Below are 57,671 nucleotides of genomic sequence, written 5' to 3' on the forward strand. Positions count from 1 at the left end.
CAACGACGTTGTGAACCCTGCGGCCAACAGCGCGGAGGGCACGCCCATCTACGGCATGCCCATCCTCAAGGCCGACGAGTGCAAGAACATCATTATCTGCAACTACGACGACAAGCCCGGTTATGCCGGCGTGCCCAACCCGCTGTACGAACGTGACGGCGTGATCCTCATGACGGGCGACGCGGCCAAGACCGTGGACCGTCTGGTGAGCTTTGCGCTTGGTGAAAGCTGACGAACACGTACTTTGCGCAGGCCGTTTGTGCCGTGCGCTGAACCGGGTGTCGGTCTTTCCAATATGGAAGCGGCATCCGGTTTTTCGTAGTTGCTGTCATTACGCACATTCGAGATGCAGCAACCTGGCCTCATAACAATGATGGCCGTCGCACTGTCTTGAGGAAAATTTTCAGCATTGAGGGCTGAATAGCGCAAGTATCAGTGCAGCACGCAGTAATATGCCGTGGATACAGCCGGAAGGTACATTTTCGATAGAATCCTTTGAAAAGTGAAGTATTTCAAAGCTAATCTTCTGCCACCCTGCTGAGTTCAATGCCCGCCAGCGTAAACTTCGCGGCTATTTTTACGCACACCTCCTTGAGGACCGTACCGATGAAATGCTCCAGAGCGGCAGGCGACTTTTATGAGGGGCGAAAGGGGCTCTGTGAACAGACCAAGTCTTTATTGCATCACCTTATGGAGGCTTTGTAATAATATATATTTAATTCAAATGATTGAATGCGTGGCATGTTTATTGCCTTATCAGAGACGAGAGCCTGTCAGGGCAAAGGTACCAATGGAAGGGCGGGCAGCGCAGCGCCAGCAGGGCAGCCATGAGCGTATGAAGCCCCTCCCGTGGACCAGGCAGAACATGCGAGAAATAAAGATCGTTCTGACAGGATCAAAGATTTTGTTCAGCTGAGTTGTTTCAGGGTTGTCTCATTGCCGCCAGCTCAAAATTTTTAAGGAGAGAGCATTCATGTCTGCAAAGAGTCCAAATGAATATGTCAGTGGCGATGTAAGCAATGTATGGCACCACCTTACGCTGCATCAGGGCAATGCGCCTATGATCGTTGCCGAGGGCAAGGGGCTGTACATCAAGGACATTAACGGAAAGGAATATCTGGACGCGACTTCCGGCGGGGTGTGGTGCGTCAATGTGGGCTACGGACGTGACAGGATCGCCGACGTTGTCGCTAGTCAGATGAAAAAGCTGCCTTTCTATGCGGCCAGCTGCGGTTCCCAGCCGGCTATTGATTTTTCTGAAAAACTGCTTTCACACATGCCGGGCTTTTCGCGCGTGTATATTTCAAGCAGCGGCTCCGAGGCTAACGAAAAAGCCTTCAAGATGGTGCGCCAGATTTCTCATCTCAAGCACGGCGGCAAGAAATATAAAATCATTTACCGTGACCGTGACTACCACGGCACCACTATCAGCACCCTGAGCGCCTGCGGTCAGGAAGAACGCCGCATGCAGTATGGCCCCTTTACGCCCGGCTTTGTGGAATTTCCTGCTTGTCTGGCCTACCGTTCGCCCTACCCTGAAGGCACGCAGAACCTCGGCGAAAAATTTGCCCGCGAGCTGGAAGCCGTGGTGCAAAAAGAAGATCCCGATACAGTGGGCGCGGTTATTCTGGAACCCATCACGGCTGGCGGCGGCATTATCGTGCCACCGGACGGCTATTTTGAAACCATTTCTGAAATATGCAAGAAATACGGTTTGCTTCTCATCATTGACGAAGTGGTTTGCGGCCTCGGCAGAACGGGCAAGTGGTTCGGTTATCAGCAGTTCAACGTCAAGCCCGACATTGTAACTATGGCCAAGGGCGTTGCCAGCGCTTACATGCCCATTTCCTGCACAGTGACCACAGAAGAAGTCTTTACGGCCCTGCAGGATACTACAGACAAGCTTTCCTACTTCCGCGATATCAGCACCTTTGGCGGTTGCCTTGCCGCTCCGGCTGCTGCCCTTGAAAACATTAAGATTATTGAAGAAGAAGGCCTGCTGGAGAACGTTGTGGCTATGGGAGAATACATGCAGCAGGGGCTGCAGGAATTCCTTACCCACAGCAATGTGGGTGATGTGCGGGGCAAGGGCCTCTTGCAGGGTGTTGAATTCGTTGTCGACAAGGCCTCAAAGAAGCCTCTGGAAGAAGAAAAAATTATTGCTATCTGCGGAGCCACGGCCAAACGCGGCGTGCTTGTGGGCAGAACAAACCGCAGCTTTGTCGGACGAAACAACGTAATCAATCTGGCTCCGGCCTACAGCGTTACCAAGGAACAGATCGACACCATTCTCAAGGCGCTACGCGAATCCATAACGGAAGTTCTGGGCTAAGCGCCGCAGGTATAAAGCCAGGGGGCCTGGCGTTGAAAATACCTTGCAGCCCGGCGCGGATTTCAAAAAAACGCACACCCGGGTAAGCAAAACGGGCCTGCGTTGCGGGTGCTGAACCATTAAACTGTTCGAGATTACGAGATTCCTGGGTTTTGGCTTCCGGCTGCGTGGCCATTCCTGCGGCGCCGCGGCCCGGGTTAAGGCTGCAAACGCAAGCACATTTTATGCGGAAGGGCTTCGTGTGCCCCGTTTCTGCACAAAAGCGCATGCTGCAGCCGGAGGCCAATTACTGCACCAGCGTAAGCTGAACGCCCAAAGGGGCCGCCTGTTGAAACCTTCCGCAGGCGGTCCTTTTTTGTATTCCTGAGCCATTTTTGCATTGGGCTGCAGGCTATATACCCGGCAATGTAAATCCCGGCCGCGCAGGGTGCGAAAAACGCCCGTTCTATTCGCTTTTTTTCTTTTCCGTAACGGGAATCTGAAGCTGCTTGGCCTTGCGTACCACCGTGGACTGGCTAATCCCCAGCCTCGCTGCTGCTTTGTAGGTGCTGCCGGTGTCTGCCAAAGCTTCGCTGATGAGGGTGCGCTCCAGATTTTCAATGGCTTCTTTGAAGGAAAGCGCTTCTTCCGGCAAATCCGGCAAAGATTCGTCCTCTTCTTTTTTCAGCACATCGCCAAGCAGGTAGGAGGGCAGGTCGCGCATGGAAATAACGCTGCCCTCGGTCATGGCCGCAAGAAACTCCACCGCCGCGCGCAGTTCGCGTACATTGCCCGGCCACGAATGCTTGCCAAAGCAGTCTATGACTCGCGGCGAGAATGTCTTCATGGTGTTGTAGCGGGTGCAGGCCTTGTCCAGAAAAAACATCATAAGGGCAGGTATGTCTTCGGGATGTTCCCGCAGCGGGGGCATGCAGATGCTCAGCACGCGCAGGCGGTAGTATAGGTCGGCTCTGAATCTGCCGCTGCTGACGAGCTGTTCCAGAGGTCTGTTGGTGGCTGCGATGATGCGCACATCCACCCGAAGTTCCTTTTCGCCGCCTATTTTGCGAAATCCTTGGCCGTCCAGCACATGCAGGATTTTCGCCTGCATGCTCAGGGGCAGCTCGCCGATTTCGTCCAGCAGCAGGGTGCCTTTGTCAGCCAGTTCAAAATAGCCCTTTTTTCCGGTTCTGTTGGCTCCGGTAAAGGCCCCTTTTTCATAGCCGAACAATTCTGACTCGATCAGGGTTGAGGGAATGGCGGCGCAGTTGACGGAAATGAAAGGGCCGTTGGAGCGGGGGCTTTTCTGATGAATATAGGAGGCCGCGTAGGTTTTTCCCGTGCCGGTTTCGCCAAGAATCAGAATGCCTGAAGGCGCTCTGGCGGCTTTTTCCAGTTCAACCATGCAGCGGCGCATGAGCTTGCTGGTGGCTATAAGTTTTTTCTCACTGTTCTGGGGCAGGGCAACCGCCTCTTCCTGCCGTAAAAAAGCGGTGCGCTCGGCGTCAGCCAGGCGTTTTTGCAGGCTTTCAAGCTCGGTGATGTCCCGAATGCAGGCCACAACCCGCCATATGTCGCCCTTTTTGTCAAAGATGGGGGTGCTGGTATTAAGGCAGCGGGTTCCGTTGGGATAGTCATCAAACCGCGTGATGATTCGCTTCTGTTCCAGAGCCTCAAGGGTTACAGCGGCGGAAAATTTGCCTTCAAGCAGGGGGACGGAAACGGACTTTCCAATCATTTCTTCGGGTTCAATATTGGCGATGCGTTTCAGGGCCTTGTTGACGTGCAGGGTTGTGCCATTGCCGTCGATGATCCACAGCCCGTCGTGCATTGAATCCGTGATGGCATACAGCTCCTGGCTGATAAGGTGCAGGTGCGCCTCTTCTTCAGCGGCCTGAACTTCATGCAGTAAAACGAATCTCCGTCTGCCGGGGCCATGCTGCGAATGCCCGTTGCCCAGCCATTTCCAGCCAAGGGTCCAGCTGCCAGAGGCCAGCAGAATTCCCATGCGCGTGTCCGGGCTGCTTTCACGCACCCTGTTCACCAGCGCATCGCCGCCATTTTGCCGCAGCAGGTCCAGAAATGACCGGGTACGGCCGAGCTGTGGCGCAGTGTCCTTTATGGAAGAGCCTGGCGAACTGCTGAATCGTTGTGCAAGAAGGCGGAAGGAGTGGTTACATGCCTCTACAGTCCATTCTTCGCCCTGGCAGATCACGGCGCATGTATTGGCAGGCATGAGGTTAAGGAGGTCCATTAGGCCGAATATAGATTTGTCCATATGGCATTCCTTTTAATTTCAAAGACAGCCAATTCAATGCTGCATCGGCACTTGGGAAAAATATACTTTATAAGGCAGTATTGCATTAGCACCATACATAGTACAAGTCAAGAATGTTAATGTTTAAGATGTGTTAACTTGCTTAACCATCTGGAACGCTTCTTGTAATACTCAGGTACAAGCTTCAACTGCAAACGGGCTGGCCCCTGTTGGCGCGACTGGATACGGTAACTGGTATTGCAAGCGGTGGGCCATGTGTGAGCACAAAAATTGTACGGCAGCGGCAACGAACACCTATCATGCACTTGTATTGGAGGATAAAATGCCCAAAATGACGCCCAGTGAGGCCATGACAGAAGTTCTGGTTCAGGAAGGAGTAAATCATGTCAGCGGTATTCTCGGCTCCGCGTTTATGGACATGCTGGACCTGTTCCCCGCAGCCGGGATTGATTTTATTTCGGTGCGGCATGAGCAGACCGCCGGACATATGGAAGACGCCTACAGCCGCCTTACCGGGAGGGCTGGCGTAGTTATCGGGCAGAACGGCCCCGGCATCACAAACTACGTGACGGCTGTTGCCACGGCCAATATGGCGCATTCGCCCATGGTGGTTCTTTCACCCAGCGCGGGCAGCATTTCCGTGGGTTGGGACGGCTTTCAGGAATGTGACACGTGGAATCTGTTCAAGCCCATTACCAAGGCCTCGTTGCGCGTGCCGCATCCCAAGCGCGCCGCTGACATCGTGCGCACGGCCTTCCGCATTGCCTATGCCGAGCGCGGCCCTGTTCTTGTGGACATTCCCCGTGACTATTTTTACGGCGAGCTTGAAGAAGACATCCTGCATCCCTCACAGTACCGGGTGGCCCCCGGCGGCATCGGCAATCCCGAGCATTTCGCCGCTGCCGTGGAAGTGTTGAAAAACGCCAAGAACCCCGTAATCATCTCCGGCCGTGGTGTGGTGGATTCCGGTTGCATTGAAACCATCAAAGCTATGGCCGAGTATCTGGGCGCGCCCGTGGCGACCACCTATCTGCACAATGACGCCTTCCCCTGCGATCATCCGCTGTGGACGGGTCCCATAGGCTATATGGGCTCCAAGGCAGCTATGCGCATTTTGCAGAAGGCTGACGTCATCTTGGCCGTGGGCACCAGACTGTCCTACTTTGGCACCCTGCCGCAGTACGACATCAATTACTTCCCCAAGACCGCCAAGATTGTGCAGATCGACATCAACCCCCGCCACATCGCCAAAACGCATCCCGTGGCCGTGGGGCTGTGCGCCGACGCCAAGGATGCCGCCGAGGAACTGTTCGCGCGGATGCGTCAGGCCGTGCCCGCCAAGACGGACCTGACCCATGTGCACAATATGGTGAAGGAAGAGCTGAATGGCTGGTATCAGGAGATAGCCCTTATCGCCGACGAACCCGTGGAGCCCGGGCGCATGCATCCGCGCAAGGCACTGGAAGTGGTGGGCAAGTTCATTACAGACAACGACGCCATTGCCACCACAGACATCGGCAATACGTCTTCCACTGCCAACAGTTACCTGCGCTTCAAAAATCCCAAGCGCCATGTGGCCACACTGACCTTCGGCAACACGGGTTTTGCCTATCAGGCGGCTCTGGGCGCTCAGCTGGCCTGCCCCGAAGATCTGACGGTAGCCATTGTTGGCGACGGCGCGTGGGGCATGAGCCTTTTTGAAGTGCCCACCGCCTGCCAGTACAACCTGCCCGTCATCGCCACGGTATATAACAACGGGGCATGGTGCGCTGAAAAGAAGAACCAGGTGGACTTCTACAACAACCGCTTTGTGGGCGCGGACATCTGGTCCAAGTCCTACGCAAAGATTGCCGAAGCTATGGGGGCGGACGGGTACACGGTCAACACGCAGAAGGATCTGGCCGAGGCTCTTGAAGCGGCCAAAAAGAACAGACGTCCCGCAGTTATCGAAGTCATGACTGACGGCACACGGCTTGCGCCGCCTTTCCGCAAGGATGCGCTGGCCTTACCGACCAGGTTCCTGCCTAAGTACGAGCATCTCGACAAGGCGAACTTCAAATAAAGCGAAAAAGGGCGCGTCCGGGTAAAACCGGGCGCGCCCTTTCGGTCACGGAGGCAACTGTCGCGCGTTACGCCCGAATGGTCAAAGAAGACGGCCCACTGATGCGGTGCACCAAGTTTCAGCCAAAGGCAGGTTTTGAGTTTCGAACATCAGATTGAACAGATGAGCCGCAGAGCAGGCGCGTTTTAAGGCCAGGCGGGCAGCCGCGTACTTTCAATTCAAAGGAGTTCGTTAGTGTCAGTAAAAACTCCACAGAAAATTCAGGTCCGCAACCTGACAAAGCGGTTCGGCAGCCTGACGGTTCTCGACAGGATCAACTTCAGTGTGGCCAAGGGAGAGATGATCGCCATTGTCGGGCCTACCGGGTGCGGCAAGACCACCTTTCTCAACATGCTTTCAAAGCTCATGCCCGCCACTGAAGGCAATATCCTTATTGACGGAGAAGAAGCCAACCCGCGCACGCACAATATTTCCTACGTCTTTCAGGAACCGACCTGTCTGCCCTGGCGCACCGTGCGGGAAAACGTGGCTTACGGCATGGAGATCAAGGGGGTACCGCACAGCGAGCGCATGAAGCGTAGCAACGCCATTATGGAGCTGGTGGGGCTTTCAAGCTGTGCGAACCTGTACCCCAATCAGGTTTCTGCCAGCATGATACAGCGTATCGCCGTGTCCCGAGCCTTTGCCGTCCAGCCGGACCTCTTGCTTATGGACGAGCCGTACGGACAGCTTGACGTCAAACTGCGCTACTACCTTGAAGACGAACTGGTCAATCTGTGGCGCACGCTCCACAGCACCATCCTTTTTGTCACGCACAATATCGAAGAGGCCGTTTATGTGGCTGACCGTATTCTTGTGCTCTCCAATAAGCCCACGACCATAAAGGCTGAAATACATGTGGATATTGAGCGACCGCGCAAGCTGACGGATCCGCGCTTTGTAGAGCTGCGCAAGCAGGTGACCGAACTGATCCGCTGGTGGTAGCCATCAAGGCTTCGGAACCATCGAAGGAGACTACCGCATGGCTTATCAAGAAGTAAAAGTAAGGCAACCTCTGCTACTTACCATATTGCCCGTTCTGAGTCTGGTTTCGTTTTTCCTCGGTTGGCAGGCTCTGGTTACGTACGGGATTATTCCTAATGAATTGCTGGCCTCGCCCACGCAGGTGTTTCAGGCTTTTCTGGACAAATTGCACGATCCCATGCCTGACGGCGCGGTGCTTGCCACGCATATATGGACGAGTATCAAAGAGGCCTTTACGGGGTATACCCTTTCTTTGCTGGTGGGCATACCTCTGGGTTTGGCAATGGGCTGGTTCAAGATTGTGGAAGGCCTTGTGCGGCCCATATTTGAGCTGATACGGCCCATTCCCCCCATTGCGTGGATTCCTCTGACCGTTTTTTGGTTTGGCATCGACCTCACAGGCAAGGTGTTCATCATCTGGATTGCGGGCATAGTGCCTTGCGTCATCAACTCCTACGTGGGCGTGCGCATGACCAATCCCGCCCTGATCCAGATGGCGCGCACCTACGGGGCCAATGACTGGCAAATATTCAAGGGCCTGTGCATTCCTTCGGCCCTGCCTATGGTGTTCGGCGCGTTGCAGATTGCCCTGGCGTACTGCTGGACAAACCTTGTGGGCGCGGAACTTTTGGCCGCTGACTCGGGCCTTGGCTACCTCATCACAATGGGCGGACGCCTTATCCGTCCCGACATCGTGCTGCTCGGCATGATTTGCGTGGGCCTGTCCGGCGCCTTCATCGGCGTCATCATCGACTATATCGAAAAGACGCTGCTGGCTGGCATCAGGAGGTAGACATGAGCTCGCATATTGCCAATGAAACCGTGGGCGAAATCAAGGAATCGCGGCCACTGAGCGCCATGCTCATTCTTACCAATATCTATTTTTTATATGGTGTATCCCTGCTGGCCTTCTTCATCATCTGGGACCGCGTGGCGGCCGCAAAGGTTTTTGACGATTCGCTTGCCCGGCCCTGGGAAGTGGTCATGCAGATCAAGATGCTGACAACTATGAAATTTGGCGGCACCAATTTGTGGGGACACATATGGGCCAGCACGCTGCGCGTGCTTCTGGGCTTCAGCCTGGCCGCTGTTGTGGCCGTGCCTCTGGGGCTGTTCATGGCCCTGAACAAGTATGTTAACGCCATTGTCAAACCCCTGTTTGACCTGCTTAAGCCCATGCCGCCCATAGCCTGGGTGTCACTGGCAATTTTGTGGTTCGGCGTGGGCGAGTTTGCCAAGGTTTTCATTATTATCCTCGGCACTTTCGTGCCCTGTCTGCTCAATTCCTACAACGGCATCCGCCTGGTTGAGCCCGAGCTTTACGATGTGGTTCGCGTACTGGGCGGCAACAGGAAGGACGAGATTTTTCAGGTGTCCTTTCCCGCATCGTTTCCCTCAGTGTTTGCCGGATTGCAGATATCTATGAGTATCGCCTGGACGTGCGTGCTGGCGGCGGAACTTATGAACGCCCGTGACGGCATTGGTTTTCTCATCAAGCGTGGCATGGATACGCACCAGCCTGCCCTGGTGTTGAGCGGCATGGTTCTGATTGCCGCTTCGGCATGGTGCACCTCCCAGGTTCTGACCCTGATGGAACGCAAGTTCTGCCCCTGGCAGCGCAGCATTGATAACCTGTGATGCCTGTTGGCAGCGAAATTGAGGGATATGGCATGGAAAAACTCATCAAGATCGAATGCAACGATATCAGCAAGACCTTCATTCAGAAGGGCAAGGTTGAGGTGCCTGTCATAAAGGACGTGAACCTGGCCGTGCATGAAAACGAGTTTCTGGTCATTCTTGGCCCTGGCCAGTGCGGCAAATCGACGCTTTTGCGCATCATTGCCGGGCTTGAAGTGCCGGACAAGGGGTTTGTGACCATGCCCGACGGTCCCATTGTGGGGCCGGGACCAGACAGAGGCCTGGTTTTTCAGGGCTATATGCTTTTTGCCTGGGAAACCGTGTTCGGCAATGTGGAAATGGGCCTCAAACTGCGCAAGGTGCCCAAGGCGGAACGGCGTGAAATAGCCACACACTATATTAACATGGTTGGCCTTACAGGTTTTGAAAACCACTACCCGCATCAGCTCTCAGGGGGCATGAAGCAACGGGTGGGCATTGCGCGCGCTTACGCCAACAGTCCACAGGTCATGTTGCTGGACGAACCTTTCGGCCAGCTGGATGCCCAGACCCGTATGTTCATGCAGCAGGAAATAACGCGCATATGGGAAAAGGAAAGACGCACCATCATTTTCGTGACCAACAACATTGATGAAGCTCTTTTTCTGGGGGACCGCATCATCCTTATGGAAGGCAAGCTGCCGGGAACCATCAAGGAAGAATTTGTGGTGGATATGCCCAGACCCCGAGAGCACACGGATATGGAGCTTCTTCATATGCGCGAGGTCATCACTGACCGTACGGAGCTGGTTCTGTAGACCGGAAAACCCGTCGGGCACCGCGCGGCAATTCTGCGCGGACAATACGTTCATGAACCTCTCCGGGATTCCGGCGGGGCGCACATTGTGGGGGGATTATGGATACAGCAACATCACACGCGCTCATGCTTACTGCCGCAGCCATCGCCATATGGCATCTGTGCAAGGCGCTGCTTTCACGGGCAACAGAGCGCAAGGCGGAGTGTAGGGGCGGGCAAGCCGATGAACCTCTGTCTGCTGGTGATCTGGAAGCTAAACTGAAGGAAATGTACGCCATCAGAGCGCGGTACCGCCTTGGCACGATTGCGTGCTGCCTGCTGGCTCTGGCGGTGTATTTTTCCGGCGGGCACAGGCTGTTGTTGCTGGGGCCGCTGCTGGCCGCCTGCTGGTGCCAGTACGGCATTTACAAACACAGAACCATAGGCCGCCTGACTGAACTCATGCAGCAGCGGCTGGGGAGGGCAAGCCTCGAAGGGGTCATTCAAAACAGACAACCCTAACGGTTCAGAGTTCTGTCATCCGAGAAACCGTACCTTTCTTACACGCCTGGAGGTTTTTATGAAAAAGTTTTTTCTTCTGGCTGCCGTTCTGACTGCGGTTATGTTGTTGGGCGTCACCCTCTGCATGGCGCAAAATCCGGTCAAACTACGTTCAGCCTGGATGGATGAGCACGAAACATTTCTTGTCTGGTACGCGCATGAAAAAGGCTGGGACAAGGAAGAAGGCATTGACCTTGACCTTCTGTATTTTGACTCCGGCATGGCCCAACTCAATGCCTTGCCCGCGGGTGAGTGGGTGCTTTGCGGCACAGGCGCGGTACCGGCCATGATGGGCAACCTGCGGTACAACACCTATGTCATTGGCATCGGCAATGACGAATCAACCACCAATGCCGTCATGGTGCGGCCCGACAGCCCCATACTCAAAACCAAGGGCTATAACCCGAAATACCCTGAAGTTTACGGCCACCCTGATGATGTCCGCGGTAAAACCATTCTTGCCACCACGGTATCTTCTTCGCACTTTGCTCTCAGCCACTGGCTGCGCGTGTTGGGCCTCAAGGACAGCGACGTGACCATCAAGAATATGGATCAGGCGCAAGCTCTGGGTGCGTTCAGCACCGGCATTGGCGACGTTGTTTCCCTGTGGGCTCCCCATATGTACGTGGGTGAAGAAAAGGGCTGGAAGATTGCGGGAACTCCCCAGGCCTGCGGCGTCGGCTTGCCCATCAGCCTTATTGCCGACCAGAAATGGGCAGACGAAAATCCTGAACTGGTGGCCAAGTTCCTGCGCGTGTATCTGCGTGCGGTCAACATGATTCAGGACCAGATGAAAAAAGACCCCAAGGCGCTTGTGCCGGAATACAAGCGGTTCTTCCTTGAATGGGCTGGCAAGAACTATTCTGACGAGATGGCCCTGAAGGATCTGCAAACACATCCAGTATTTAATTTTGAAGAACAAATAGAGCTTTTTGATACCAGCAAGGGCCAGAGCACCGCACAGAAGTGGCATGCCGACGTGGCTTCGTTCTTTGCGGAAGTTGGCCGCATTACCAAGGATGACCTCAAAAAGGTCGGTGACGGCAAGTACGCCACAGACAAATTTTTAAAGAAGGTAAAGACCCCCATTCCTGCCAACTAATCTGGCTGTCGCCCGCTCTGCAATCTGGGTGGAGCGGGCGACCTGCGCAAACACGGCGGCCACATCTTCCAGGCACAAGGTTTACTTACGCTCGGGAGGGCGACATGACGCAGATAACCATCAGAAACTATATTAACGGCCAGTGGCAGGAGGAAGCGGGAGCGCCCACAGTGCCCCTGTACAATCCTTCTACCGGCGAACAGATCTCGCAGGTTCCCCAGTCCGGCCCGGAGGCCTCAAAAATGGCTGTGGATACGGCAGCCGCAGCTTATCCCGGCTGGCGCAGGCTCTCTATCGGCAAGCGCGTGGCCTTTATTTACAAAATGCGCGAAGCCATGCTGCAACGAAAAGAAGAACTGGCCCAGGCCATTGCGCTGGATCAGGCCAAGCATATTTCCGAAGCCAGAGGCGAAGTGCAGCGCGTTGTGGAAATTATGGAGGCCGCGGCTTGCGCTCCGGCCATGATGCAGGGGCAGACCCTGGACTACATTGCAGCCAACATCAGCGGCAAAGTCGTCCGTGAACCACTGGGTGTTTTTGGCGGCGTGGCCCCCTTCAATTTTCCCGCACTGGTTTTCGGCTGGTTCGTGCCCTATGCCATTGTGGCGGGGAACACCTTTGTGTTCAAACCTTCAACACAGTCACCATGTTTCATGCAGATAATGGGTGAGATATTTACGGAAATCGGGCTTCCACCCGGCGTGGTCAACATCATTCACGGCAACAGAGACATCCCTGGCGCATGGTATGACGATCCGCGTATTTCCGGCATATGCCTGGTGGGTTCAACGCCCACTGCGCAAAAGATGGCCGAGGGCTGCGCCCGGCTGTGCAAGAGGTCCATGCTGCTTGGCGGCGCAAAGAATATGCTTGTGGTGATGGAAGATGCGGATTTGAAGGTTTTTCGCGAGAACTATCTGAACTCCTGCTACGGTTCAGCCGGGCAGCGGTGTCTGGCTGGTTCTCTGGTGGCTGCAGTGCCCGAAATTTACGACAAGGTTGTTGAGGTTATGGTGGAAGCGGCCTCAACCATCAAGGTGGGCGACGCCTTTGATCCTGATGTTTATATGGGGCCGCTGATTTCCCGCAAGGCAGTGGACTTTGTGAATCAGTCTCTGGAGGCCGCGCTGGCGCATGGCCAGGGGTGCGCGCTGGCTCTGGATCGCCGCCAACTGGACCTGCCGGAAAAGAACAAGAGCGGCTTTTTTGTGGGGCCCGTTATCGTCAGGGATCTCACGCCCTGCAACCCCCTGTTCACCACTGAAGTCTTCGGCCCCATTGTGGGCACCATCAAGATAGCGGATATGGACGACGCGCTTGATCTCATCCGCAAGTCTGAATTCGGCAACGGGGCCTGCATATTCACCCAAAGCCAGTTCTATGCTGAAAAATTCAGCCGTGAGGCAGATGTGGGCATGGTGGGCGTTAATGTGGGCATCTGCGCGCCGCACCCCTATATACCCTTTGGGGGCATCAAGGGCTCGCTGCTTGGCGTCAACAAGGTACAGGGCCGTGAAGGCTTCGACTTTTTTACCCAGAACAAAGTTACAACCATACGTACCATTGATCCCCATGCCCACGAGCATGGCGGAGCACCCGCCAGCAAGTTCGTGCGATCTTGCGTAGCTTCGTAAGCTACTGGCGTCGTTCCTCCTCCAGAAGGCCGGCCCCTTTTCACGCGGGGGGCTGGCCTCGTGCGTGTTCTGGATGGGAAACTTCAGGCAGAATTCACCTTAAGAATGCGCTGATGGTATATAGGCGGCTGGTTACAAAAACAGAACGGGCATTGACCAATAAAGAGCGCAGCCTCTGTAACAAATACGAAGGCTGCGCTCTTTATTTATATGCCTATGCAGCTGGCCTGTGAACTCGCATACGGAATTTTATTTCGGCGCTTTTCAGAAGCGCAGCCAGAGCGTTGTAACTTTGAAAAAGTCAATCTGCTCAGAGGGCCAGTCCTGAGAGCAGGGCTATTGCACGCGCTTGAGCACCAGCTGGTCGAGTTTGCCGTCAGTTTTACCGTCATTTTTAAGAATGACAGTGTTCGGGTCCTTGAGAACAAAGTTGAGTGTGTTGCCGTTGTCGTTCTTGAGGGTGAGGGTGTCTCCCTTGTCGGATACGACGGTAAACCCGCCAGTATAGGCTATATTGCCCAATGCAAAGGCAATGGTTTTGTTTCTGGCGTCAACATCCAGACGGAAACTTTGTACAATGCCTTCAAGCATCTTGGTTACAAAAGGAATTTCGGCAAAGTCTTTCTGCACTTCCGGGCTGGCCAGAGCCACTGTGGCGGTGGGATCTCCCTGCCACTTGCCGTCGAGTTTTTCGAGGTTGCTGCCGCAACCGGCCAAAAGCAGAAATATAAAAAGCCATGCAAATTTTTTCATAGCAGCTCCTTTAGCAGCGGGCTATTGGCCCGTACGCTTTTTGGCGTTCAGCTCCATCGTGATGCAGCTGTGCATGATCATGTAACTCTCTTGGCCCGTCTGCGCCACTTCGGTGCAGTGCCGCAGGGTGTTTTCCGGTACATCCGTCATGCTGGCAATGGCAGTTTTGGCTTCGTGCTCGCCATCAACGCAGCCCGATTCAATAACATGGCTGCCCTGTGCAACTTGCTTGCAGTAAGCCTCAATATCAAAATCAGGCACAGCGCCTGTCGTCTTTTTATTAGTGCCCATTTTTTTTGGGCCATCCGTCGCAGCCGCGTATCCCGACAGCAGACCCGCCATCATGCCCGCCTGCGCCGGGGAAAGTTCCTGCCCCTGCTTCTGGTACTCTGACGCCATCCAGGCGGTCAACTCCTTTGCCTCATCCTCAGTCAGCGGGCAGGGGGGCAAACCTTCCTTATTCTGAGCCTGAAAGGCCCACATACCTGCGGTCAATTTGCGGAGGCTGTCCTGTGGGTCTGCCAGTGCCGGGCTGCATACAAGCGCGACCAATATTGCGGCAAACGCGCCAAGGCGTAATTTTTGCACGTTATCCTCCAGTGCCTTTTGCAAAAAATGCTAGCGTCAATCGGCCTGAATAGCCAGCAGAGCCGTTGGCCCTCAGAGCCGAGTTGTCCGTCAAAGCTTCACAGTATCTGGTCTTCTTAAAGTAATATCGCTTGTCAGGAAAAGCGCCAAGTTCAGGAAGGCTCTAAAAAAGAGCTCATAGGGGTATGTGTTGCGCGGAGTCTGGATCTGCGGTGGAGGGGGGGGATCAGAGCTGCTAATGAAGCTTTACCCATTGGTGTGGTGCTGCAAAAATAATCTGAATAACCGATAAGTTTATGCAGAACATTCCCCTGTGGGGTAATGTTCTGTAAATATTTAAGCTTGATAGAAGTAAAATACCTGTTAGGGTTTTTAATGCAATCAAAAAATGTCGACTGGCATTTTGGGAGAAAATTCTTGCGGGGACTTTGTTATGCCTAATGCTGATTCTTACAGTTATGCCGGACCACTTGCCGCCGTATTGGCCACCATTCTTTGGGGCGGCTCCTATGTGGCGATGAAGTTTGCCCTACAGGTCTTTCACCCTATGACCATGATTTTTTTGCTTCTGGTTGTATCATCCATTACTTTTTTGGTGTTTTTGCCATCCATGCTGAAGAAGCAGCAGTACTCCAGGGGAGACTGGCGCATTTTTTTGATTCTGGCGCTTTGTGAGCCCTGCATGTATTTTATTTTTGAAGGCTACGCCCTTAAATATACATCCGCTTCGCAAGCGGGAATGCTCAGCGCCACGCTGCCGATTTTTGTTGGCGCTTTTGGCTATTTGATATTGAAGGAAAAGATCAGTCTTACGGCCTGGGCTGGCTGTCTGATTGGGATTTGCGGGGCGATCTGGCTGAGTTTGGGAGCAGTTGCCAACGAACACGCGCCTGATCCCTTGCTCGGAAATTTCTTGCAGGTCAGCGGTATGGCCTTTGCCGCTCTGTGCGCAATTTGCGTACGGCGGCTTTCGCGCGGATATACGCCTTTGTTTATCACCGCGCTGCAATCTTGGGCTGGGGTGCTCTTTTTCGCTCCGGTGTTGGTTATTCCGGGCATGGGTCTGCCGGAAGGCGGGGGTACTTTTCTGGCCTGGAGCAGCATCGTCTATCTGGGGCTAGGAGTATCGTTTGGAGCGTATTCGCTGTATAATTTCAGCATCAGCCGCATGCCCGCAGCCAGGGCCAGCATGTTTATGAATCTGATTCCGGTGTTTACGCTTATTTTCGGTATGATTATACTGGGCGAGCGGCTCACAGTGGAGCAGTGCTTTGCTTCCGCGTTGGTATTGGGCGGGGTGGCTGTAAGCCAGAAAACGTAGCTGGCGGTGTGGGCGGCTCAAGGGGCTGAAGCTTGCTGTGGCGATGGGGCTGATCGCCGGTCACTGTAACAAATTTTTAGGGGCTGTCCTGGACGATTTACATTATCTAGGACAGCCCCTTTTTTAGTTTGCAGATTCCAGAGTACGAGCTCTTGCAGGCAGGCGTGCGCATGTTGCTGAACAGCAAAAATGAGCGTGTATGATTTTTCAATTTGAACCCCGGTCAGCCCGGGGTTTTTTAATATCCAGGGCGCGAATCGCATGTCTGTTTGCGGTGCTTCCGTTGACCGCCAGCTATAACATGCAATGAAGTATTGAAGTCAGGCGTGCGACAGCAGCATGCCTACGTCCAACATTTCTGCATCATTGCCTGTTAGCGAGCGTTCAATATCCAGGCCCGGGTGTTCGCGCAGGTCTCTGAGCCGGGGAGAGATCGGTTTTCCGGCAGTATTAAAGGCAATCATGACTTTGGGCAGCGTTGGGTATTCCGGATTGGAGTGGCAAACCGCGCCGCGCTCGCCATTGGACAGCAACACTGGTGTTCCCACGGGGTAAACCCCCATCATTTTGATGAAGCGTTCAACATAGCCGGGGGCCCATGCCTCTTCGCGCATTTTGTACATTACAGCCAGAGCAACGTTGGCTGGCATTGGCTCTTTATAGACTCTTTTCGATGAGAGGGCGTCATAATGGTCGCTTAATGAAAGGATAAGGCCATAGATGCTTATTTTGCTGCCTCTCAACCGATTTGGGTAGCCTGATCCATTATATTTTTCATGATGCTGCATCACGCCTTGCAGCACCTCGGGACGAATACTTTTTTCTTTTACAAGGTGGTTATAGCCCAGCAGAACATGCGCCTGCATGATGTCACGTTCGGCACTGGTAAGCTTGCGTGGTGCGTCGAGTATTGCCTGAGGGATAAAGATTTTTCCAAAATCGTGAAAAAGGCCCGCCAGCCCAACAAGGTGCAGCTTGTTTTCAGGAAGGCCAAGATAATGCGCGTAAGCTACAGAAAATACAGCTACATTGACGGAATGCGTATAGGCGTATTTGTCGCAACGTCTGAGCTTTGTCAGGGAAAGAAGGGCGTCGCCATTGCGGCTGAGGCTTTTGATAATGGCCTCAATATATGGCTGTGATGCGGCCAGATCTACAGCGCCGCCCCGTGCGTCCTGCATCAGGTCTTTAACGTGCTCAAAGGTTTCGGAATAGGTCGTTCGTGCCCGAGGCATTTCTTCGCCAAGGGCAACTTTAGGGGCTGTATTGTCGGGCCATACGTAGTCGCCAGGCGCGGGCGCGTTTTGAGGGCTGCGGGGTTGGCGGAATCGGCTGGGGTCGTGATACAGTTCAGTGTATCCCTGCCTCATTATGGCGTGAATATCGGCATGCGAGGAGATAAGCCCTTCCTGCATGTAAAGTAGTGGGGACTTGAGCCATGAGATGCCTGGATTTACAATGTACATTCCAGGTTCGGCATCAGAAATGGGTATTTTAACGGGATTTATAGGCCAACCCTCTTTCTGGCTGTACCGACAGAGTAGATTTTTACATCAGAATAGTGCTGTTGCGCTTTTGGATCAGGTGGCGATTGCACTGATCAAACACGCAAGTTATGCGCTGGCTACAATCTGATTGCACTCTGTTTTGCTGGGAAATCCAGATTTGGAAACCCCGTATGCCATTAGCTTGATTTATCGGGCGCGCGCAATGCGCCACGGACAATCTGATTCACAATTTTTTACAATTTAAGCATGTTGGAAGACGTAAGTATATGTATTCGATTTTTCTATGAACGGAGGATGATTTTTCGAAAACTAGATTGAGGGTGCACGTAATGCCCCTACAGAAACAGTGGGATTTGGCTGTGAGGAGGTGTTTTTGGGTTCTATTTGCCTATTAAATGTTTTAATGGTGTGCGTGCAAAAAAATAGCGCAGCCTGGACTATGGCTACGCAGTGTAAATTTAATTATGGCCGAAATATGTGCTGTTAACTAGATATGTGGAATTAATCGGATGGATCTGTAGCAAGCACATTCCGGACGTTTAGCGGTGTAAACGGCAGCGTATAAATGCGTTGTGATGTTTGTGTTTTACGTGTGTATGAAGACGCTCTGATGCGGGCTGTTTTGAACATATATGGACCTGAAAATACCGAAGATTAGCCAAAACAGAAAAGGCGGTTAGCTTTAAAGCTAACCGCCTGGTATTTCTTGGTGGGTCGTGCGGGGTTCGAACCTGCGACTCTCTGCTTAAAAGGCAGATACTCTACCTGCTGAGTTAACGACCCGTTGAGACGCGCAATATATATATTGGCGATTTGCCTGTCAAGTGACAAAATGCGAGTCTGACAAGCCAATTATATTTCAAATTGCAGATATGTGTTAATATGCTGATTTTTCAGCCATTTTATGGGGACTGCCCACATTGTGGGCTGCACCCGGTATCTGCACAAAAAAGCTGATTGTGGGCGCTATCCCTTTTTTTCCTGCTTGGCCCAGGTGTCTCGCAGGGTCGCCGTGCGGTTGAAAACAGGGAGGGCCTCTGTGCTGTCCTTATCTTTGCAGAAATAGCCCAAACGCTCGAACTGTATCTTGTCGCCAACAGGCAGGGTAGCCAGGGCAGGTTCCAGCAGAGCTTCAACAACCGTGAGGGACTGAGGATTGATATAATCCAGAAACGTCTGGCCTTCGGGAGACGCATTGGGATTTTCAGCTGCAAAAAGCTGGTCGTACAAGCGCACTTCTGCCGGGATAGCATGAGGGGCTGATACCCAGTGGATGGTACCCTTGACCTTGCGTCCATCCGGGCTTTGGCCACCCCGGCTTTCAGGATCGTACACACAGCGCAGCTCGATCACGTTGCCGGCGTCGTCCAGAATGGCCTCGCGGCAGGTGATGAAGTAGGCGTAGCGCAGGCGCACCTCTGCACCGGGGGCAAGGCGGTGGTACTTCTTGGGCGGTTCCATGCGGAAGTCGTCGCGTTCGATGTACAGCTCACGCGAGAAGGGAACCTTGCGGCTGCCGTAGCTTTCGTCTTCCGGGTGGTAGGGCATGTTGAATTCTTCCACCTGGCCTTCAGGGTAGTTTTCAATGACCACCTTGATGGGATCAAGCACGGCCATAACCCGCGCTGCGTTGGCATTGAGGTGCTCGCGCACGCAGAATTCCAGCATGGAGTATTCCACGGTGGAATCAGCACGCGCCATGCCGATGCGGGAGCAGAATTCGCGCAGGGCTTCGGGCGGCACACCCCGGCGGCGCAGGCCGCAGAGTGTGGGCATGCGGGGGTCGTCCCAGCCGTTGACGTGGCCTTCTTTTACAAGCTGGATGAGTTTGCGTTTTGAAAGCACCGTGTAGGTGAGGTTGAGGCGGGCGAATTCGATCTGCTGCGGGCGGTAAGCGCCAAGCGTTTCGAGCACCCAGTCGTACAGCTCGCGGTTGTTGATGAATTCCAGCGTGCAGAGCGAATGGGTGATGCCTTCGATGGAGTCTGACAGGCAGTGCGTGTAGTCGTACATGGGGTAGATGCACCACGTATCACCCGTGCGGTGATGCGCGGCATGACGAATGCGGTACAGCGTGGGGTCGCGCATGACAAGGTTGGGCGAAGTCATGTCAATCTTGGCGCGCAGCACTCGCTCGCCATCGGCAAATTCGCCCGCGCGCATGCGGCGGAACAGGTCGAGGTTTTCTTCAGCGCTGCGGTTGCGCCAGGGGCTTTCGCGTCCCGGTTCGGTGAGGGTGCCCCTGTGTTCGCGGATCTCTTCCGCTGAAAGGTCGTCCACATAGGCCTTGCCTATGGTGATAAGCTGCTCGGCGTAGGCGTATAGCTGCTCAAAGTAATTGGAAGCGTAGAATTCGCGGTCCTGCCAGTCGCCGCCAAGCCAGCGTACGTCCTCGCGAATGGAGTCGACGTATTCCTGCTCTTCCTTGGTGGGATTGGTATCGTCAAAGCGCAGGTTGCACAGGCCGTTGAATTCTCTGGCAACGCCAAAGTTCAAACAGATGGATTTGGCGTGCCCCAGGTGCAGGTATCCGTTCGGTTCGGGAGGAAAGCGCGTATGGACCCTGCCGTCGTAACGGCCAGTGGCATTGTCTTCAATGATACGGGCACGAATGAAGTCCACGCCGGGCTTGTTTGTTGTGTCTGCCGCAGAATCGGTGGCGGCTGAACAAGGGGAGTCGGCGGTGGAAGGGGTGATATTTTTTGTCTCGGGGGCCATAATGCGCTCCATTACTTCCTGGCGATAATGTAAATTCTAAAACTACGCCAAGCGGGGGCGGGGGTCAATCGCGCAGGCGCTGGCCTGCCGAGGCCTCGCAGGCGGTCAGCTTTTGCCTGCGGCTTCAGCCAATCCTGGTTTTGCGACTCCTGATCTTGGTGAAGAGCATCAAGGCACGGCAGTAGCAAAAGAACAAAAATAGCCGCATGCTTGACAGCCATGCCAACCTGAGCTAGCTTCCATTTCTGCATTCGGGGCGCATGCGTCCCAACGCGGAGAGGTGTCCGAGTCGGCCGAAGGAGCTCGCCTGCTAAGCGAGTATACGGGCTTAAACCTGTATCGAGAGTTCAAATCTCTCCCTCTCCGCCACATAGCGAGTAAAACCGCCAAGTTATCTGATGATAATTTGGCGGTTTTTGCGTTCAAAAAAGGCATGTTTTTAGCGAGTACATGGCCGTATCCATACCGTTATCCATACTTTTGCTTAAATCTCTTCGAAAATGTGCATTATTTGCAGTGTGTCACCTTATGAGGAAAATGGAGCAGAGCGATGGCAAGGGAGTAACTACTCGCTAACTATCTAGAAATGACGAAAAATATTTTTGAAGGCAACCGCCACTGTCATTGAGTGAATACGTGCGAGTAGCGAGACATTGGGTAGGATTGTAAGTACTTGTTCTTCGTAGAATCAGTCGATGTTTTTCATCCTGAAAAAATCGAATTCGACAACCTCTTTGAACTTGTCAAAAATTGCCTCATGAAACTCACGTAAGTATTCGGCTACATCTTCATTGCTAAGCAATCTTCTAAAATATGCTTGCATTGCAGTAATGTCGATCATTTCTGTACCATACTGCTCCTTTAAAGAGCCAATTTCTTGAGACAGGGCAAGGTTCTCTTCTTCAAGCCGAGCCTGACGAGCTAGCATAGCCGGGGTAAGTCGACGAGGCTTGCCTTTGTTAACGAGTTGTTCAATGGGAGTTGCGCTCAATAGCGCTTTCGCATACGGGATAGAAAATTTGTTTAGATCATTCATAAGCATCGCAACAGTAATCTGGCGCGGTGCTTTCATTTTTTTCAACATGCGAAAAACATGTTCTGGGACATCTTTGTCTTTTAGCAGTTCGACGACTTCTGCACATATCCCATCAAGAAGCTGTCTTTTATAGCGAATTGTTCTAATATCAAGATTAAGAGCGTTAGCAAGCTTCTCTTCTGAAACACCGGATTCAATAGCCTTTACAATCATTTTGTGTTCTTGAATTGCTGAAAGCCTATTCACGTACTTGTTGTATGTATATGTTTCGTCGTCAGTGGACACAAGGCAAGATACAAATTGAATCCCTAACTCCTTAAGAGCAGCCAACCGTAAATGACCGTCCAGCAATAAATACCCATTCCCTTCTTTAAAAGGGGTAATTACAGGAGGCTCAATAAGTCCAACCGCGCGGATTGACGAAACAACCTGACGATATTTTTTCCCTTGCTTAATTTGTATGGGCATTGTTTTCGTGGGAAATAAGTCTGTAATTTGCAACTCCATCAAATTCATGTGAAAAGCTTGCTTCATTTCGCTTGCCATAGCTTTACCTTTTTAAAATATTTACCACTTGTTGAGGGATGTCATGCATACCAACAGCTTTGAGCTGGTTGGTGAAATGGACATCCTTCAATAACTGATGAAGAGCTGCAGATGTATATGCCAATATTTGTTTGATATAATTTGATTTAGCAACCAATTGCCTTTTTTTCATAGCACCGCTTTCATATGCTGCAATGACATCTTCGGCAGATATTTCAGCCTTGTCCCGCTGTGGAACAGAAAGACCTTTTCCATAATACTTACGTCTGGATATCGCTTTTTGTGCGAGGACAAGTTTTTTCCCCGACAAGACTCCCGACTCATATGCTTCTGCCAGTGCCTTTTGCACCGCAAGATCATCCTCTGTGGCTATTTTCAGTGCATAGTATAATGGGATGCGTCCTTTTTCCACCGCCCCAACCAGATATTCTTCACCCTGACTCAGCAAGCGAAGAATCCCTCGGATATAGTCCCTGCCGAGGTTGGTTTTAGTAGCGATAGCTTCATCTCCATACCCGTTGTCTTTCAAATATTTAATACTTTGGAGAAGCTCCAGAGCGTTGTTGTTACGTCGAGCTATATTCTCAACAAGGCTCATAATGTGCGCATCTTCTGTGCTTACCTCTTTAATTATAGCAGGAATTTCTATCTCTCCTGCGGCAATATAGGCTTCCAATCTTCCTTGCCCGCACACAAGATCATACTTTTTACCGTTTTTTGTGTCTTTTTTGGGGGTTACCGTTATTGGCCGTTTTAACCCAACTCCTCTGATATTTTTTCGTATTTCTTCAGCGATAGCTTGATTTCGAACTCTAGGGTTCAAAATATAAATTTCATCAACGGAAATAAGCGTGATGTTTTTTTGTTCCATTGCTTACCACCTTATCAAGAGGAATGTTGACACTTAAATTGATCAAATAGTCCAGTGTATCAGTTCGAAAGCTGTCTAATAGTCCAGCATTATTCTCTGACAACTTTAATTGTTCACGAGAAAACTCCAGCGCAGGAAGAATATAGTAATCATATTTTCCCTCATTATTTGTATTCATACGTACCGCAATCGTGATGTCGGGATGAAGCCCGTTGTCAAAGCGAACCTTCCATCGTCTTGTCCCAGAAGGAGTTGTAAAGCATCGGCTGATGACAATTGAAATGGACAAATTATGATTTAGTTCCAGCAATGATGTCTCAGGGTCTACAAACACTTGTCTCCCACAGAGCGTTTCTATTTGTTTGATGGTGTCCAGTGTAACTGCGGCATGGAATTCACGTAGCCGCTGATTAATCATGACATACTGATAGTCCCGTTCTGGGGTGTAGCCTATCATGCGATAAGCTCGCAGTAGCCCTCCAAATCGTGTACGAAACAAGCTGCTTGGCGGCAAATAGTCAGTTTCATCAATGAGCAATGCGGATAGTCGCCCTTGACGGGTGTGTAAATTTCGAAGGCCTTGCAACATCTCGTCGTTACTAATCTTTTTCTCTCTATCTCTGAATACTTCTTGTACTTTGAGGAAAATGTTTTCCTCAACAATCGGTTCAAAAGCTTGCTTTTTACGCACCCACTCATCCTCAGGGTTGTTTTTTGTTCGGCTCTTCAGTTTGGTTGAAGTCCGATTAAAGAGGTTGTTTCCAATATATTTTTCGTTCGTTAATATTTCGTAGATAGTGCCCCGTGACCAAGGACGGGCAAAATGGTTATGAATCTTTTGAGAATTAAGGCGAACAGCAATTTCACTTTCACTGATTCCACAGAGAAATTGGTCGTAAATCCAAAGAACGATCTCTAGTTCTTCTTTTGGCCCTGGTACTAAAATTACTCTTTCAGTCAGCAAACTTTTACGTTGTCCCATCGCCAGCTCTTGCTTTGGGTTACCCTCTTCATCCAACAGCATACGGCGAAGGCCAAAACCGGCGACACCTCCTTGCCGGAATCCTTTTTTCACCAAACTGCATTGTCCAATCCAAACTTTCTGTGAAAGCTGGCGGCAATAATCACTGGCGCTTTCATCCCGTAGCAGGGTCATAATGCGATCAGCTATAGTGCTAGTCAGCGCAAGCGGCTTTTCACAGGATTGACAAATGACATTTTTACGCTCGAGTCGCATGCGATGGTACTCTGCTTCTCGACTGTCTAAGAATCGTCCCCATCGACTTTCATCCAAATATAGCACGATGTTAAACGCGTTAAGGCCTTGCTCCACATCATAGATCAATGCCAAAAATTGCTCGCGTTCTTCTGCTGTCATGCCGCTGACGCCCAAATCTCTATATACTCTTACTATTTCAATATTATATTGCGCTGCGTAATCACGGATTTGCCTCTCTTGATTTTCTGGGGACTCTGTCTGCATTTCCGTAGACATACGGATATAAATAGCGGCTTTAAGGCGAAGCTGTCTAATTTCTTCTTGGCTATACGGTATTTCAGGCTGTCTCATCAGTAGATTATCTCCCTACTACTTGAGAATATTTTGCTTCATACTGTCAGTTAAGGAGATTCATATGTCCAGAGAAAATCTGTGGCAGATTTGCCACAAAGAGGCTTTCAGCAATAGGCAACTCACAGAAGATATTGTGTCTATTTTACGGAAGCAGGGAGTTACGATAAAGCAGGCCGCGTATGACTTAAACATGACGGTATGGCGGGCGCACAACTGGTATTACAAGAACACTTCTATGTCGGCTTTAGATTTGTTGAGAATGATACAAGCGTATGATTTTATACGAAAAGAAGTCGAAAAGTCATTATATTAAAATGATGAATAAGGCGGTGGGTTTCTCATGCAGTTTAGTAATATACTAAAAACTGCAAGAAAATTGATAGTTGATTGGCTACTACCCTGCTCAGTAAATGAATTGGGCACTGCCTTCAAGTTGAAAATGATTTTTATGTGACTCTAAAGAGTTTTTGTTATTCACTTGTTTGAACGGATAAAAAGATAGGATTATTCTTGTCTGCGTGTGGAAATTTTGAAATTTTCATTAATGAAGCGACAAACCATCGTTTGATAGCTTGCCGCTTTTATCATCACACAGGCATTTTTACATGTCACTGTGCCCTTTCAAGGCGTTTTTTAAGGAAATATATGGCGACCCCAGCGTATTCTGGAAGCATGCCTTGCGCGTCGACCGAGTTCCATGCGTTTAGTAGTGCGCGGATTTGCGCTTTTTTCGCATCATGGGGTAATTTGTTCATCGCTCGTTCTACACTCGCAATAACAGCGCGGCGATTGTTCATAATTTGCTGATGGTTTAAGTTTAAAATCCCTTCGGAACCCTTCTCTGTGTCACCCAGTTCTATGCAGAATGCCTTGTCAGCAGACTCGATTTTACCTGTATTCCTTAGGTATCGTATTTTGAGTCGCTCATGGTGATCTTTGTTTGCTGGATTGTACATCAAATCCGAATCACCTTTTCGAGTATCGCAATGTTGCTTGCATGGGGGATTGCCCTCATTTCCATCACATACTGCCAAAAGGTTTTGATAGGAAAGTTCAAGGTTGGGATGTTGAGATCGGCACTTCCAGTGCTCTATACTCATAGTATGTTCTGTGATGCGTGACATGCAGTATGCACATAAAAAATTTTGCTCTTGAAGAAGACTGTTTTTCAAGAGATCTTTCGGGCAGTTATCGTAATTAGTATTTGGTGTGCTGCGATGTTTGCGTAAAGGGTCTTCGGGGTTTTTATGTATCGGCAGCATAAATTACTCCGTAACCTTGGCAGCTGCCTGCCTCATCATGGCTAACTGACTGTTGGCGCTGATAACTTCAGGGATTTTACCTGTCTTTTGGGCAAGTGTTTTAATGGCATTGTCCGCGTCGGTGAGCTTCTCCTCGTCAAGAAGACGATCAATATTTTCGAGGGCTTCAGTAACTTCAGAATTTCGACTTTCCGCCCCCATAAGTTCGCGCAATAGCTCCGATGACTCCATGCCGAACGAGCGTGGAGGATGGTAAGGTTTTTCGCCCTCTTCAATTATCCATACAGACTCTTTTTGCACCTCTCCTAAGACTTGCGGGGAGTGGCTGGCTATTAGAAATTGGCAGTTTGGAAATGTTTTTAACAGTCCTGGGATAATCGTACGCTGCCATTTGGGGTGAAGGTGCAATTCTATTTCGTCGATAAGGATAATACCTTCTCCCCCAAGGGGATCTTCAAGCGCGGGGTTAGCAATGGCAAGTCGACGGGCGATGTCGCCTATGAGGAGAATGTAGCCTCGTTCTCCATCAGAAAGTTGTTTATAGAAAACTCGGTGGTTACTTTTTTCGATAAAAAATTGCCATGTTTCTCTGTCAAAACTGAAATTTGAAAAATTATAGAAAGCCTTAATAGCGTTTTTTACCGATTGAAGCTCTTTATCAGAGTAGCTTATATCTTCTTTGCTTTTTTGAAGTTCTAAATCTTCGCGAGCTTTAAACCACTTGAAGAATTTATTATAATCAAAATTCATAGAGATCGCATCATCATAGCATGCTTTTGGAGATAAAATGTACGTTTCCTCTCCTTTTGGATAAAAATACTCTGTGTATCTTGTAGATTTATAGCTTAGAAATATGGGAAGCTTTGGTTTTTTATTTAAGAGAATCATATTGATAATATTTTTGACATAAGATTCAAGCTCAGCGCAGTCTAGTTGATTATGCGTTGAAAAATCTCCCTTTGTTATTGTTTTTTCGGCACGTATCCCCCATGTTATTAATTTTTTATCACAAAGTGATATCTCTATGTGTGAATCAAAGGATTCATTATGCACGTCTTCGTAGGATATGCCAGTTTTTACAGCGGTGTTGCTTCCTAGCTTGTCAATGATATTTCCAAGTAAAATATTGATCGCCTCGAAAATAGAACTTTTTCCAGAGCCATTTTCCCCAAAAAAAACATTTAAACGTTCATGTAAGGTAAGAGAAAGCCTCTCAAAACAACGAAAATTTTTCAATTTTATAGATTTGATATGCATAATTTCTCCGTTGCTTGTCAGGATTTCTATGCGGAAACTATTATCCTTCCGCATCATCTTCATATGGATTTTCGCCGTTGCTGGCAACTTTACTCTTGGGCAGTTTTTGTTATAAATTGCCTATGGATAGCTGAATAAAATCATGAAATATGCTTTCAATTCGCACTTGCCCTGAAGCCGCATCTCAGTGCCAATGTCACGTGTGCCTTTAGTCTACCCTATGGCGGCAGATGAACCAAGCCGTTCTGTTTGCCCTGTTTTAGTCCTCTATGCGCGAGTGTCTGTGGCTCAAGTAGGGCTACCCCGGCTGGTCGGGCAACATGTTGTTTCCCCCAAGTATCACGCGCGGGCACTTTTCAACTGCGAAGTTACAATGTTGGAATGTTCAGCCATCACTTTTCCACCGGACGCGCAAAAAAGGCGGGCTGCCGCGAAGCAACCCGCCTTTCGTATCCATAGAGTCGCCAGTCTAGCTCAAGCTCTTTGATTACATTTTCCGTATGGTGTGTTGTTTTCAGCAGTAAATTAATTATCAACGAGGCAAATAGATTAGTGTTTACCTGTGATCAGGGGAATATTTTTTTGTTTAAAATTGTATGAATGTATAAAACGCACAATGCCATTGATCACATCATGGGCAATTGGTAAAGAGACATCTGTGTATGTTATGTAGTGTGGTTGGTTTACGGGTTGTCTTTTTAGCATGTGCGTGACACCAGGTAACTGCAATAGGTGGCATCTGGTCGGGCTTGAAAAAGTCGAAAAGCATTCTCTTGGGGCACTTGCAAGTCATTCTTTCCTTGCATGATAAGGACAGGAAGGGAATGTGCTGAAATTAACTCGACAGGGTCTAAGCGCATTTGGCTTATCAAAAAAGATTGAATTGGAGTGGCGAACAGAGGCCGCAGTGGTGCAGGAAGGCGTGCAACGTCAATACGTTTGCCTTGTTCCAGCGCTTCGATAGCTTCAAGCGCGGTTGGTAGTAGCGGTGTATTGGCCGGGTTGCGATTTAGCTGCTGGCGTAGAATATCGCTGGTTTTTTTTCCTGGTGTGGCGACGAGGATAAGGCCGCAAACGTCTTTCGAGTTTTGTCTGGTAGCAAGTAATGCTGTTAGCCCCCCTTCGCTGTGCCCTAATAGCCATATGCATTTTTGGCCAGTTTCTTTTTTTAAAAAATTAATCCAATCCCGAGTGTCAGTTGCATAATCCTCCATGCTCACATTATTAGGGTTAATCCCGGGGGCAGCGCTACTGAACATGCCGCGCTTGTCTATGCGCACAGAGGAGATTCCTTCCTCAGCTAATCCTTCGGCCAGCAAGCGATAGACAGATGGATTGCCGATAAGTGGATTGTTGCCATCTCTGTCTGTTGGGCCAGAGCCGGGGATAATGAGAATAAGTGGCGCGCTTTGGCTTGCTGCTGATTGGTAAAATGCACCAAGGTTGTTGAGCTTCAATTCTTTGGCAAAAGTATTTGCCCCTGCATTCGTTAAGAATATCATTAGAATAAATAAAAGAAGGAGGTTGGCTTTTTGCATGTTTTTTCTTCTGTCCGGCAGTAATCTATTTGTCCCATTCACGTTAATAACTAATATTTAAATTCAGCGGAGAGAACGCCGCGAACTGGCCAAAAGCATATCTTTTTGAGTAAAGCCAATTTTTTCAAAAAAACCTTCTGTCCCTTTTAGGGGGGTCAGATATATGCCCGTATGCTCAAAATTTTCCGAGAATTGTTCCAACAATGCGGTTCCAACTCCTTTTTTTTGAGAATCCTTCTCCACGATCAACTCAGCCAGCCAAGTTGTAAAGACCATGTCTGAAAATGCTCGGAGCATCCCAATAGGCTTGCCAGATGCGTCAGTGGCAAAACGGCAATAATCCGTTTTTATTATTGATTTTTTGATGTCTTGCCATTTGTAGATGTCCCCCCATCCGCATGAGATATATATGTTCCCGATTTGAATGCAAAACTCTTTTGTCAACTTTGTGTTGCTAACTGTGATAATGTTCATCACTTTTATCCTTTTAGCGGCAGTAATGTTGGTGGGAGTTTTTTGGAAAGTAGCTTTCTAATAACCCATTAAGATTATGTTAAAATATTCTTCCTAGGCTTCTTCCAATGTATGGTGCAGTTAGAATGATAAAAATATATTAGCCTTAACTAATATTGAAAACAAACGTCTAAGTCAATTTTTTCACCAAAATGCTAGGAATTAGGACAAGTCTTTGATTCTGAAGCTATGAAGGTGCACCAAATAAATGAATACGTGCTGGCACTAAGGTATTGGTGCGGTCTCTGGCTGCTGGAAAGTAGGCTTTTGGGGATTGAGTGACTTTCACCGCCCCCGGATGGGTAGGATTGTCAGGTCAAATCAAAGTTAATCCGAATTAAGACCATTATACCAGTAGCGTAGCATCATCCCAAAACTCCTGAAAGTGGCCTCTTCACAGTCGTAGTGGAAATGTTCAGGATAGCGGTTATTGGTGGGATCGTCAGGTATGGCTACCATCTTCCGGCAATTGTAGGCTATGCAGCGGTACATATACCCATTGGCACTGATGATGAGATGCTTGTGTATACGATTGACCGTGAGTTTGCGCCGCAGATCCCACTGCTTTTGTGGATAAGGTTCGTCCGGCAATGGCTTAATCCACACGCGTCCTTCCCAGGTGGAGTTGGAGGCAAGGCAGGCGACTACTTCCTTGCTACGAAGGGTAAGAGAACAATAGTTGAACAGTACCATATCCAGAAAAATGCTGGTAGAGGGCGGAAGTATTTCACAGAGATCCCCATTGGGTATCATGGAAGTGGAAATGTATATAAATTGCCCCTGCCGTAAGGCCGCCGCACAGGCAAAAGTGTCTGCCAGAAAAGCGTGCCCTTTGCCATTCCCCAAAACCCAGTAGGGATCTCTTGTGCCTGTCTCTACACCACAAACGGTGTTGGGAACAGCCGTTGGGCACAGCATCTGGACAGGTGGGCCATGCCTGCGCTGTAACGTCTTATAGTGAAAAAGCATGTCGCGTCACATATCCATTGTGAGTATTTATTACAATTGCTACACTGAGGCGCTACTATCGGCGTCAAGTTCATAACTACACAGGCTTATATCATGTTGTTTGTGCATCAAGCATGGCCTAACATGCATTGCTACGAATGCACGACAAAACTACCTTCGGAATAAGCTAATAGCAAGTGCACCTGCCGTTTATCACCTTGTCCTCTACCACTGGCTTTGTGAATTCATTTTGAGGCTGTAGGCGACCATTCGGCGCGTAGTCTTGAGCGTTGAATGGTGACTATAAAATAACAAAGACGGGCTGCCGTGAAGCAACCCGCCTTTAGCATTCATAGAGCCGCCCCCTAACCGTCAGCCTTTTCAAGCTCCTTGCACATAACTACTGGCTGAACCGCTTGTTCAATGACCCCCGCCAGGTGGTCAAGCCGGGGATCTATGCCACGCAAGTATATGTCGGTTGTGGTGGCTCTCTGATGCCCTAAAAGCCTTTGGATGTCCGTCAGGTCTGTCTGCTGCGATTTCACAAGGCTCACGGCAAAGAAGTGTCTGATGGCATGAAAGCCAAAAGGGCTGACCTCAGCCTCTTTGCACAGTCGGCCCAGCATATATTTCATCACGGGCTGGCGCATTTCGTACGGTTTTCCGGTGGTTGGATTGATGAAAACGTACTCGGCATCACCAGCCACCAGTTTTTGAGCGTCCAGTATGGTTTTTAGCGTGGACGTTATTGGTGCGTGCCGACTTTGCTTCGCGCCACCTTTCCGCTTTTGGGTCCATAACAATATGCTGTGGTCGGACACATCAGCCCAACGGAGCTTGAGCACTTCCCCCGCTCGTGCCCCTGTGTGCAGCAACGTATTAAGCGGAGCGTTGGTACGGATTCCGCTAATAAAAAGTAAGAAGCTTCGAACTGCTGAAAAGTAGGCTCTTGATGGACTGAATCTTTTTCATGTTGATAAGTAGGATTGTCAGGCCAAATCAAAGTTAATTTGAATTAAGACCATTATACCAGTAGCGTAGCATCATCCCAGAACTCCTAAAAGTGGCCTCTTCACAGTCGTAATGGAAATGCTCAGGATAGCAGTTGTTGGTGGGATCGTCAGGTATGCCTGCCATCTTCCGGCAATTGTAGGCCATGCAGCGGTACATATACCCATTGGCACTGATAGTGAGATGCTTGTGTATACGCTTGACCGTGAGTCTGCGGCGCAGATCCCACTGCTTTTGTGGATAAGGTTCGTCCGGCATTGGCTTAATCCGCACGCGTCCTTCCCAGTTGGAGTTGGAGGCCAGGCAGGCGACTACTTCCTTGCTACGAAGGATAAGAGAACAATAGTTGAACAGTACCATATCCAGAAAAATGCTGGTAGAGGGCGGAAGTATTTCACAGAGATCCCCATTGGGTATCATGGAGGTGGGGATGTATATAAATTGCCCCTGCCGTAAGGCCGCCGCACAGGCAAAAGTGTCTGCCAGAAAAGCGTACCCTTTGCCATTCCCCAAAAGCCAGTAGGGATCACCTGTGCCTGTCTCTACACTACAAACGGTGTTGGGAACAGCCGTTGGGCACAGCATCTGGACAGGTGGGCCATGCCTGCGCTGTAGCGTCTTATAGTGAAAAAGCATGTCGCGTCACATATCCATTGTGAGTGCTTATTACACTTACTGCACTGGGGCGATCTTTCGGCGTGAAGTCCATAACTACACAGGTTCATATCATGTTGTTGATGCATCAAGCATGCCTAACATGCATTGCTACGAATGCACGACAAAACTACCTTCGGAATAAGCCAATAGCAAGTGCACCTGCCGTTTATCACCTTGTCCTCTACCACTGGCTTTGTGAATTCATTTTAAGGCTGTAATCCAATATACCTTCCAGCATGCGAATAATAATAAAATTAATTAAGACTTACAATTAATATTCGAAACATTTTATTTAAAATAGTAAATACTATTTTAAAGGCTGTATTTCCGCTGTTGCCAATAAATAAATTTTTAATATTATAATATATCAAAATCTATTGCTTCGCGAAGTTGTCGATGTTATCCGTAATAATAACTTTAATCGTTAAATACGGAGGCAGTTATGGCAATTACCATTCGCGAGGCAACCTTCAACCTCTTGCGCCAGTTGGGCCTTACTACTATTTTCGGAAATCCCGGTTCGACAGAAGAAACGTTTCTTAAGGATTTCCCTAAAGACTTCCGTTACATACAAACACTTCAGGAGGCTTCCGCCGTAGGAGCTGCAGACGGTTACGCACAAGCCACGCGAAAACCCGCTCTGGTGAACGTGCACACATCAGCGGGCCTGTGCAATGCCATGAGCAATATCCTGACAGCCAGCATGAACAAGACTCCCCTAATCATCACGGCAGGCAACCAGACCCGCGAGATGCTTCTCATGGAGCCGTGGCTTACCAATGTGCAGCCTGCAGAACTGCCTAAACCTTGGATTAAATGGAGTTACGAACCAGTACGGGCCGAAGATGTTCCAGCAGCCTTCATGAGAGCTTATGCCACAGCTTTGCAGCCCCCGGCGGGACCAGTCTTTTTGTCCATCCCTCTTGACGACTGGGATAAGCCTGCGACTGAGGCACCTGTTGTGCGTTGCGTTGCAAGCCGCATTGGCCCGGACCCTGAGCGCATCGCCAAGTTCGCTGAGTTGCTTTCCAAAGCTAAAAATCCGGCCCTTATCTACGGCGCAGCCATTGCTCGGGGCGGCGGCTGGAAGCAGGCTGTAGCCCTCGCCGAAAAACTTGGAGCAACTGTATGGGCAGCACCTGCCTCAGAGCGGCCCCCGTTCCCCGAAGACCATCCCCTATACGCTGGCGGCCTTCCCTTTGCCATTGGACCGCTGGCAAAAAAGCTTGAAGGCCATGATGTGGCCATTGTGATTGGCGCACCTATTTTCCGTTACTATCCCTATATTGCGGGTCCTTATCTTCCTGAAAACCTTTGCCTGCTGCATATTTCAGACGACCCGGCCGAAACTGGACGAGCCCCGGTGGGTGATAGTATGTTATGCGATGCGGTACTGGCGCTGGAAGCTCTGGAATCCCGTGTACAATCGCGTACGGCTGCTCCGGCCGTCAAAAAGCAAGCTCACCGCATGGCTCCACACCCGGCCGCGCCCATGCCAGCCCCCAGCAATATGCTGACAGCTTTGGAGCTTTTCACTGCATTGCGTGAAGCCACCCCTGCCGAAACAGTTCTGGTGGAGGAATCTCCATCCAACCTGGGTGAGTTGCATGCAGCATGGCCCATTACACTGCCGGATACCTTCTATACCTTTGCTAGCGGCAGCCTGGGCTGGAACCTGCCTGCCAGCGTGGGGATCGCCATGGCTGAGCGCGATAGTGGCCGTAATCGTCCGGTTTTGGCTATTATTGGCGATGGCTCTATGCAGTACTCCGTTCAGGGACTCTGGACAGCAGTACAACAAGGCCTGCCCATTCTTTTCGTCATACCCAAAAACGGCGAATACGCCATTCTGAAGTCTTTTGCCACTCTGGAAGAAACCCCGGGCGTACCGGGCCTTGACCTGCCCGGACTCGATCTGGTCTCCCTTGCCAAGGGCTACGGCTGCGAAGCCGTGCGCGTTGAAACGGCAGATGAGGTGCGCAAAATCTGCGCTGAGGCTTTCAGCCGCTCCGGCCCCACCCTGATTGAGGTGCCGATAGTCCCCACCGTTCCCTCCTTGCTTTAGGGACAAAGAGGTGTCCAACCCCACAAAGTGGGCTTGGACACCAACGAGTAACGTTGCCAGTAATCACGAAAATTGTGTGTTGACGTAACTTAGCTGCGTCGTAAGTGACCTGTTTTTTGAGTTTTATTTCGTCGCCGCGACCTGTGAAGGTGGTATCACTCTATACTTTTGTGAAAATACGAGTCAGTCAACAACCTGTGTTCAACCTTTTACGGGCCAGGACTCGTGGCAAAAGAGGAGCCTTCTATGCTTGAAACAATCATTATGGCCTTGCTGCCTATTGTAGTCACCTTGCTTTTAGGCCTTCTGGCTGGGTGGCGGCACGATTTTAGCCAGAGCCAGGCTTCCATACTCAACCGTATGGTTATGCTCTACGCTCTGCCCATGCTTCTTTTTGCGGGTATTCTCGGGACGCCACTGGCTGAAGTATTGAAAAATGCGCAGGTTTTTCTGTGGCTGGCCGTGGGTATGGCTGGTGGCTTTATACTGGTTTTTCTGATTTCTCGCCTTGTTTTCAGGTCTGACGTCAAGCTGGCCGCTTTGCGAAGTCTAGCCATCGCCGGCCCCGCCGTGCCTTTTGTGGGTACTCCCGTGTTGGGTATGCTTTTCCCCGTTGAGGCCGACCTAGCCATCGCAGCAGGTAGTCTTCTTATGAATCTCGTACAGGTCCCCTTGGCCCTTGTTTTTCTTGTGGGCTCAGGAGGCAGTGACGCCAGCGGCGACCAGAAAAAGGGTGCCTTACATATCGTTGTTGAGAGTGTAGTCAATGCTGTAAAACAGCCTGTCGTGTGGGCACCAGTGTTAGCTTTTGTACTTTTGTTGGTGGGGCTGGACATGCCCAAGGTTATCAAAGGCTCCTTCCTGCTTCTCGGACAGGCTACTGGCGGTGTGGCTTTGTTTGCCGTGGGTGCGGTACTTTTTGCACAAAAGGTCAGCGTATCCCTGCCTGTGATCGTTAACGTGATCTGCAAGAATATCGCCCTGCCGGGCCTTATTCTTTTGGCCATGATCTGGCTGGCTGTTCCAGGTGCGGAGCGTGGATTGGTCGCCGTTACCCTGGCGATTCCCACGGCTTCCATCGCCGTGATCTTCGCTGTGGAGTATAATACGGGACAACAGGAAATGGCTTCTACCCTGTTTTGGAGCACCATCTTGTCTGTTATCACTATGGGCGGCTTTATCTGGCTTACTTAAACCTGAACCGCGTCGGTTAGGTTAATAGGCATTGAGAATCCCGCCAATCATTTCGATTGGTGGGATTCTTTGCAGTCAATGCGACCATGAATAGGGATCATCCCAATACACATCTGTTTGTGTTTTCATGCTTCTTGCGTACTTATTTATAGCGCAATTACGACAGGGAGCAAAAGAGGAGTCCCAGTGGCATCTCAAAATTCAGTCTTAACAGCAGAATTATACTGAACACAGCAAAAAAGTCTGTCTAATGGAAAATCGAGCAGGCTTCACGATGCATACAGGAAGTGTACTATCCAGCGATGCGCGCCCTAAAAAGGCGGGCTGCCGTGAAACAACCCGCCTTTCCCATTTATAGAACCGCCAGTCTAACCGTCAGCTTGTTCAAGCTCCTTGCACGTAACTACTGGCTGAACCGCTTGTTCAATGACCCCCGCCAGGTGGTCAAGCCGCGGATCTATGCCACGCAAGTAAATGTCGGTTGTGGTGGCCCTTTGATGCCCTAAAAGTCTTTGAATGTCCGTGAGGTCTGTCTGCTACGAGTTTCACAAGGCTTACGGCAAAGAAATGCCTGCGTGTAGCAACATGATCTCGATTGGCAATTTTTGAAAAAACAGCCGCTATTAGCACGAAAATGCGGAAAGGTGACGGGCCCCAAGTATCGTTTTTGGGGTCACTGATATATGAAAAAATGCTTTTATTCATGTCAGTTGGCCAAATTCAGATTAACGATGAAGCAATTTTAATGCTGCAAATAGCAAAAAAATAAAAACATAGTATAAAACTAATGATATTGATTTTAATCTACTATGGCATAACTCTATACACTTATTGTTGTAATACAGGCGATTGATCACAAAGTTTATCTGGAGGAAGAATGGCAACGCAAATCATGCTTAAGCATCCGCAAACCGGAATCGTCAGAAAAGGATTTTACGGTTTTAGTTGGACAACATTTTTCTTTGGTGGATTTCCAGCAGTGTTTCGGGGGGACATAGTGCTTGGTCTGATAGTCATTATAATCAACCTCGTCACATTTGGTGTTGCTGGGATTATCTGGTCTTTCGTATACAACAAGAGGTATACTCTGGGCCTTATTGAAAAAGGCTATGAATTTGCAGGGAGTGATACAGAAAATAGCATCGCCAAGCAGAAGCTTGGGGTAATATCATAGATAAGGCGGAATATATTTTTTGTGCAGAGGCCGTCAGAATTACGGCATAGCATCAGAAGATAATGCTCTGTAGATTGTTCTTCTCCCTCAACACGGTAAACTGGAGTTACCATACACCAGCAAGTCGAATGAGAAAAAAGGGGAATAGCCATATAATTGTCTGCGGCCCCACCCATCTCTTGGCAGAAAGCCTTCAGCTTCGCGACTAAGGGGAGAGGGGGCAACATGATAACATTTTTAAATTATATAATTGCAAAGGGGTGACAAAAAGATCCTTGCCAGCCTAGCTGTTAGCCTTTTCAAACGTCTCGCCAAGGGAAAGGGGCGGGAGCAGAGGTAAAGCTGTTGTGATTGTTTCACCCAAATGCATCGGCTGCCTGTATACAGAAGCTGTTTCCAAGGACAACGACTTAAGTGGAAGTACGGGCTGCCAAGAAGTAAAATTTAAAAGGCCGGAAGAACACAGGGTTCCTCCGGCTTTTTACCAATACCAGCCTTAGGGCAGGCAAACAGTGACTGCGAAGGTGTTCGCGCCAATGGTCAAGCCGCTGTTGCCAGTGTTCAGATACACAACATGTGCATTGCCGCCATTGCCTGCAGCCTCGCCGACCCAGTATCGAAAGCTGCTGGCGCCTTCATCCGGCCATCCGGCAGCGTGAGCCGCGCCTTGCTTGCCTCCACTACCAGAGCCTGCGACATTTTTGAGTTGATCAAAATTCGGCAGTCTGGTGGCAGCCTGGTAGCCTGACTGATTAATATTGCCAGCGCTGCCGCAGTAAGCCCCAGCGTCTTCCCAATTGTTGCCAGGGCCAAAAGGTTTGTCTTTAAATACAGACAAGGGGCCAGAGCCGAAAGACACCGTGACAACCTGTGAATAGGGCTGGCTGTTAATGACCATTTCGGCCTTAAGCTGTACTGTGCGCGAGCCTACAATGTCTGTTAATTGTGCAGTGTCGCCATTAGGTGCCGCCCCAGTCACGTTCATCCTTTGCGGGTCTGTGCCGCTCAGGGATAGAGGTGTTGCGCCCCAGGCCAGACCGTTTGTGGCCCCGGCGGCGCGGTTGCCCCACCAGGATGCAGAGATATTGGAGCTGAGCACTGTCCAGGTGATGTCGCCAGCATTGATAGCTAGGGAGTTGCCGTTATCCGAGGCAGTGGCTGTGACAGTGGCTGTTGCACTAAAGTCGGAGGCGACAAAACTGCTGCGGTTGTAAGCTACCTGCAGGTTGAGTCCTGTGAAAGATACCGCGCCGCTGCCTTGCAGGGTAAAGTTCTTGCTGGTGTTCCCCGTCTGGACGGTTACGCTGGTTACTGCTGGGGCGGAAGCATCAAGCTGAACCCAAAAATGCCCCTGACTGTCCGTGATGTAGGTTTTGGACAGATCGCCAGCATGAGCCGTTTTGACTGAGATAAAATCATCAAGCCAATTCACAGTCTGAGCAAAGAATGTGGCAGGTGCTGCTTTGGCGGCTTCGGCAAGATAACTGCCACCAGCCGTTACCCGCACTGTCTGGCCAGCTTTGTATTTGCCGAATCCATCCTTGATATGAAACCGGAACCCGCGTGAACCGTCGGGGCCCAGATACTCGATGTGGTAGCTATCCTTCGCCCTGTATTCCAGGATGATACGGTTTTCCCTGTCCACAAAGTCATGACGGGCAGCCGCCACTGTACGGGTTTCTGCCACTTTGGCGTGACTGGTCTGCTGCTCCCAAGGCATGTCGAAATGATAGGTAAAGCGCAGGCCGAATTCCGTATCGTTATTGCCACGACCAGTGCTGCGCTGATTGATAAAGGCAGAAACAAGCGGAATGGGTGTATACTCAAGCCCGTAAGACCAGACATGAGGATCTTTTTCAAGCTTGCTGGTAGAGTACATGCTTACGTTGTCGCCATACCATTGTGAGTAGGCTCCGGTGGCAGCTACATTGCGGTAGAACGGCAGGTAACCTTTGAGGCGCACATCCCAACCCTGGGCCGGGCGTTCTTCAACAAAGTCGTTGTCGAAATCGCGTGAGCCTTTCCAGTCTGAAAGCGGCAGGTAATAGTTTGAAGCAAGTTTTAGCCAGTCATACTGCACTTCTGCGCCGATGCCGCCACGCTGGTGCCCACGGGTGAAATCGTTGTCAAAGAAGACGTTGTAGCCAAGCATCCACTCGCCGGAATCAAAGCCGCCATTCTCTGTGCTGAACGCGCCGGGAAACCAGCGCTGACCAAGGCCAAAGTTGCCTATCCAGCGGTCTGCGCCTCTTCCGTCTCCGTTATTGTCGCCAAATCCGCTCATACTGCGGGCACCGACCTGCGTGAAGAGTGTTGTGTATGTTCCATCGTAAAAAGGAAAAAGCACATCACCTTCGCCGTTAAGCCGTCCGTACCGGTCCATAAGAAAATTAAGGCGTGCCCGGCCATTGTCTGTTAGGCCCGCAAGTCCGGCTTCTCCCATATTGTTCAGCCAGCCCATGCCGAAATTGAGCCCGCGCTGCATGAAATACTGCTGTGGATCACTTATAAAGGCGCCGCCAAAAGTGCTGCCTTGTTTCGCATTACGTGCGGAACCGGAACTGTAGGCATGACCTGTGACTGGATCGTAAGCGTGAGTTAATTCAGAAGGTTCTTCAGGGCTGACGGGCAGACGAAGACTCTGGCCATACCCAAATTCGCTACTGTAGCCCATGCCGTGGTTGAGGTAGGAGGCGGCGCGGCGTCCTGTATAGTTGCCGCTGCCAGCCTGATCGCCGGTGGTGCCGTCTGCGCGGCGGACCGTGCCGTCTTGGTGGAAGCCAAGCCCTTGGTCAGCATTGGAGTCGTAGAGATTATGCCGTTCACCAGCAAGGCCGGGCAGGCCCATAAACAGGGCTGCACCGTTGAGCATGACTTTCATGAGGCTTTTGGAGTTGGTGGTTACGGCTGATTTACCACCAGGGGGAAGGGAAGAAGCTGTGGCAGAACTATCCGGTGCGTCGACGGCCACTGGTGAGGCATTATCTGCTTTGGAGTCGAAAAATTGGGGGGGAGAATGCTGTTTTTGATCTGGAGCCGGAGGATTTGCGGATTTGTGCTCGGGCTGCGCTTGACTATCTGGTTCCGCCTGCACATCCTCGCTGGTTGTTTCGAACCCGTTTGCCATTATGCTCTGATAGGATGTTGCCGAAGCAATTCCACTACAGCAGGCAATAGAAAAAAATATTAGTAGCAAGCAGGGCACCCACTGGGAAATTCCGGCTCCATAAAGTTTTTGGTTATTCTCATATACCCATTTCACTGCTGCATTCCCCTTTGTTATGAATGTAAATTGACATTTGCCTCCCTCCTCGGAGTGGTTTTTGTTGTGGCCGTTTCGTGCTCTCAATTTTCGACAACACCAGAATGACGTAATGCACGCCTGACAGTGCAAATCATCTGCTATACGCAGCACCCATGCTGCGAAAATTGTTTGCTGACTATATTTCTAGGTTATTGCTCCTAAAGCATTGATAGATACAAGGCAATGAATTCAGAAATTAAATAATATAGTAAGTCAGTAGGTTGTTGATGTTGCAATGCCTGCATAAAAGTTGTTCTGCGGCAGATAATTAGCCAGAAAACGTATGTCAGATATTTAACTGGGGAATGGCCACAAGATTTTTTGGGGATATTTGAGCACGAGTTCGCTCGGCAGCGGGCACTTGCGCTCACATGAACGTAGGCAGATATCTGCTCTGAATATGCTCAAGTGTGGTGTTGACCGCTGCTGCGGCCATTTTGCATGATGTGCCTGAGACTTAGGAATTTTTAGGGCGGGTGCGCTACTTTCTTGAGGGCAAGGAGCAGATGCTTTCCCTTGGCGGCTATCCGGTGATCGGCCTTAAGGATGCGACAAGAACTTCCTTTTGCGTCAGCCGATCGCTGAGGGCGTGAGCCCGGCGATTGAACGGAAGAAGGAAAAGAGCCAGATAAAAGAAGCCGTGCAGAAAGAAAAGTGCATAGTCAAGAGCTAACGCATCCCCAAAGGATTTAAGATGTAAATCAAGCTTGAGTGTGATGTGGGGCGCTGGTTAGTCAATGTCAAAGTTTTATTTCTATTTTCCTCATTCGATAGTTTTTTCAGTGTTTTTCTAATAAGTTCAGTGAACAACTATTCGATTGAAAAACTCTCTGGTGGGCTGATTTCTTTTATGTGGATTTTTTGCTGTGTTAGATCTTCGAATTGTGCGTAAAATAAGTTTTTTGATTCTTGCCCCGTTAAGATCCAGTCAGGGTTGACTCTCCTCTTCCTCCAAAGCGTCAGAAGCCAAGCCGAGGGAATGTTACCTCTTTTCTTGGCATCAGCTATAGACGATTGCCTTATCCCTAAAAATTCAGCCAATTCAACTTGCGTTCTGCATCCTGTCGCTTCAAAAAATCGATCTAGTGGGGTGGGCATGGGCTTGCTCCTCCTGGATTTTTGCCATGCCTCTCTAGCTATCAAGTTTTAAATAGATGTTTAACAGATCACCTGATAAATTTATCAGCTATTTATGAATCAGCTGTCGAGTATGAACAAAGAATGAGAAACAGACCTCCTTCCAAGTTCGGCGCAGCCCTGATTCAAGAATATAAAAAGCGGGGTTTTACGCAGTATAGCCTTGCCAAAAAGCTGGAGCGCAGCACTCGCTATCTGAATAATCTTGAGCATGATAGGAGCGAACCGCGTTTTACAACGATTCTTTTGCTTGCTGATGCTATAGGCATGGAGCCGGGTGAATTGGTGAACGCCGCCGCGGAACTGAGTTGGGCTGCCCTGGATGGAGAGGGCGCTATTTCGGATAAGGCAAACGAAGAAAAAGAGACTAAAAAGAAACCCAAAGACAAAAAAAGCAAGAAAAAGTGAAAAAAATTCGCCGGGCAATTTCTGGGTAAGAATTTTTTTGCCACGTATAAGCAAATAATTCAAAACAATACGAGCGCTATCTATATCTCTCCCTCTCCGTCATAATTGGCAGCATCAGCCAGTTACAGAATTTCTGTGACTGGCTTTTTTGTTGAGTTCCGTCATTATGGTCGTTTGGGCTGGCGTGCTGGCAGCCAATGATGGCTGTGATGACAAGAATAGTAATACGCTTTTGCACCGCTTGCAGCGTGCTTTCACTGCTTAACGGATGCCCCATAATTGGGACGGTATGACCATCGGGGATTTTTTTTGAAGCCTGAAGGCTCTGCCTGTTTTACCAGCCACGCATGCATGTCCGGATTACGCAAAAAAATTGTTGCGTGCGGCGTCAATACGTACGCGCAGTGTTTCATCCACAAAGAACAGTTCGCAATCAAGCTCCAGCTCCTGTGCCCGGTGCATGAAATACGCAGCCGCAGCAATAGAGTGTTCGCTGACAGAGCCCGTATTTACTTCCAGAAAGTTGAAGGAAAGCTGTATTTTTTTTGCCCCGAAACCACGGCAGACCTGAAAAAATTGCTCCACATCCGCGATTTTATTATTCGCTTCAAAAATTATGTATTTAATATCAATCTGTTCTGGTGTGATTGCTGCGGCGAAGTATTTTTTTATGGATGCCATTACGTCATCCCACCAGTCACCGCCCTTTACCCGGGCATAGGCGGCGGCATTACCGGAATCAAGGCTGATATTGATTCTGCCGCCTCCGCTGGCAAGCAGTTGGTCAATCCAGGCCGAATGCCGAAGGGCATTGGTATGCACGTACTGGAAGTAGCCGTGATCCCACAGCCAGCGGCCCGTTGTTTCAAAATCCTGCAGCAGGGTGGATTCTCCTCCGCCCCAGCTTACAACGCAGTTTTTTTCAAGCGCTCCCTGGTCATGAAGGCTCTGGATTGCGGGAAGAATGGCAAATGGGCGCGGATGCTGCCCTGGTTTCCACAGGTCGCAATACACGCAGCGGCAGTTGCAGATATGTCTGTGGTGATTCAAGGAAAGCACGGCAAAACGCAGTTCTGGCACGCAAACAGAATGCGAAAGTGGCACCAGATCAGGGCAGCCAGCGCATACCTGCGGGTTTTGCCGCTGGATTTCCTGTGCGGTGGCGGCAATGTGGCGCGTGTACGCTTCCATATCCACAGAACCGCCTGCAAACGGAAAACTCGGTACCGCTATGCTATGCGTGTTACAGCAGGGCTGAAGGGCCCTTTCTTCAAAAACAAGTTCTCGAACGAGCTTGGAGCAGAACAACATGGAGCCTCCCTCCTGAACCTGCAATTCGGAACGCCGGATAAATAGAGCGTGTTACCTTGAAAATGGAGCATGACCAGCTGAGAGGAAAACGTAGAAGCATTTTCAGCGCTGATTTGTATATGTTCGCGCGTCTGCGACTAAAGTTAAACTCAAATCTCTTCAAATGAAAAGTGTGTTTGTGCGGCCTGTTAGGTCGCATAATATGCATAACTCAAAGAAATTATTCATTCTACAGAAAGTTACCTGGCATAAACGGCTTACCCGTCAGATTGCTTGTAACGTACAAATATAAAAAGTGAAATTTCTAATTCTCCAAGATTGATACACAACGTTAAAGCGAAAGATCCGAAAATATAAAGCACAGATCAATTGGGGGGCGTCCATCGCGGAGTAGTTCAATCCGCCGTGGTAGCTGGAGCGAATGCCTCGCCGCAAAAAATTCTCTACCTTGGGTGGCGCTGCCTTGGGGGATTGGCGTGAAGTGGTCGGAAGCATGTGCCTTGCCGGGAATTTCCTTCAGGGCCGTCATCGCCTCGTCTGTAACCTTGCCTTGAACATGATTGCCAGACTCTTTAAAAATTACGCGCTCCATAAAAAACGGCAAGCCATCATTGGGGGGGCTTGCCGTTTTTTATGGACAATGCACGGGCAGCGTTACATCCCGTGCGGCTTACGTGTGTTCCACCTAAGCTATGTCTTGCGTACCTAGGCCATAGGCCGCAAAGAATTTCTATAAATGCGGGCCACGGTTTCGCGCGAGCCCTCTATGGGCGCTACGGAAAGCAGCAGGCTCAGAGAGGGCGTCTGCTCCACAAGGTCGCAGAATGTATCGACGTCGGATTCCTTCACGCCCAGATCCTGAAGCTTCTGAGTCACGCCCAAGCCAAAGAGCCACTGTTCAACGGCCTTGGCAACCTTGTCGGCTTCTTCGGGAACACCTGCGAGGCCGGGAACGATGGGCTCAAGAATGTGCGCCAGCACGGCAGGACGCGCAGGGTAGCATTCCTTGATGACGGCAGGCAGCAGCACGGACAGTCCCAATCCGTGAGACAGTTCGGGGCTTACAGCGCTCAGGGGATGCTCCAGCGCGTGCGTGAAGTGCAACAGGCCATTGTCAAAGGCCACACCAGCCTGAAGGGCAGCAAAGCTGAGTCCGTAACGGGCTTTGAGGTCCGCAGGATTTTTCAGCGAAACGGGCAGCCAGTTGTGGACAAGGCGGATGGTTTCCTTGGCCAGATTAACGGCAAAAGGGTTTGAAACCGTCGTTGTGGCCGCCTCAACGACGTGATTTACCGCGTCGATGGAGACATATCGGGTCTGGTCTTCTGAAAGCCCGGTCATCAGCGCGGGATCGTCAATGGCGAAGCGGGGATAGATGCAGTCATAAGCAATGGCGGGCTTGTAGTTGAGCCTGGTAACGGTGGCCACAGCAAAGCGATTCACTTCGCTGCCTGTGCCGTGGGTCAGGTTGATGGCGATAATGGGCAGGGCCTTTTCAGGCGTGAAGCGAAAACAGTAAAGGTCTTCACCGCTTTTGCCGGGATTGGCCAACAAGATGGCCGCACTCTTGCCGCAGTCGATGGGGCTGCCGCCACCAATGCAGATGACAGCACCCGCGTTAATGGTGCGCCCCAATGCCGCAGCTTCGTCCACGCTGTCCGTGGTGGGGTTGGGGGTGACGCGGTTGTACAGGGCCAGGGTAATGCCGTGCTTTTGGGCCGCAGCTTCTACCTTATCCCATGCGCCGGTTGATTTGTAAGAGCGTCCCCCGCTGACACAGAGGATGGACGATACGCCCTCATGCTTCATCTGGGCTAAAATGTCGTCAATCTTGTTGATGGCGCCAACGCCGATATAAGCTGTCGTCTTAACGCGGATTTCCCGCACAACGTCATAATCGTAACTTTCATTCCACATGATGACCTCCTGTTGGAAGCAGGCTTGCCTGCGCCAACTTTATGAACAGGATTCATTGTTATTTTTTTCACTTGTGTTTTTTATACGCCCAATCAGATCGAGAGTAAAGCTCATTGAGCGCTCAACCAGTATTTTATTTAAACAGACTCCGTGGCTTTTTATCTTCTGCCAATGCTGCCTTAGATCGGGTGACTGCCTTCCAGGTACTGAAAATACTGGAGCATGGCTGCGAAGAAGGACCGATTGCAGGCTGTGAAAGAACCCAGTGCCGCGGTAAAGCTTGCTGGTTTATCTTGCTAATGTGTGCTTCTGGATGCGCACGGCAGGGTTTTTCTTTGCCATCATTGATACGATAAAAAGCAGAGCCTGCGTCTTTACACGCAGGCTCTGCTTTTGTTTGGTTGTTTTTTCTATCTCTGGCGTAATTTCGCTGTTATGGTTGTTCTCTCTCTTCGCAGTCTGAATTGCTGCTGTTTGCAACCCAGCCTTACTACTATGCAAAAGAGTGAACAGCCTGCGGCATTACCTGTTTAGGTGTTTGACATTTCCCGTGCTGCGCTGTCTGTGGCCTCCTGACAAGAGTCCATCACGCTGGGAACCATGCTGCCCTGACCCGCTATGGCAACCGTGCCTTCAGAAAAAGCAGGCTCATTAAGAGACGCCGATTCGGCAAGGCCTCCCTGGTCAAGAGTTTCCTTGATATCTGTCAGACCCATGTCGTGCAGTTCCGCAGTGGAGCCTCCGTATAAAACATCGGTTCCTTCTCTATCCGCAGCCTGCTGGCCAGTGGCCACAAGCAGGCTGTCGAGGTTTTCATCACCGTGAATCAGCGAGATGGGGGCATGCAGCCCGGCGAAGCTGACATCACTTCCTTCACTGCTCAGATACCCATCGTGCAGGGCATCGTCTCCCCCTTCAAAGTCGTCCAGAAAGGAGAAAAGCGGCACGGCAGAATCCTCGCCTTCTCTGTTTTCATCCAACTGGATTTGTGCTGTGGCGTCAGGCTCAAGGCCATCCGCATGTGCCGCAGTGCTGCTTGCTTGCGCGCTGAAGGCGGTATGCAGGCTGTCGTCTGTTGTGAAAGCCGGGCCATCGTGAGCGGATAGCTGCGAATCTTGCGAATCATCATGTCCGGCGGCATGTTGCGCGTCCTGTGTATGATGCTCAGCGCCTGCTTCTGTATCCATAGCAAAGAGGGGCGCGGCAGCGGGAGCGGCGGGGTCGTGCAACTGGTCGACAAGTGCCGGAGGTTCAATGGAAACGCCGTTACCATGCAACGACCACAGAAGATCATTGAATGTTGACAGAAAATCTGCGGGCAGTGAGGAAATGTCCAGCCCGTCAAAGCTGATGCCGTTCATGCCACCCGCAATAAGCGGGTCAGAGCTTATGGTATTGAGCCATGCCCCGTAGCGGACGGCAAAGCTTTCCGCGTCGGATGCCTGAAGTATCAGGGTATAGGTCCCACCCGCGGCGGCCACGTTCAGACTGCCGGTTTGCACCGAGCCGTTGATGGTGATGGTGTTATCGCCGCTGCCCAGGTTGATTTCATTGCCGATGCCCTTGACCGCGCCATTGATGGTTACGCTGTCGTCTCCTGCACCAGTGGTAATGATGTTTTTACCGCCACTGAGGGCCTGCATGGCGATGCCCTGGCCGTTATTGGCATTCAGGGTGATGCTGTCGCCAGCGCCTCCCGCCTGGGAGTGCCCGGTGATGTAGTTGACGGAGCCGCCGCCGCTGGCCCACATAGCAATGGCTTTACTGGCCGCATCCGCAGTGGCGGTGATGGTAACAGTCAGTGCGTCGCCGCTGGACTGTATGGTATTGCTGCCTGAAGCGCTGGCAGCCATACCGTAGCTGGAGCCGGAGAGACTGGAACTGGAAACAGTGACAGCGCCGCTTCCAGTGGTGATGGTATTACTGCCGGAATCAGAGGCATACATGCCATAGCCAGGAGCATTGCTGGCGCTGGAGTCTGCATGTGCGCCAATAATCTCAACAGTGCCACTTTGGGTGCTGATTTCATTGCTGCCTCTACTGGTATACATGCCAGCACCATAGCCATAAGTGTTGCTGGCGTTTGTGCCCGTGCTTGTGCCAACAACCTTTACATTACCACTTTGGCTGTCGATTTTGTTGCTGCTGCCGGAACCATTGGCGTACATGCCGAAACTGCTGCCACCAGCGTTGCCTGACACTGTTACTGCACCACTCTCGGTGGTGATGATGTTGGTAGCAGTGTTGCTGCCGGAAGATCTGGCATCCATGCCAACGGCACCGCTAGCAGTGTCGCTGGCACCGTTGCCTGCCACAGTAATGGAACCGCTCTTTGTGATGATGCTGTTACTGCCGCTATTGGTGGCAGACATACCGTAGTTGGAGCTAGTGCCGCTGGTGCCTGTAACTGTGACATCGCCACTCTGGGTGTTGATTTCGTTACTGCCTCCGAGGGCAGAATTAGCAGACATGCCTGCGCTGGATTTTGCGCTTGTGCCAGTAACCTCCACAGAGCCGCTTTCAGTGGTGATTTTGCTGCCAAAGCCATACATGCCGTAGCCGCTGTACTCGCCTGTGCCAGTAACTGTGACATCGCCACTTTGGGTCTTGATTTCATTGTGCCCGGCCATGCCAACACCGATGCCTCCGCTTTCCGTATTGGCGCCTGACACGGTTACATCGCCACTATTGGTAGTGATGGTGTTGCCATCATACACGCTTCCGTGCATGCCGTAGCCGCTGCCCAGGGTGTTAACACTAGTAACTTTCACATCGCCACTCTCCGTGGTGATGCTGTTACTGTCGCCAGTCGCAGTGAGCGACGTTGTGACGTACATTCCTGCACCGTAGTTTCCGATCGTGGTTGCGCTTGTGCTGCTAACCTCCACATCGCCATCCTTGGTGGTGATGCTGTTGCTGCTGCCTGAACCTCCGGCCGTCATGCCGTTGAGGAGGCCGGACACAGCCACATCGCCACTTTCAGTGATGATGGTATTGCTGCTGCCAGAGAGGGCATACATGCCGTTTGCGCCCGACACGGCCACATCACCGCTCTTGGTGGTAATGGCATTGCTGCTGCCTGCGCCGGAAGCGTCCATGCCGCCGCCGTAGTTGGGCCTGGAGCCTGATACGGTCACATTGCCGCTTTCTGTAGTAATGCTGTTGCTGCCTGCAAAGTTGGCGCGCATGCCGTCGCCGGAACCGCCGGGGCCAGATACGGTCACGTTGCCGCTTTCAGTGTTGATGGTATTGCTGCCGGAATAAGAGGCAGCCATGCCATAACCGCCACTGCCCGATACGCTTACGTCGCCGCTTTTTGTTTCAATGCTGTTGCTGCCGGAGGAAGTGGCAAATATGCCGCCACCCGAGCTTGAAACGGTCACGCTGCCGCTTCCGGTGGTGATTGTATTGTTGCCAAAATCGCTGGCACTCATGCCGTAGCCGGGGCTGGAACCGCTGGCGCTGCCTGAAACATTTACATTGCCGTCAGTTGTTTCGATAGTATTGCTGGCATGTTGGGCGCGCATGCCCATGCCGTAGCTGGTACCTGTACCGCTGACGGTTACATCGCCTGTTCCGGCAATGATGCTGTTTTTGCCTGACGCTTCGGCAGACATGCCTATGCCGTAGCCGCCTGTGGCAGTGCCGGAAACAGTTACATCGCCGTTTCCGGTAATGGTATTGGTTCCACGTCCTGTGGCATGCATGGCCGTGGCGTTGCCCTGAGCGCTGGCCGCGCTGACATCGGCGCTGCCCCCGGTCAGAGTTACCGTATTGGAGCTGTCGCCCTTGGTGGATGCTGCCTGCATGCCATAAGCGTTGCCATTGGCGGCACTGCTGGTCACCGTGACGTCGTGTCCGGTAATTTCATTGGCTCCCAGCTTGTTGTTGGTGGCCGTGGCGTACATGCCCCAGGTATTGCCAGTGCCGAGATTTTCGGCAGTCACCGTCGCCTGTGTGTCGCTGGTGATTTTGTTGAGCGCCGTATTGCTATACAGCGCGTATGTTCCGCCGTTTTGCAGGGTTTTGGCCGCAATGGATACCTCGCCGCCTTCAATGATGTTTCTGGCCAGCTGTCCAGTATTTTGACTTTCGGCATACAGGGCGGTGGCGTTGCCGCCGTAAGTGTTGTTGCTGCCCGAATTGCCGTGGGCCTGAATGTCCACAAGTCCGGAGGCGCTGACATTGGTAGTGCCAGTGCTTATGGTGTAAAGCCCGGTGGCAACGTTGCCCTCAGCGCGCACCGCCACGTCGCCATCTTGTGCAGTCAATGTTGTGGTGCCGCCGGTGTGCACGCCCCTGGCTTCGTCGGCTCCCTGCGTTGACGCCTCAATGGTCAGATCCTTGCCCGCGGTGATGGTGGTGGTGCCAATGCCCCAGATGCCCCCGGCTGCACTGGTTGTGGAGGTTGCCTTGAGGGTAACGTCTCCACCTGTGCTTTCCACGTTGGTAGTATTGCCGCTATTGTTGTCAATGGCGCTGGCGCTGGTGCCGTTGCCCGTGGCCGTAATGTTGATGTCGGCTCCGCCTTTCAGGCTGTTGGTCGCATTGCCGCCCAGCGATCCGGCCATAAGCCCCCAGGTTCCGCCTGATGTGGATTGGGCGCTGATGTCAATGCCGCCGTTGGCCTCAATGTTATTAGTGGCGTTGCGGCCCGCAGTGACGCCAGCTACTCCGTTGCCGACAGACTGAATATCCAGACTGCCCACATTGGTGATATCGTTTCTGCTGCCGTCATTGGCCGTGAGCATAGTGGTTGTCACCGCTCCCGCAATGTCGGTAATGGTATTGGATGAGCCGTTTCCAGTGGAGTATATGCCGCCGGAATCCGCATGCACATCGTGTACGGCGCTGATGCTGTTTTTGCCCCCGGCTGCGGCGTAGAGCGCAATGCCCTGACCATTGACGTTGACAACAGTGTTGCCGGAAGCATCGCCCTGAATGCTGTTGGTGCTCTTGAGCCCAGAGGCGAACATGTTGCCACCGAGGTTGACCGTGCTGTTGCCGCTGCCCAGGGTGATGCTGTTGGCGCCCACGCCGTGCATGCTGCCGCTGACTTCAACCAGATTGTCGCCCGCGCCGACGTTGATGATGTTCTGGCCGCTGTCCCTGTTCGTGACCATATCGCCGCTTATGCGTACAATATCATTGCCCAGCCCGGTTTCGATCTTGTTCTGCATGCCATCGTTGGCAACGTTTTTAATGGCCATATCGCCATTGAGCGTCACGATGTCGTCGCCGTCGCCCGTGGTCACCAGGTTTTTTCCGTTATAGCCTGCTGCGGTCATGTGACCATTCAAGGTGATTCTGTCGCCGTTGGCATCGCCAAGGCGGCTGCCGCCCTGAATGATATTTGTGCCGCCCGAAGCGTGCATGGCATGCCCATTGGCGGAATTGTCAGCGTAGCCGCTGATTGTGGCTTGCAGCGAACCGTCATGTTTTATGATGTTGCCGTCAGCAGCGCCCCACCCGTTACCGTGGGTGTACATACCGTATGCGGAGCCGCCACTGCCACTGGCATCAGCAGTGATATTGACGGTTTCAATGCCATCAACCTTGACCCACGCGCCGCCCCAGGCCGAGGCCATGCCGTAAGCGCCACGGTTGCCGTCAAAGAGCTCGGTCGTGCCAGGCTTGGCAGGGCCGTTGAACTTGGCATCAATGTGCAATTCGTCATGGCCGCCATTTCCATTGATAAGCACCTGGCCGCCAGCCTGCGCTGCAACGCCAAAAGAAGAACCGGACTTGGCTTCAGAGGATATTTTGATGGTGTCGTCGCCGCTGCCGCCATTTATGGCAACGGTGCCGCTGTTGGTGCCAATGACTGCCATAGCGTGATCCGGGGCAGACGCCGAAAATTCCATGTGGTTATCACGGTCGTCATAGCCGTTGATCGTGGTTTTGGCGTTGCCGTAACCAGCGTAAACGGCTGTGGCCGTACCGTGGGCGGAGCTGTTGCTCACATCTGACGAAATATTGATGTCAGCCCCGGTCGCTGAAACCTGGCCACCATTGTACGCGCTTATTCCCGAAACCGCGAAAGAGCCGCCTTTTTCGACATTGAAGTTCTCCTGAGTGGAGTTGTCCAGGTGTGAACCGACCTGAAGTTTTCCATCCGGGCCAGAAGAGATCACGATTTTTGCGCCGCTGCCTGTGGCATATACTGCGGTGTTGCCGGGGCCACTGGAGCCGCCCTTGCTGGAATCGGCTGTGATGGTCAGGTCGTGACTGGCCTTGATTGTCGTTGAGGCTTCACGCCCGCCTGCCGCCCAGGAGTAAACGCCATAGGCTCCTGCTTCGTTGCCGTGAGCTTCAATGGAAATGTCGCCGCCTTCAATAGTTGTTGCGGCAACGGCTCCCTCATTGGAATTGGTATACACGCCCCGGGCGGTACCAGCAGCGCCAGTGGTTTTGGCCGCAATGTGTATGGAGCTTTCGTCGCCACCTCGAACGGAGGAGGACGCCTGCCCGCTGGTGCCATATGTGGCAAGCCCGTGGGCGTTTCCGGTGTTGTGCTCCGCGGTGATATTGACGGCTCCCTTTGCGGAGGCCGTGATATCAATATCTGAATTCCATACGCCTGTTTGGCTTGCGCCGCCAGCATCGGACCGGTCAATATCCACCTGATTGTAGTTCGTGCCGCCAAGGGTGACGCTTTCACCGCTCACGGTTCTGGCGTCAGAGGCATACCATTCAGCCTTGAGAGGACCATCAAGCTGGGCGCGGTCTTCTTCCGTGGCGGCATCGTAGCTCTGGCCTGCAGTGCCGCCGCTAATAACCAGCGGCATTTTGTATTCCACACCGTCAATGGTTATCAGCAGCATGTCGGAAGCAAGCGTGCCGTTATTCAGTGCGGCAAGCCCCGCTGTGGTAAGCTCAACGGTGATTTTGCCGTCAGCTCCGATTCCCGTCACGTTAAAATAGGCGTTCGGTCCTTCAAAGGCCCAGCTGATCTGGCTCGGGTCGTCCACAAGGTCGCCGCTTTGATTCACAGCAAAAAAGCTGAAAGTGTTCTGGCTGGTGGCAGAAACAATGAGCCGGGTGTGGTAGGTGGAGGAGCCCGTTTCGCCTCCGGGGCCGCCAGGCCCGTCGGGGCTGCCACTGCCCGAGGAAAATCTGTCGGAAACTGCAGAATCGCTCATAAGAGGGGACACGCTTTGAAAAGCCGAATCTCCGGTGCTGTAGTCAAGCCCATCCAGATGGCCAACCCCAGCAGCAAGTTCGGCATTGCCGTGTTCCGCATAATGGGAACCGCGTTCCGCAGACGACGGACCAGCGGCAGGAGCCAGATCCGGCGCAAGAGCACTGAAAAAGTCCTTACCCGCAATCAGGGTGCCGCCTACTTCAAAGTCGGGTATATTTTCCGACGTGTACTCTGAATAAAAATCTGTCAAACGAATGCTGGATGCATCGTCAAAGCTGAAGACCAGGTCATTGCCAGCGCGAGAAAGAGTCGCTTGATCAGATGGGAAATCAAGAGTGTATCTGGCGTCAGATGTTGTGCTTACTGCGGCGTGCTGCCCAATTTGTGGACGATTGATAGTGATAATATTCATGATATATCCTAATGTTGTCAGCTCAAAGCACATGCCAACGGCACGCGTGGCTAACGCGAATAGTATGACCAACTCGGTCAAGGCTGGGGATAAAATTTGCAAGGAGTCCTTGCAGGTCAGCCAGGCTGACCAGAGCCGCTTGTCCCTGTGATCAGGAAAGGCTCTCTTGGCAGGAGGGGGGGAGTAGACGCCTCCCCCGTAATGCCCGAAGGCAATTACTAAAAACTATCATTAATTAGTTTTGCTCAAAATATAGTGTTATGAACGTACTGTCAATGCAGTAGACGTTTTTCGCTATTTACTAATTATTTAAAGAAAACCGATTATTGCACCAAGGGCAGATTGTATACGGCAGAAGGAAGCGTAATCTGCATCTGATAGTAATAAAAAATAGTACCCTATAATGAAGCTGGGCATCAATTGGTTCAGAATTTTTGTCGGCGTATTCTTTCAATCAGTACTGTGTGCAGGCATGCTGGAGTGGCTACCTCAACTTTCAAGCACATTACGCCAAATTATATTGCTCAATCGTGCCTGAATCACCCCAAGGCGTTTATCCTTGCCGCGCATATACAAAAACGGTATGCACTACCGTGAGCGCCAGTCGCCACACGCCGCACAGCGCGGTGGTGTTTTCTTCCCCGAACCAAAGGATTTTACGTGCAGTTTTTTGAGCAGATCGCAAAAGAGTTGAGCATCGCCCCAGGTCAGGCCAAGGCCGTGGCAGAGCTTTTGGACGAAGGGGCCACCATTCCCTTTATCGCCCGTTATCGTAAAGAAGCGCACGGTTCTCTGGACGAGGTCGCTGTCGCCGCGGTGCGTGACAGGCTTACGCAACTGCGCGAACTGGAAACGCGGCGGCAGGCCATTCTCGCCTCCCTCACCGAGCGGGAACTGCTCACGGACGAACTGCGTAACAGCGTCATGACTGCCGACACAATGACAGCTCTGGAAGACGTATACCTTCCGTACCGCCCGAAGCGGCGTACCCGCGCCACAATGGCCAAAGAAAAAGGCCTCGAGCCTCTGGCCCTGAGCATGCTGGAACAGGCCGCATCGCTTGCGCCTGAAGAAGCTGCAAAGTCCTTTGTGGATGCGGAAAAAGGCGTGGAATCCATAGAGGCTGCCTTGGCTGGAGCACGGGACATCATTGCGGAAATTGCCAGCGAGCACGGCGCTGCCCGCGCAGCCATGCGTGAGCTCTTCGCGCGCAAAGCCGTAGCGGCGTCAAGCGTTGCCAAGGGCAAGGAAGAGGAAGGCGCGAAGTTTCGCGATTATTTCGACTGGCAGGAAAATGCAGCCAAGGCCGCCGGGCATCGTTTGCTCGCCATGCTGCGCGGTGAGACAGAGGGATTTTTGACCCTGCACTTTCTGCCGGAAGCAGAACCCGCCCAAACGCTGTTTCGGGGCATGTTTGTAAAAAATTCCTCACCAGCCGGGCAACAGGTTCGTGAAGCTGTGGACGACGGCTATAAACGTCTGCTTGCGCCCTCACTGGAGACAGAGCTGCGCGCGACCCTGAGAAAGAAAGCCGAAAGCGAAGCCATTGCCGTATTTGCCAAGAATCTGCGTCAGCTCTTGCTGGCATCGCCTCTGGGGCAAAAGCGCGTGCTTGCCATTGACCCCGGTTTTCGAACAGGCTGCAAGGTTGTGTGCCTGGACGCCCAAGGCACGCTGCTGCACCACGACCTTATCCATATAATGAGCGACGGGCAGCAGAAAGACGCCGGGGAGAAAATCTGCAAGCTTGCTGTCACCTACAATGCCGAATCCATTGCCATTGGCAACGGCACTGCGGGGCGCGAGACCGAAGCCCTTGTGCGCTCGTTGCAGCTTTCTCTTCCTGTTCTTGTTGTCAGCGAAAGCGGGGCCAGCGTGTATTCCGCTTCTGAAACGGCGCGGCGAGAATTTCCTGACCTTGATCTCACCGTGCGCGGCGCAGTTTCCATCGGGCGCAGACTTATGGACCCGCTTGCCGAACTGGTGAAAATAGATCCCAAGGCCATTGGTGTTGGGCAGTATCAGCACGACGTGGATCAGACAGACCTCAAAAAGAGTCTGGAAGATGTGGTGGAAAGCTGCGTGAACGCGGTGGGTGTAGAGGTAAACACCGCCAGCGTGGAGCTTTTGACGCACGTTTCCGGTCTTGGACCAGCTCTGGCCAAGTCCGTGGTGGCCTATCGCGAGGCCAACGGTCCCTTTGCCCTGCGCAAGGATTTGCAAAAGGTGCCGCGCCTCGGCCCCAAGGCTTTTGAGCAGGCCGCGGGTTTTTTACGCATTCACGGCGGAACAAATCCGCTGGATGCTTCGGCCGTTCACCCTGAGTCTTATGGAATCGTGAAGGCAATGGCCAAGGATCTTGGCTGCTCTGTGCCGGATCTGCTTGCCAATGCGGAAACGCGGCGGCGCATCAAGCCAGAGGCCTATGTGACGGAAACCGTGGGCCTGCCCACGCTTCGCGACATCCTTGCCGAACTGGAAAAGCCGGGCCGTGACCCGCGCGAAGGCTTTGAGGCCTTTGCCTTTGCCGAAGGCGTGACGCGTATTGAAGATCTTGAGGCGGGTATGCGCCTGCCGGGCATTGTCACCAACGTGACCAACTTTGGAGCGTTTGTGGACATAGGCGTGCACCAGGACGGGCTGGTACACATCAGCCAGCTGGCGGACAGTTTTGTCAGCGATCCGCATACGGTGGTGACTGTACAGCAGCAGGTGAGCGTTACCGTGCTGGAGGTGGACGCGGCCCGCAAACGTATTTCACTGTCTATGCGCAAGAACCCGGCGGAAGCCCCGGTGCGGCAGCAGGCCGGGGGCCAGACGCGTGACAACACGCATAACCACGCGCACGACCGGACGCGCGATCAGGGCCGCAGGCCCGATGCCGACAAGCGTAAACCCTCGCGTGAAAGCAGACCGCAGTCCGGGAATGAAAAACGGCAGGAACGCCAAAAGCCGGAGCAGGGGCACAGGCCATTTCAGGATATGCTTTCCAAGTTTGGCAAGAAATAACCTCACGCGGGGTTTTGCCTCCAGTTCGGGGCTGCCCTTGGATAATTCTTTCGGCCGGCTAGCTGCGTAAAAAGATCATTTTTTACTTCAGCCATGTGGCGTAAGAGTACAGTCCTTGCGCGAAAAAAGGCTTTTTGTTTCGGGTTGAGTACCAAAAGCGTACACTCCCGTCGCAAAAAGCCTTTTTGTATGCAAATAAGAATCGTCCTCTGCAAAAAAGCACTGTCCACATAGCCAAAAACAAAGGGAAGGCACGGCGGGGCAGCACGGCAGGGGCGTTTAACTGAGTTCTTCCAGCCTTTGTTCCACAGTTTCCCAACGCAGCAGAAGTTCTGTCTGTTCTTCTTCCAGCGCGGTGAGGCGCTCGGTGGTGCGTGTAAAGGCTGCGGGATCTTTGGTGAAAAGTTCCGGGTCCGCCAGGGCCGCTTCAAGGTTTGCCTGTTCTTGCTCCAGAGCGTCCATTTGTTCCGGCAGGGCTTCCAGTTCCTTGGTCAGCAGGTCAAATTCCCGCTGTTCCTTGAAGTTGCGGCGGCGGGGCTTGTCAGACGGCTGCTGGTCTGTCTGATTGTTTGTTCTGCTATTTTTTTCTTCCGCCTTCTTTTCCTGAATCGGCGTGGAGCGCTGGCGCAGCCAGTCTGTATACGCGCCCACATACTCGTGCGCCTTGCCATCGCCTTCAAGGGCAATGACGCTGGTGACAAGATTGTCCAGAAAGCTCCGGTCATGGCTGACAATAAGCACCGTGCCGGAATAATCCGCCAGCAGTTCTTCAAGAAGTTCCAGCGTTTCCACATCCAGATCGTTGGTGGGTTCGTCCAGCACCAGCACGTTCGATGGCCGGGTGAACAGCTTTGCCAGCAGCAGGCGGTTGCGCTCGCCGCCGGACAGGGCTTTGACAGGCAGGCGGAGGCGGTCCGGGGTAAAAAGAAAGTCTTGCAGGTATCCGGCCACATGACGCGTATTGCCGCCCACGGTGACAACGTCGTTGCCTTCCGCCACGCTGTCCATAACGCTTTCTTCAGGGTTAAGGCTTTCGCGCAACTGGTCAAAGTAGCTGATCTGCAAATTGGTGCCGAGCCGCACGGTGCCTTCTGTGGACGGCAGCTCGCCAAGCAGCACGCGGAGCAGGGTGGTTTTGCCTGTACCGTTGTCGCCAATCAGGCCCACGCGGTCGCCGCGCTGGATGATGGTGGAAAATTCGCTGAAAAGCGGCGATTTGCCGGGGTAGCCAAACGTTACGTTGTCTGCCTCAATGACAAGCTTGCCCGAGCGTCCTGCTTCCTGTGCGGCCATGCGCACGTTGCCCTGCTTGTCGCGCCGGTCGGCGCGTTCGGCCCGCAAGGCTTCAAGGGCGCGAACCCGGCCCATATTGCGCGTGCGCCGGGCCTTGATGCCTTGGCGAATCCACACTTCTTCCTGGGCGAGCTTTTTGTCAAAAAGCGCAAAGGCGCGTTCCTCGGTGGCAAGCCGTTCCTCACGGCGTTCCGGGTAGCGGTCAAATCCGCAGGAATAGCTGTGGAGCTTGCCCCGGTCGATCTCCACTACTCGCGTGGCGAGCCGTTTGGAAAAGGCCCGGTCATGGCTGACGAAGATCAGGGTGCGGGCCTTGCGCAGCAGAAAATTTTCAAGCCAGGTAATGGTAGCAAGGTCGAGATGGTTGGTGGGTTCGTCCAGAATAAGGTCTTCAGAACAAACAAGCGCCCGCGCCAGGGCGACCCGGCGTTTGGTTCCGCCGGAGAGCGAGGCGAATTCGGCATCCGGGTCCAGTTCCAGATGATTGATGACGGCAAGCACTTCGCCGTAGCGTTCCCAGTCCGACGCTAGATGCAGCCCGGCCTCGTGCCCTGCGGCATTATAGCTGCCGGAAAGCTCGGCGGGCGCAGTGTCTGCACTGTGGGCCGCAGCATCGTGTCCTGTTCCTGCATGGGCGGCGGCAAGGGCTTTGCCCTCTTCGCCAAGAGCCTCGGCTACCAGAGAAAAAACAGAGCCGCGCCAGTCTTCGGGCACGTCCTGGGGCATTTGCCCTATCTGGGTGCCAGGGCGGACGATAATGCCAGAATCCGGCGGCATCTGCCCGCCCAGAAGTGCCAGCAGCGAAGATTTCCCCGCGCCATTGCGCCCGATGAGGCAAAGCCGTTCGCCAGTTTCAACGGAAAAATCTGCCGCATCCAGCAGCGGCTTGCCGCCGAGGTTCAGGGTTACGCCCTGCATGCTCAAAAATGCCAAGAGGTTCTCCAGCGCTATGGTAGTATGCTCGGGGTAGGACGCTCAACGCTCAAAGGGATGTTTTTTCATCCCGCAAAAACGGCGTTCGGTTCGTGTGGGCGTCTGCCCCCTCGCTTGCGGAAGCGTATCAATACCTCAGGGGCTTGGCCGACGCAACGGCCTTGGGATTGGCTAGCTGGCGTTCGGGCGGTGCAGCCCGTTGCCAGTGGAAATATGAAGGTATTTTTTAGAGGGGCAGGGTCATAAAAAAGCCTTATCGTGTATTATTCCTGATAGTATATGAGTTTTTAAATGTGCAAGGCTTGCATCTGAGCTGTATTTACCGGACTTAGTAGCGCAAAAGTTGAGTTATTATATGAAAGTATAATATAATTATGTTGAAATATTAAAACTATAAGAAGGATAAAATAAAAATGAAAGGAAAGTATTGGCACAAAGGGCGTCTTTCGGAGTTAAATTTAATAGTGGTACGTTAAAAAAACAATTATTTGATATTCTATATTTAATGTGTGGTACTATGGATGGGTGTGTAGTGGCATAGTATTGTGAGTTGCTTATTAAAATATGGCAGATTTTTGGCGTAGGCAGCTGGCGGCAAGCGTAACAAAAAGACGAAATATTGCGCTTTTCATGTGTGCTCTGAAGTTCTCACAACTGCATAAATTGCTGTGTGTGGTGGCGTTGCGAATTTTTAACATGCCTGACCTTTAACTGAAACTGTACTATGGCGTTGTCAGAGCAAGATTATTCGCGCGATTGAAAAATACATTATCAGAATTATAATTCTTGACACGTATATAGGTGTGGCGTTAGGTTCAGTTCGCCGAGAACAGGAACTATTGTTTATAATCTCCGGGGCTTGCTTTACCGCCAGCTCCTTCCTTGT

39 protein-coding genes and 2 tRNA genes are annotated in these 57,671 nt (G+C 51.7%); 18 read left to right on the top strand and 23 right to left on the bottom strand.

The annotated features are described in order from the left end of the window. Together QM579_RS13745 and QM579_RS13750 are read left to right on the top strand one after the other, a co-directional pair. Positions 1-232, top strand: a 232-nt coding sequence (locus QM579_RS13745) for an NAD(P)(+) transhydrogenase (Re/Si-specific) subunit beta (RefSeq protein WP_414999693.1), incomplete at its 5' end; no start/stop codon positions are given. A 741-nt stretch (positions 233-973) separates the two neighbouring features. Beyond that, the gene (locus tag QM579_RS13750) at positions 974-2,332 is read left to right on the top strand and encodes an aspartate aminotransferase family protein (protein WP_414999694.1); all 1,359 of its coding nucleotides are present in this window, start codon (positions 974-976) and stop codon (positions 2,330-2,332) included. A gap of 445 nt (positions 2,333-2,777) precedes the next feature. Here the strand turns inward: QM579_RS13750 and QM579_RS13755 are convergent, their stop codons facing one another. Beyond that, the gene (locus QM579_RS13755) at positions 2,778-4,589 is read right to left on the bottom strand and encodes a sigma-54 interaction domain-containing protein (protein WP_414999695.1); all 1,812 of its coding nucleotides are present in this window, start codon (positions 4,587-4,589) and stop codon (positions 2,778-2,780) included. A 322-nt stretch (positions 4,590-4,911) separates the two neighbouring features. Here QM579_RS13755 and xsc point away from each other — a divergent pair, with 322 nt between their 5' ends. The 8 genes from xsc (at position 4,912) to QM579_RS13795 (ending at position 13,384) form a co-directional block, all read left to right on the top strand. Continuing rightward, positions 4,912-6,651 (top strand): sulfoacetaldehyde acetyltransferase, encoded by a 1,740-nt coding sequence (xsc, locus tag QM579_RS13760; RefSeq protein WP_414999696.1) that lies wholly within the window; start codon positions 4,912-4,914, stop codon positions 6,649-6,651. Between the two features lie 234 nt (positions 6,652-6,885). After that, on the top strand, positions 6,886-7,635 hold the full coding sequence (locus QM579_RS13765) for an ABC transporter ATP-binding protein (RefSeq protein ID WP_414999697.1): 750 nt from the start codon (positions 6,886-6,888) through the stop codon (positions 7,633-7,635). A gap of 37 nt (positions 7,636-7,672) precedes the next feature. Continuing rightward, a complete protein-coding gene (locus QM579_RS13770) occupies positions 7,673-8,467 on the top strand; it encodes an ABC transporter permease (protein ID WP_414999698.1) in 795 nt (264 codons plus the stop codon). 2 nt (positions 8,468-8,469) lie between these two features. Further along, positions 8,470-9,312 carry an ABC transporter permease gene (locus QM579_RS13775; protein WP_414999699.1) on the top strand — a complete coding sequence of 281 codons (843 nt, stop codon included), beginning with the start codon at positions 8,470-8,472 and terminating at the stop codon, positions 9,310-9,312. A 32-nt stretch (positions 9,313-9,344) separates the two neighbouring features. Next, the gene (locus QM579_RS13780) at positions 9,345-10,109 is read left to right on the top strand and encodes an ABC transporter ATP-binding protein (protein WP_414999700.1); all 765 of its coding nucleotides are present in this window, start codon (positions 9,345-9,347) and stop codon (positions 10,107-10,109) included. 98 nt (positions 10,110-10,207) lie between these two features. Then, positions 10,208-10,609 carry a hypothetical protein gene (locus tag QM579_RS13785; RefSeq protein ID WP_414999701.1) on the top strand — a complete coding sequence of 134 codons (402 nt, stop codon included), beginning with the start codon at positions 10,208-10,210 and terminating at the stop codon, positions 10,607-10,609. Between the two features lie 58 nt (positions 10,610-10,667). Further along, on the top strand, positions 10,668-11,750 hold the full coding sequence (locus QM579_RS13790; protein ID WP_414999702.1) for an ABC transporter substrate-binding protein: 1,083 nt from the start codon (positions 10,668-10,670) through the stop codon (positions 11,748-11,750). 104 nt (positions 11,751-11,854) lie between these two features. Next, positions 11,855-13,384, top strand: coding sequence for an aldehyde dehydrogenase family protein (locus QM579_RS13795; RefSeq protein ID WP_414999703.1), 1,530 nt, complete (start codon positions 11,855-11,857; stop codon positions 13,382-13,384). 336 nt (positions 13,385-13,720) lie between these two features. On the opposite strand, the gene QM579_RS13800 is transcribed toward QM579_RS13795, so the two are convergent. Beyond that, positions 13,721-14,137, bottom strand: coding sequence for a hypothetical protein (locus QM579_RS13800; protein ID WP_414999704.1), 417 nt, complete (start codon positions 14,135-14,137; stop codon positions 13,721-13,723). Positions 14,138-14,158: 21 nt separating this feature from the next. Beyond that, positions 14,159-14,725 carry a hypothetical protein gene (locus QM579_RS13805; protein ID WP_414999705.1) on the bottom strand — a complete coding sequence of 189 codons (567 nt, stop codon included), beginning with the start codon at positions 14,723-14,725 and terminating at the stop codon, positions 14,159-14,161. Between the two features lie 433 nt (positions 14,726-15,158). On the opposite strand from QM579_RS13805, the gene QM579_RS13810 reads away from it, so the two are divergent. After that, positions 15,159-16,046 carry a DMT family transporter gene (locus QM579_RS13810; protein WP_414999706.1) on the top strand — a complete coding sequence of 296 codons (888 nt, stop codon included), beginning with the start codon at positions 15,159-15,161 and terminating at the stop codon, positions 16,044-16,046. A 320-nt stretch (positions 16,047-16,366) separates the two neighbouring features. Here QM579_RS13810 and QM579_RS13815 read toward each other — a convergent pair whose 3' ends face one another. The 3 genes from QM579_RS13815 to QM579_RS13825 all read right to left on the bottom strand — a co-directional run bounded on the left by QM579_RS13815 (position 16,367) and on the right by QM579_RS13825 (position 20,272). Then, complete coding sequence (locus tag QM579_RS13815) at positions 16,367-17,554, bottom strand: HD-GYP domain-containing protein (protein WP_414999731.1); 1,188 nt, start codon at positions 17,552-17,554, stop codon at positions 16,367-16,369. Between the two features lie 707 nt (positions 17,555-18,261). Further along, positions 18,262-18,337, bottom strand: a tRNA-Lys gene (locus tag QM579_RS13820). A 183-nt stretch (positions 18,338-18,520) separates the two neighbouring features. After that, positions 18,521-20,272: a glutamine--tRNA ligase/YqeY domain fusion protein gene (locus tag QM579_RS13825; RefSeq protein WP_414999707.1), complete on the bottom strand. Its 1,752-nt coding sequence runs from the start codon at positions 20,270-20,272 to the stop codon at positions 18,521-18,523. Between the two features lie 274 nt (positions 20,273-20,546). On the opposite strand from QM579_RS13825, the gene QM579_RS13830 reads away from it, so the two are divergent. Beyond that, positions 20,547-20,641, top strand: a tRNA-Ser gene (locus tag QM579_RS13830). Between the two features lie 319 nt (positions 20,642-20,960). Here QM579_RS13830 and QM579_RS13835 read toward each other — a convergent pair. From QM579_RS13835 to QM579_RS13845, 3 genes are read right to left on the bottom strand one after another with little or no spacing between them, the layout of a single operon-like run. Continuing rightward, a complete protein-coding gene (locus QM579_RS13835; RefSeq protein WP_414999708.1) occupies positions 20,961-21,854 on the bottom strand; it encodes a plasmid partitioning protein RepB C-terminal domain-containing protein in 894 nt (297 codons plus the stop codon). 4 nt (positions 21,855-21,858) lie between these two features. After that, on the bottom strand, positions 21,859-22,725 hold the full coding sequence (locus tag QM579_RS13840) for a ParB/RepB/Spo0J family partition protein (protein ID WP_414999709.1): 867 nt from the start codon (positions 22,723-22,725) through the stop codon (positions 21,859-21,861). Beyond that, the gene (locus QM579_RS13845; protein WP_414999710.1) at positions 22,691-24,295 is read right to left on the bottom strand and encodes a recombinase family protein; all 1,605 of its coding nucleotides are present in this window, start codon (positions 24,293-24,295) and stop codon (positions 22,691-22,693) included. The genes QM579_RS13840 and QM579_RS13845 overlap by 35 nt, the downstream gene beginning before the upstream one ends. A gap of 64 nt (positions 24,296-24,359) precedes the next feature. Here QM579_RS13845 and QM579_RS13850 point away from each other — a divergent pair, with 64 nt between their 5' ends. Then, complete coding sequence (locus tag QM579_RS13850; protein ID WP_414999711.1) at positions 24,360-24,611, top strand: hypothetical protein; 252 nt, start codon at positions 24,360-24,362, stop codon at positions 24,609-24,611. Between the two features lie 295 nt (positions 24,612-24,906). Here QM579_RS13850 and QM579_RS13855 read toward each other — a convergent pair whose 3' ends face one another. From QM579_RS13855 to QM579_RS13885, 7 genes are all read right to left on the bottom strand, one after another. Next, positions 24,907-25,560, bottom strand: a complete 654-nt coding sequence (locus QM579_RS13855; RefSeq protein ID WP_414999712.1) for a hypothetical protein — start codon at positions 25,558-25,560, stop codon at positions 24,907-24,909. A gap of 3 nt (positions 25,561-25,563) precedes the next feature. Beyond that, positions 25,564-26,817: an AAA family ATPase gene (locus QM579_RS13860; protein ID WP_414999713.1), complete on the bottom strand. Its 1,254-nt coding sequence runs from the start codon at positions 26,815-26,817 to the stop codon at positions 25,564-25,566. 698 nt (positions 26,818-27,515) lie between these two features. After that, on the bottom strand, positions 27,516-28,355 hold the full coding sequence (locus QM579_RS13865) for an alpha/beta hydrolase (protein WP_414999714.1): 840 nt from the start codon (positions 28,353-28,355) through the stop codon (positions 27,516-27,518). A 63-nt stretch (positions 28,356-28,418) separates the two neighbouring features. Further along, positions 28,419-28,829, bottom strand: a complete 411-nt coding sequence (locus QM579_RS13870) for a GNAT family N-acetyltransferase (RefSeq protein WP_414999715.1) — start codon at positions 28,827-28,829, stop codon at positions 28,419-28,421. Between the two features lie 366 nt (positions 28,830-29,195). After that, the gene (locus QM579_RS13875) at positions 29,196-29,786 is read right to left on the bottom strand and encodes a hypothetical protein (RefSeq protein ID WP_414999716.1); all 591 of its coding nucleotides are present in this window, start codon (positions 29,784-29,786) and stop codon (positions 29,196-29,198) included. 395 nt (positions 29,787-30,181) lie between these two features. Beyond that, positions 30,182-30,727 (bottom strand): tyrosine-type recombinase/integrase, encoded by a 546-nt coding sequence (locus QM579_RS13880; protein WP_414999732.1) that lies wholly within the window; start codon positions 30,725-30,727, stop codon positions 30,182-30,184. A gap of 94 nt (positions 30,728-30,821) precedes the next feature. Then, entirely contained in the window at positions 30,822-31,463 is a 642-nt protein-coding gene (locus tag QM579_RS13885; RefSeq protein WP_414999717.1) for a hypothetical protein, read from the bottom strand. Positions 31,464-31,926: 463 nt separating this feature from the next. Here QM579_RS13885 and mdlC point away from each other — a divergent pair, with 463 nt between their 5' ends. The 3 genes from mdlC to QM579_RS13900 all read left to right on the top strand — a co-directional run bounded on the left by mdlC (position 31,927) and on the right by QM579_RS13900 (position 35,917). Further along, the gene (mdlC, locus tag QM579_RS13890) at positions 31,927-33,549 is read left to right on the top strand and encodes a benzoylformate decarboxylase (RefSeq protein ID WP_414999718.1); all 1,623 of its coding nucleotides are present in this window, start codon (positions 31,927-31,929) and stop codon (positions 33,547-33,549) included. Between the two features lie 246 nt (positions 33,550-33,795). Next, a complete protein-coding gene (locus tag QM579_RS13895) occupies positions 33,796-34,743 on the top strand; it encodes an AEC family transporter (RefSeq protein WP_414999719.1) in 948 nt (315 codons plus the stop codon). An 877-nt stretch (positions 34,744-35,620) separates the two neighbouring features. After that, on the top strand, positions 35,621-35,917 hold the full coding sequence (locus QM579_RS13900) for a hypothetical protein (RefSeq protein ID WP_414999720.1): 297 nt from the start codon (positions 35,621-35,623) through the stop codon (positions 35,915-35,917). 496 nt (positions 35,918-36,413) lie between these two features. On the opposite strand, the gene QM579_RS13905 is transcribed toward QM579_RS13900, so the two are convergent. Both QM579_RS13905 and QM579_RS13910 read right to left on the bottom strand, forming a co-directional pair. Next, positions 36,414-39,044 (bottom strand): inverse autotransporter beta domain-containing protein, encoded by a 2,631-nt coding sequence (locus QM579_RS13905; protein ID WP_414999721.1) that lies wholly within the window; start codon positions 39,042-39,044, stop codon positions 36,414-36,416. A 987-nt stretch (positions 39,045-40,031) separates the two neighbouring features. After that, positions 40,032-40,319, bottom strand: coding sequence for a helix-turn-helix domain-containing protein (locus QM579_RS13910; RefSeq protein ID WP_414999722.1), 288 nt, complete (start codon positions 40,317-40,319; stop codon positions 40,032-40,034). Positions 40,320-40,442: 123 nt separating this feature from the next. On the opposite strand from QM579_RS13910, the gene QM579_RS13915 reads away from it, so the two are divergent. Next, a complete protein-coding gene (locus QM579_RS13915) occupies positions 40,443-40,766 on the top strand; it encodes a helix-turn-helix domain-containing protein (protein WP_414999723.1) in 324 nt (107 codons plus the stop codon). 360 nt (positions 40,767-41,126) lie between these two features. On the opposite strand, the gene QM579_RS13920 is transcribed toward QM579_RS13915, so the two are convergent. From QM579_RS13920 to QM579_RS13935, 4 genes are all read right to left on the bottom strand, one after another. After that, on the bottom strand, positions 41,127-42,077 hold the full coding sequence (locus tag QM579_RS13920; protein WP_414999724.1) for a radical SAM protein: 951 nt from the start codon (positions 42,075-42,077) through the stop codon (positions 41,127-41,129). A 331-nt stretch (positions 42,078-42,408) separates the two neighbouring features. Further along, on the bottom strand, positions 42,409-42,669 hold the full coding sequence (locus tag QM579_RS13925) for a hypothetical protein (RefSeq protein ID WP_414999725.1): 261 nt from the start codon (positions 42,667-42,669) through the stop codon (positions 42,409-42,411). A gap of 113 nt (positions 42,670-42,782) precedes the next feature. Then, positions 42,783-43,994 (bottom strand): iron-containing alcohol dehydrogenase, encoded by a 1,212-nt coding sequence (locus tag QM579_RS13930; protein ID WP_414999726.1) that lies wholly within the window; start codon positions 43,992-43,994, stop codon positions 42,783-42,785. A 530-nt stretch (positions 43,995-44,524) separates the two neighbouring features. Then, positions 44,525-51,550 (bottom strand): beta strand repeat-containing protein, encoded by a 7,026-nt coding sequence (locus QM579_RS13935; RefSeq protein WP_414999727.1) that lies wholly within the window; start codon positions 51,548-51,550, stop codon positions 44,525-44,527. Positions 51,551-52,210: 660 nt separating this feature from the next. Between QM579_RS13935 and QM579_RS13940 the strand changes: the two genes are divergently transcribed. Then, complete coding sequence (locus QM579_RS13940) at positions 52,211-54,559, top strand: Tex family protein (RefSeq protein ID WP_414999728.1); 2,349 nt, start codon at positions 52,211-52,213, stop codon at positions 54,557-54,559. A 279-nt stretch (positions 54,560-54,838) separates the two neighbouring features. On the opposite strand, the gene QM579_RS13945 is transcribed toward QM579_RS13940, so the two are convergent. Beyond that, positions 54,839-56,785, bottom strand: a complete 1,947-nt coding sequence (locus QM579_RS13945) for an ATP-binding cassette domain-containing protein (protein WP_414999729.1) — start codon at positions 56,783-56,785, stop codon at positions 54,839-54,841. Positions 56,786-57,671: the final 886 nt, after the last annotated feature.

Source organism: Desulfovibrio sp. (assembly GCF_047607245.1).
In the GTDB taxonomy this organism is placed as follows: domain Bacteria; phylum Desulfobacterota; class Desulfovibrionia; order Desulfovibrionales; family Desulfovibrionaceae; genus Desulfovibrio.

Bases quoted from the DNA above. Each gene is read 5' to 3' on its own strand.
- QM579_RS13790 (WP_414999702.1), top strand. From the start codon at position 10,668: ATGAAAAAGTTTTTTCTTCTGGCTGCCGTTCTGACTGCGGTTATGTTG.
- QM579_RS13795 (WP_414999703.1), top strand. From the start codon at position 11,855: ATGACGCAGATAACCATCAGAAACTATATTAACGGCCAGTGGCAGGAG.
- QM579_RS13860 (WP_414999713.1), bottom strand. From the start codon at position 26,817: ATGCATATCAAATCTATAAAATTGAAAAATTTTCGTTGTTTTGAGAGG.
- QM579_RS13750 (WP_414999694.1), top strand. From the start codon at position 974: ATGTCTGCAAAGAGTCCAAATGAATATGTCAGTGGCGATGTAAGCAAT.
- QM579_RS13930 (WP_414999726.1), bottom strand. From the start codon at position 43,994: ATGTGGAATGAAAGTTACGATTATGACGTTGTGCGGGAAATCCGCGTT.
- QM579_RS13780 (WP_414999700.1), top strand. From the start codon at position 9,345: ATGGAAAAACTCATCAAGATCGAATGCAACGATATCAGCAAGACCTTC.
- QM579_RS13900 (WP_414999720.1), top strand. From the start codon at position 35,621: ATGGCAACGCAAATCATGCTTAAGCATCCGCAAACCGGAATCGTCAGA.
- QM579_RS13810 (WP_414999706.1), top strand. From the start codon at position 15,159: ATGCCTAATGCTGATTCTTACAGTTATGCCGGACCACTTGCCGCCGTA.
- QM579_RS13825 (WP_414999707.1), bottom strand. From the start codon at position 20,272: ATGGCCCCCGAGACAAAAAATATCACCCCTTCCACCGCCGACTCCCCT.
- QM579_RS13800 (WP_414999704.1), bottom strand. From the start codon at position 14,137: ATGAAAAAATTTGCATGGCTTTTTATATTTCTGCTTTTGGCCGGTTGC.
- QM579_RS13920 (WP_414999724.1), bottom strand. From the start codon at position 42,077: ATGTTGTTCTGCTCCAAGCTCGTTCGAGAACTTGTTTTTGAAGAAAGG.
- QM579_RS13885 (WP_414999717.1), bottom strand. From the start codon at position 31,463: ATGCTTTTTCACTATAAGACGCTACAGCGCAGGCATGGCCCACCTGTC.
- xsc (WP_414999696.1), top strand. From the start codon at position 4,912: ATGCCCAAAATGACGCCCAGTGAGGCCATGACAGAAGTTCTGGTTCAG.
- QM579_RS13850 (WP_414999711.1), top strand. From the start codon at position 24,360: ATGTCCAGAGAAAATCTGTGGCAGATTTGCCACAAAGAGGCTTTCAGC.
- QM579_RS13875 (WP_414999716.1), bottom strand. From the start codon at position 29,786: ATGCTGTGCCCAACGGCTGTTCCCAACACCGTTTGTGGTGTAGAGACA.
- QM579_RS13915 (WP_414999723.1), top strand. From the start codon at position 40,443: ATGAGAAACAGACCTCCTTCCAAGTTCGGCGCAGCCCTGATTCAAGAA.
- QM579_RS13910 (WP_414999722.1), bottom strand. From the start codon at position 40,319: ATGCCCACCCCACTAGATCGATTTTTTGAAGCGACAGGATGCAGAACG.
- QM579_RS13935 (WP_414999727.1), bottom strand. From the start codon at position 51,550: ATGAATATTATCACTATCAATCGTCCACAAATTGGGCAGCACGCCGCA.
- QM579_RS13845 (WP_414999710.1), bottom strand. From the start codon at position 24,295: ATGAGACAGCCTGAAATACCGTATAGCCAAGAAGAAATTAGACAGCTT.
- QM579_RS13895 (WP_414999719.1), top strand. From the start codon at position 33,796: ATGCTTGAAACAATCATTATGGCCTTGCTGCCTATTGTAGTCACCTTG.
- QM579_RS13835 (WP_414999708.1), bottom strand. From the start codon at position 21,854: ATGGCAAGCGAAATGAAGCAAGCTTTTCACATGAATTTGATGGAGTTG.
- QM579_RS13855 (WP_414999712.1), bottom strand. From the start codon at position 25,560: ATGCTGCCGATACATAAAAACCCCGAAGACCCTTTACGCAAACATCGC.
- QM579_RS13925 (WP_414999725.1), bottom strand. From the start codon at position 42,669: ATGGAGCGCGTAATTTTTAAAGAGTCTGGCAATCATGTTCAAGGCAAG.
- QM579_RS13770 (WP_414999698.1), top strand. From the start codon at position 7,673: ATGGCTTATCAAGAAGTAAAAGTAAGGCAACCTCTGCTACTTACCATA.
- QM579_RS13865 (WP_414999714.1), bottom strand. From the start codon at position 28,355: ATGCAAAAAGCCAACCTCCTTCTTTTATTTATTCTAATGATATTCTTA.
- mdlC (WP_414999718.1), top strand. From the start codon at position 31,927: ATGGCAATTACCATTCGCGAGGCAACCTTCAACCTCTTGCGCCAGTTG.
- QM579_RS13840 (WP_414999709.1), bottom strand. From the start codon at position 22,725: ATGGAACAAAAAAACATCACGCTTATTTCCGTTGATGAAATTTATATT.
- QM579_RS13775 (WP_414999699.1), top strand. From the start codon at position 8,470: ATGAGCTCGCATATTGCCAATGAAACCGTGGGCGAAATCAAGGAATCG.
- QM579_RS13755 (WP_414999695.1), bottom strand. From the start codon at position 4,589: ATGGACAAATCTATATTCGGCCTAATGGACCTCCTTAACCTCATGCCT.
- QM579_RS13870 (WP_414999715.1), bottom strand. From the start codon at position 28,829: ATGAACATTATCACAGTTAGCAACACAAAGTTGACAAAAGAGTTTTGC.
- QM579_RS13905 (WP_414999721.1), bottom strand. From the start codon at position 39,044: ATGGCAAACGGGTTCGAAACAACCAGCGAGGATGTGCAGGCGGAACCA.
- QM579_RS13785 (WP_414999701.1), top strand. From the start codon at position 10,208: ATGGATACAGCAACATCACACGCGCTCATGCTTACTGCCGCAGCCATC.